We start from the raw sequence: 57,671 nt of genomic DNA, 5'->3' as shown, positions 1-57,671 counted from the left end.
GGAACCCTCGCATGAGCCAGCAGCTGCTCTGCAACCGCTCCAAGCTCCCGCTGAATGCCGGAGTCAATCTTATAGATCTTTCCCGGCTCTCCGCTGCGCAAGATCCAGTCATAGGCTTTGACCGCATCCCGTACATCCAGGAAGTCACGGAGAGCATACCGTGAGGATAGCTTGAACGGCGGGGGTATTTCAGAAATGCTTTCAGCAGTCTCACTCCGTACCATATGCTGCGCCAGCAAGGAACAAAATCCAGTTGATGGGCCAGGACCGATCAGGTTACAGGGCTCCGCAAGCAGCACAGGCTGCTGGAACAGGGTACACCAGGCAAGAGACACCAGCTCCTCCAGGGTTTTGCTCAGACTGTAGGGGTGTGGCGGACCTTCCGCATTGCCCGGTTTGAACTTAAGCCGGGAGCCGGCCACCAGAATACGGCGGGCCGGCCGGGTACGCAATCCCTCAAGCAAATACAGTGTAGACATCACGTTCATTTCCATATAGAGCAGCGGGTCCCGCCAGGACTCCGGCACCGAGTTTTTGCCGGCGAGGTGCAGCACTTCATCCGGCTGGACCTCATCAATCATCGTCTTGACAGCCCTGCGGTCGCTTAAATCGCAGACCTGCTGCTTCACACCCGCCGGGAAGATACCGGCAGCTGCAGAGCTCCGTACCACAGCTGTCACTTCAGCACCCGCTGCATGAAAGTAAGCCACCGCATGCCTTCCGGTAAATCCGGATGCTCCGGTAATCAGCAGCCTCCGCTCCTTCATGTCGTCATCGCCGGCTGCTTCATCCATGCCGCCAGCTCTGCCAGCATTTCAGGATACGAAGGCAGCTTCACCTGAACATCCGCTCTCGTGCTGATCAAGGTCCGGTCCTGAATATGTGCAGACTCGGGGATAATCTCGGCATCCTCCTTGCCGAATGCTGCCTGCATATGCCGCAGCAGCTCATATTTGCTGACCGGCTGCGGGTGGGCCAGATGGATCAGGCCTGAAACCTCAGAGTCCAGCAATGAATCTACAGCTTTAGCCAGCTCCAGGGTGGTGACCCCATTCCACATTACCCGCTGGTAGCCGGATACGGGTCCCTTCTGGGCCAGGAACCATTCCATCAGTCCGATGCCCGAAGGGCGGATTTCCGGACCAATGATGGAGGTTCGGATGGTCAGGTGTCCGGGGTCCCGCACTTCTCCAAGACTTTTGGTGATCGCATATACGGATGTGCCGTCAGGCTTATCGTCCTCTGTGTAACCGCCGCGTGTTCCTTCGAACACGCAGTCGGTACTGATATGAATGAGCCGGGCATGAATGCTGTCCGCAGCACGGCGCAGCCGGTGGGGCAGAAACCCGTTCACATGGTAGGCGCCGATTGGATCCCGTTCGGCAAATTGATTGAGCACGCCCAGCGCATTGATTATGCAATGGGGAGAGACAATTTCGACCAGCTTTTCAACTCCGGCGATATCATCTGCATCTATATACAGCCCGCCAAGATCACTCTTGTCCCGGGTTGTATGGAAGACGTGATGCTTGCCCTGGCGGCGGAAATAATCCGCCAGCATATGACCCGCCATACCGTTTCCGCCGAGAATAAGCAGCTTCACTCTAGGAACCCTCCCCGGATCAGGATTTCCTTGATCTCCTCCTGATTCATAAGGTTGTTCTCGGAACTGAAGCTGTTGAAGGAAACATGCGGATATTTGCTGTAATAAGCCTTCAGTTCAGGCATATCCAGTGTAGGCAGAATGACCAGATACTGCTCATCGTAGACAACTGTTGTCTGGCTCTCGAAATCGCTCATCAGAATTTCGTGGATCTTCTCTCCCGGCCGGATACCCGCTTCGATAATGCTCACATCCGGTTTGCCGGATGCTTCAATCAGTACTTCGGCCAGATCTACGATCCGGCAGGTCGGCATGGTCATGACAAAGATTTCCCCGCCGAGGCTAACCTCGGAGGCCTTAAACAGCAAGGTGATGGCGTCGCGCAGGGTGAAGAAGAAGCGGGTCATTTTCATATCGGTAATCCGTACCTGCCCCTTATCCTTGATCTGCTTCATGAACAGATGGACCACACTGCCGTTGGTACCCAGCACATTGCCGCCGCGCACCGTTACGAACCGGGTATTTGAGCCCAGCAGGTTGGCATAGACGAACAGCTTCTCTCCAATGGCTTTGGTCATACCGTAGAAGTTGGAGGGATTGGCAGCCTTGTCGGTAGAGATGTAAATGGCTTTTTCCACATTGCATGCAACAGCCGCTTCAATCACATTCTGGGTGCCGACCACATTGGTCTTGAGCGCTTCATACGGCTGGTCTTCGCAGACTGGAACATGCTTGAGCGCCGCCAGATGAAAGACATAATCCACACCGCGGCAAGCCGCTATCAAAGCCTCCTTGTCACGGATATCCCCGATAATGAAGCTGAGGCGGGGATCTTCATATTCGCGGCTCATTGCCACTTGCGCAGACTCGCTGCGGGAGAAAATAACGATCTCTTTCGGGTTCTGCGGCAAAAGCTGCCGGATGAGTTCATGCCCCCAGGAACCGGTTCCGCCTGTCACCAAAATCCTTTTATTATTGAACATGCAGGTTCCCTCCAAGCAAAAATTTGACTACCTTAACCGAGACATCCGGGGTCAAATAACCTTCCGGCGCCTCCCATTCAGGGCTCAGTGACGTCATCAGCCGGGTACAGCGCAATATACTGTCCTGCTCCACTCCTGACACAACGTTGCTGCCGCAATCCACCGTCTCGGGACGTTCGGTGGTCCGGCGGATGGTTACGGTTGGCACTCCCATCAGGCAGCATTCCTCCTGTACGGTTCCGCTGTCGGTGATCGCACACAAGGCGTACCGTTCCAGATGGACAAAATCAAAAAATCCGAAAGGCTCATGGAATTCCACCAGCGGGTTCATCTCAAGCTTGAACTGCTCCGTAAGCTTGGAGCGGGTACGGGGGTGGATACTGCAGATCAGGCGGATGCCAAAATGCTCTGCCACCAGGTTCAGTCCGGACATGATCTGCAGGAGTGATTCGGGATCATCCACATTTTCTGCACGGTGCGCAGTAACCAGAAAGTAATGGCCTGCTGTCAGGTTCAGCCGGGCTAGAATATCGCTGGCCCCGATCTGCTGCTCATAACGGGTAATCACTTCGTGAATCGGATTTCCGGTTAATACAATGCGCTGGCCGGGGAAGCCTTCGCTGAGCAGATGCCGCTTGCTCTGCTGGGTATAGGGCATATTTATGGTAGAAACAGCATCTATGAGACGGCGGTTTTTTTCCTCCGGCACTTTCAGGTCGTAGCAGCGGTTGCCCGCTTCCATATGCACTACAGGAATCCCCATCCGCTCGGCAAGGATGGCGCACAGCGCGCTGTTCGTGTCCCCCAGGAGCAGAATCCGGTCCGGCTGCTCCTGCAGCAGGATGCTTTCCAGGCTCCCGAACATGGCGGCAAGCTGCCCGCCAAATCCCGCCTGTTTATCCTGCAGCACATAATCCGGTGCCCGCAGCCCCAGCTCAGCAAAGAAAATACCGCTGAGGCTCGCAGTGAAGTTCTGTCCTGTATGCACCAGCACATGCTGCTCCGCATGCTCATCAAGCAGCGGAATAATGACACTTAGGCGGATGATCTCGGGCCGTGTGCCCAAAATCGTCATGATCTTCATGGGTTCACTCCCCTTTGAGGTTAGCCTGCCGCAGGAACGCGGCGGACTGGTGTTGAGTGGCGGCGCTTATGGCGCCAGGGTGGCTGAGAATAATGATGTTTTTGCCGTTGTTAGGCGCATTTGGTGCACCGGTGGCGAATGTACCGTTATTGGATGCGTGTGGCGCGCGGGCGGTAGTAGTAACGACATTGCTGCTGTTGGTGGGTGCGCGGGCGGCGGTAACGGCATTGTTGCTGTTGGGTGCGTGTGGCGCGCAGGTGCGGTAGTAAGAAGTTTGTGTAAACCGTTACGTATCTCCTTGGAGCACCGGCGAATGATTAAGTGGAAAAAAGTATCACTAAGTTGCTCGAATGTCATGCGCTCCGCAATCAAAGTGGAAAAAGTATAACTAATTCAATCCTTTTGTTTATTTTCTAGGTCATACCACCAAATTAAGTTTACTTTTTCCACTTAAATCCTATAATTGGTGATTTCAGCGAGAAATAAGTTCACTTTTTCCACTTATTTACCTGTGGGCGCCGAATTAACGGCATTTTTGCCGTTGCTGGGTAAGTGTCTGGCGCGCGGGCAGCGGTAGTAATGGCATTTTTACCGTTGTGGGTGCGTATAGCGCCCGATTGGTGGAAATAACGGCATTTTTGCCGTTGTTGGGTAAGTGTGGCGCGCGGGCGGCGGTAGTAACCGCATTTTTGCTGTTGTGGGTGCGTATAGCGCCCGATTGGTGGAAATAACGGCATTTCTGCCGTTGGGTGCGTGTGGCGCGCGATGGCGGATGTAACGGCATTTTTGCCGTTGTTAGGCGCATGCAGCGCGCGATGGCGGATGTGGATGTAACGGCATTTTTGCCGTTACTGCGTGCACGGCGCGGCTGCAGGCTGCTGCGCACATGCGGCGCGCAGCGGCTCAGGCGCACGCCTTCTTCGGCGGCGTGCCTAGGCCGCTTTGCGCCGCCGCTTCGCCCGGCGGCGTGCATGGCCCGCGCGGCGGTGCTTGCCGCCGCTGCCCCGCCGGCGCACGCTTGCAGCCGTGCGCCGCTTCCGGCCCGGGCGCTTACGGCTGCGCGCCCGGGTTTTGGCGCGGCGGAGCCTGCCGCGCCGGAGCTTGCCGCGCCGCAGCCGTGCAGCGCGGCTCCCGGGGCCCCGCCGCCGCGGTTCCGGCTGCGGCGGTTCTGGCTGCGGCGGTTCCGGCTGCGGCGGCGGCGGCGGGGCGGGTTCGCCGCTGTCCGAAGCTTCGGCAGCGGGGGGCTCCGGTGCGCCAGCAGGATCTGGCAGCGCGGAGCAGTAGCGGAGGTGCCACCTCTCCGCGAGGCCCAGCAGCCGGGCGCGGTACGCCGCCGGTCCGTAGACCGCGTCAACGCGCTCCCGGGCCTGGCTGCCGATCACAGCAGCCAGACCTGGCTCCGCCAGCAGGAGGTTCACCCGCTGTGCGAGTACGTCAATGTCCCCCACCGGCGCCAGCAGGCCTTCACATCCGGCAGCATGGAGAATTTCATACAAGCCGCCGGAGGCATAGGCCACCACCGGTTTGCCGAAGGCCATTCCTTCTAGGGCAGTCATCCCGAAACCCTCGCGGATCAGGCTGGGGACGACCAGTATATCCATAGCACAATAGATGTCGGGAAGACTCTCTTCGTAACCGATGAATTTGAATTTGGAAGTGAGGCCTTCCAGCTTGACTTTGCGTACACAACGCTCATAGTAGCTTTTATCTCCGGGTGTGCCGACCACGATGAATTTCGCTTCAGGATGCTGTCCCGATACAAGAACAGCCATTTTGATGAAATGCTCCAGTCCCTTTTCTTTATTAATGAAGGAAGAAATATAGCCGAGCAGCGGCTCCGCTGGCGCAATTCGCAGTTCACGGCGGCGCTCGCCCCGCAGCTTGCTCCAGGCTTCAAACATCATTTCTGCTTCATTCCAGGACGGAGGAAGCTGTGTCACCTTCCCCTCGCGGATATCCTCAGGAAAACAGGCCACAGCCGTGTGAGAGATGGCCAGAATTTCATCACTATTCATGTGAATCAACCCCGTGCTGATGGGAGTGAACTCATTGTCCGTGATCGTCTCTGTAATCTTCCACACCACCGGAATACCCAGTGATTTCGCCGCCATCGCCGGCAAAGCATGAACACAGGTGCTGGAAATAATCAAAGCCGGACGCAGCCCGGTAAGCCAGTCTAGCAGCTCGCCGTATTCACGACTTTCCTGAAATTTACGGATATCTGCCTCCAGGCCGGCATAAGGAGTGTATATCCCGTAGACCAGCGGAATCGGCAGCAGCTGCACATTCAGTCCATTCTTACGCGCCTGCCGGGTCAGCTTACCCTCCTGGGGTGCCACAAGAATGCAGTTGAAATACGGTAACAGCTCCCGGCTGAAGAACAGCAGCAGCTTCTCCGCGCCGGTAATGCTGCGTGTATTGGATACATGGGAAAAAAGCACGATTGTCGCTTTGTCGGCCATGGTGTGTCGGCGCTCCTTGCAAGGCTGTAGAGCCGCCATTCACCTCCTAAAAGTTTTACGGAGCATTACTTACAGTTCATACCTCCGCAGTAAAACTCGCTTCGGAAGCATCCGCTTAGTTTTACGGAGCATTACTTACAGTTCATACCTTCGCAGGAAAACTCGCCTCGGAAGCATCCGCTTAGTTTTACGGAGCATTACTTACAGTTCATACCTTCGCAGGAAAACTCGCCTCGGAAGCATCCGCTTAGTTTTACGGAGCCAATGCTACATGGTACTTCTTCGCAGGTAAACTCGCTTCGGAGCATCCGCTTCATCGTATGCGGAAGGGCCCGCTTCGCCTGCCGCAGAGTACTGCGAAAGAGCGCCAAAGCCCGGTACTCCAGTAGTATATTGAGGAGGAACAAATGCCGGCACGACACCTGTCCCCGGTTATACGCACATTTCCTCCTGTACTCTGTACAGCCTATCCGTAAATCACAGTCAACAGCTGATTCAGCCGTTTGGTATACGTGTGATCCTTAAGCGTCCGTTCAAACGCGCGCAGAGCCATGGCGCAGCGCTCCTCTTCATGAGTCAGGTAAAAGCGGATTTTCTCCATCATTTCCTGCGGGCTTGAGAACGTGTCGATCTCTTCCCCTACTTTATAAAAAGAGCCCATATCATCTCTCGCATCACTGAGCTGCAGCGTTCCGCTGGCTGCAATTTCAAAGGTGCGCGGGTTAGGTGAAGCGGCAGTGATCGATAATGTGTTGTTATTCACAGCTTCATCGATATGGGAACGGTGGAGGTTAATGACGATTTTGGAGCCGCTGTAGGTGACCGCCGTCTCCTGCGGTGTCATCCATTTGCCGATCTCAATGCGTTCCCCATACAGGGGTGCCTCCGGCAGACGGTCCCACCAAATACCGTTGATAATGGTGTTGTAGCTCATCAGCTCCGGCATAATCTCACGGAAGAAATGAACTCTGTTCCAGTACGCCGAGCCAATGAAGCTGATATCCCGGCTGACCGATGACCGGCCTGTCGTTGGACGGTAATGTTCCCGGTGGGCGGCAAAGGGCAGATAATGCACCTCAGCGCATCCCAGACCGCGGTAGAATTCCACACAATTCTGCTCCAAGGTGAACACATAATCGTAATGGGCTACGATTTTTATAGTGAAATCTGTATAATACGGATCATCTGTAAGCCAGATCGCTGTCTTGATGCCTTTGCTGCGCAGAATTGCAACCTGATCAAGCGGCAGATCCATTCCATCCAGAACAAGCACAAGATCGGGGCGTTCCGTATCCGCAAGCTCCACCAGATTCTGACGCACATCGCTAATCGTGACCTTAGCCGTCAATTTTTGCAGGGCATAGAGTACTGCATCGTCAAGCGGCGAATAAGGATATCCTTTTCCCGAAGCCACGTACATTACATGGATGTTACGGACCGGAAGCGGCTCCTCCGGGCGTCCATCCAGGATCGTAAGTCTCCCCCGCAGATAGCCTTCATCAAATCCAACCTTGAAGCCGGTCAGACGGCCACGCAGCTTCTCTTCTTCCGCTGGCGTCCGTGGCAGCGGCGGTGCCGGCATGATAAAATTATTGTTCATGGTATTCGCTCCTTATATTGGATTTCAGACTTATGAGGTAAGGACATTCAGCAGATAGGGCAGACGCGCAAGGAAAGTATGATGGCGAAGCGTGGTCTGCAGCCCCTGTAGAGCGAACTGCCGGCGCTCCTTCTCGTGCTCCAGATAGTATTCGATTTTGTGCTTCAGTTCGTCGGCACCTGCAAAGGTCTCCAGATCCTTGCCCGGACGGTAATGACTGCCCAGATCCTCTCGGACATCGGTTAGCTGCATCGTCCCGCAGGCATTAATCTCATAGGTCCGGGGATTTATTGAACGGGAGGATAGCTGGAAGGTGTTCCGGTTATCCTGCCCGCCTTCCCATGGGCGGTGAATATTAATGACCAGCTTCGCACCACTGTAATAATTGGCTGTTTCCTCCGGAGGGATAAAACCGTCTTTAATAAAAGGCGACAACTCCTCAAAGGTATTCAGGCGCTCCCAGAAGCCTCCGGCAATCAGCACTTTCTTGCCCCGGAGAAACGGAGCCAGCTCGTCGAACAGCTCCGTCCGGTTGCGGAAGGCATTGCCGATGAACACAATATCGTACTGATACTGCGGACCTGTGCGGCGGGGATAGAACATCTGCGGATTGACGCAGAGCGGCAGGTAATGTACAGAGCCTACTCCCAGGTCATGGTAGAACTCCACACATCCCAGTTCATGTGTAAAAACATGGTCATAATGCTGGCAAATGACCGATGTATCCTGCGTAAAATAAGGATCATCCACAAACCAGATTGCCGTAGGAATACCCAGTTTACGTATCTCCGTGATCTGTTCCAGATGATTCTCAGGAAACACATGCAGACCATTCATGACCAGCACGGCTCCGGGCGACTCGCGGGCGGCTATTTCCAGCATCGTTTCCGGTGAGCTGATGATCAGTTCACTAACGAGCTGTCCCAGTGCTTCCGTTACCCCCGTATCAATCGCTTGAAATCCCTGGGGAACATACATCAGCTTGAACGGCCGGCATGCTCCTGCCTCCGGAGAATTCAGGCGCTTCACGGCTTCACACAGGCCGAGACGGTAGCCTTCCTGATAACCGTCGCGGTAATCCCGTGGAGGCACTCTTCTCTTTTTTGATTTCACGGCTTTCACCCTGCCCCGTCATATTCTCAAGACAGTATAACTTATGCGGAGTCAGCACCCGCCTCATGGACATCTGTCTGTATCCGGCCGAAATTGGCATATGCCCCCTGTCTTTCGCCCGGGATGCCCGAACCTTTGCAGAATGGTTCCACTCGGGCTACAATTATGGAAGCAAGTGAGAGACTAATAATAAGGTTGGGAGAGTGGGACAATGGTTGCGATGGATAATGCCATGCTCTATATCCGCCATGCGGAGCTGCTGCGTGAACGGGTCCCTTCCTTTCAGGCCTACCCGTTTGATCTGCCAGTGATCCGCAGCTTCAGCAAACTTGCTTTTCAGAAACAGGTTACTTTTCTTGTCGGAGAGAACGGAACGGGGAAATCCACGCTGCTGGAGGGTATTGCTGCGGCTTGGGGGTTTAATCCGGAAGGCGGCACACTCAATTTCTCGTTCAACACCCGCTCCTCGCATTCCAGCCTGTACGAGTACCTGCGGCTTGCCAAAGGGGGGAGACGCCCGCGGGACGGCTTCTTTCTGCGCGCGGAGAGCTACTACAATGTAGCCTCCTATATTGACGACTTGGACGGTGGTCCTGAGGTGCCGGGGGTACGAAGCAACAAGATCTCCAATTCCTACGGCGGCAAGTCGCTGCATGAGCAGTCGCATGGAGAATCATTTTTCGCGGCTTTTGTCCACCGCTTTGGGGGACAAGGCCTCTATATTCTCGATGAGCCGGAAGCGGCTCTCTCACCGCTGCGGCAAATGTCACTGCTGGTGCGAATGCACGAGCTGGTGGAGCGGCATTCGCAATTTATCATCGCCACCCACTCCCCTATTCTAATGTCCTATCCCGGTTCCGAGATTTATCTGCTGGAGGGCGAGGGTATCCGTCAGGTAGCCCTGGAAGACACAGAGCACTATACCGTAACCAAGGCGTTCATGAACGACCGCGGGAAGATGCTGCGCGAACTGCTGGCAGACGACTGAAGTTGGAGAACACAAAAAGACACCTGCACAGATAGAACATACCTGTACAAGTGTCTTTCCTATTTTCCGTATTGTAATCTATGAATCTCTCTCCAGGAGTCTCTCGTCATCAGCAGTCCGACAATCAATATATTCATTGATCAGGGCATCCAGCTTCACCGATTGGCTTAGCACCCGGGGGTGCCGGATCCCATGCTCCAAGGCCAAGGTGTGCATTTCTTTTCTCGCTTGTTCAATCCGTGCCTGATGTTGTTTATCGCCCATAGCGGCGGTCTTTCCCGAGCATGGATTGCACCAGTTGAACAAGCTTGTGGACCAGCCAGCCGAACATCGCCACAGCCATCATATCGAAGCAGACGTTGAACAGAAACAAGTGCTTCCCGATATCGGCCCGGCCATCACCCAGAATCGGAACCAGGAACGAGAATAGGCCAATCAGACCCAGCAGCATCAGCAGTTCACCCGCGATCCGTCCACGCAACTCCCGGCTGCGGAAATACTCAAAGAGAACTCCGGCGTAATAGAGCAGATAGAATATAGCCAAAAAGCCTAACGAATGCGGCAGAACCTCTCTTTTGAACTGGCTCCAGGTGCTGTAAGTATAGGATAGGGCCTTCTCTGGCAGACCCTCCGACTTCTCATAGTTTCCCAGATAATAAGGTCGCAGATCCATACTGTTCCGGGCAGCAAATTTCATACCGTCCACCAGCCGTGAGGGATGTTCAATATAGAAGAAAAGCACATCCTTATGGGACACCCGGTCATAGAAATCCGCCTGCAGCGAAGGATCATCCTGCTTGATAGCCGTACCAGCCTCAAAATAATTGGTTCCCGCCAGCACTTCCAGCTTCTCCGGTAAGCCCAGCTCACGCAAATCCCCCTTCACATCCGGGGACTGGTTCAAAATCCCGAAAAATACAGTCTGATAGAGGTTGATATGCTTCAGCTCTTTGGGTGCGGCCACATATATCATCACAGAGACAAGACACACCGCCACCGCGAACCGTCTAGCCAGCTTCCGCCAGTTCCCCGTCCCGTTCAGTGTCATAAACCGCAGAAAGATCAGGGAGAAGGCGATGCCGACCGGCGCATTCTGGATTTTGGAGCAGATCAGAAACAGGACAGCGATGAAAAACAGCGTCAGGCCTTTGGTTGTCGGCCGCTCCTGCAGGGCCAGCCTGAGTCCCAGTGCAAAGGTAAGCAGCATGAATACCATCGACACCGGCTCACCAAACAATGAATTGAAGTAGGCCAGGTACCCGATATCGTAAAATACAACAAGCATTCCTGCACCGAGCAGCAGACCTGTAATATAAGAGCTGCGCGCCCCTACCTTCACGGTCAGCCAGGTGGCCGCCAGCAGCAATAGTGCATACACCGCCGCCAGCAGGCGGATATCAAAATAACTGCCGTGCACAAGCCCGGCCAGCAGCCTTGGCACCAGCACCAGCACAATCTGCGAGGAAGGATAGAAGCCCTGGAACAAATTTTCATAGGAAAATCTGGAATGGCTGAAGCTGAAAAAGCGGTCGGCATAGCTTTCCGCAGCATGATAATAATCCAGTCCTATGGTATTCATCATCCGCTTGAAATCGCCATTGTCGGCAACCCCCACGAACGGCTGCACAAACAGCAAATAAATAATCAGACCACAACCCGCCAGGACAATGAGATGCTCTGCTTTGAATAATCGTTTCATCTTTTCTCCCTTACCGCTGCGGAAGCAGCTTCACATATTCGTCCGATAAGCCCATCAGCTTCAGAATATAATCATAATCACTCTGATATTGACTGTAATCCGCCACAGGCTGAAGCGTATCCAGCGATACTGCCTCGCCATCTTCGAAGCCCTTGCCCGGCACGAACATAATCTTATCATTGAAAAAAGTTCCTGTCGGCGAATAATAGCGCATCCCCACCACGTTGCGGTCAATATTAAGCAGGTCATGCCCGAAGGCCGTGAATCCCTCCTGCTTCAGCGATACCCCCAGCAGATTAGCAAGGGTAGGCAAAATATCCAGCTGCCCTCCGGTGCGCTCTACAACCTTCCCCTCTGACATTCCCGGCGCATGGATAATGAGCGGTATATTGAAGCGGCTGATCCGCGAATCGTAAGGAATTCCGAGGGCGTCCTCCACCTGCTCCGGAGGAACATCCTGCGGCTGCAGCCCAAAATGGTCACCATACAGCACCAGCACGGTGTTGTCCCAGAGCCCATTTTGCTTCAGTCCTTCGATAAGTGTTCCTATAGCAAAATCTGTATAGTTGATAGCGGTCAGATAGTCACCCAGCATAGTATTCTGCAATTTGTCCGGCAGGGTGATTTTTTTGAAGGCATCCGGGATTTTAAAGGGATGATGACTGGAAGCCGTCACCAGCTGGGCATAGAATGGCGTTCCCTTGGACTGCAATGCAGCCAGCTTCTCAACGGCCGTAATATAGAGCTGCTCGTCGGAAGCGCCGAAGGCATTGAAATGGTCATTTTTGAAGGCTCTCTTGTCATAATAACCATTGAAGCCCAGCGCCGGATACAGCTCGTTGCGGTTCCAGAAGCCGACCTTGTTCACATGAAACGTATACGCCTCATAACCTTTATCCCGCAAAAGACGCGGCAGGCTCGGCAGCACCCGGTCTCCGAAGCCTGTGGACATTGCCAGCGAAGCAATCGGATAAATAGAGGTATTGCTCATAAACTCGGCATCCGAGGTGTTGCCCGCCCCAATCTGCTGGTACACATGCGGAAAATAAAAGCCTTCCCCGGCCAAACCGTTCAGCACCGGCGTCAGCTCCTGACCGTTCAGCGACTGATGCAGCGGAAAATTCTGAAAGGCTTCCATCTGAATAACAATTACATTCTTCCCTTTTTGCGAACCGAAATCATCGGGAACCGTTCCCGTAGGTTTGCTGCTGTAGGGATAAGAAGCCTCGAGTGCGTCGACCTTGGCAATGGTTTCGTGGATATCCCCAGTACCGATGAGGCCGTTGTCCTCCTGGGATTTTATTGCTGCGAACACCTCATAATTCAGGAAGCCCGTGCTCTCCGCCTGCACCAGCTCGTTGGTAATTCCGCGAGCCGCGTGAATGGAGTAGGCTGACAACGAGCCGCCGCCGATAATCGCAACCAGTATCACGATCCACTGTGCTCTCCGTGCGCCAGGCGAGACATAGCGGCGCGGCGAAAAGGCCGCCCCTCTTTTCCATCTGTGGAATAGCCTATAGACCACTACGACCACAAGATCCGCAAAAAACAGATAATCCACAATCTGGATCGTAGACTCTACACTCTCTTTTACCTGAAAGACCTGATTCAGCTCATACAGGGCCAGATACGTTGGAACCGAGCCAAAATGATTGAAATAGACACTGGCCGCAAACAGCAGCAGCGATAACAGGCCGTTGATTACCCAGTAGACACCTGTCTTTAGCCGGGCCGGAAGGACCAGGGCCACAATTCCCATCAACAGCAGCACCGGTGCCACATCCGCGGCGATCCATTCCCAGGCAATCCGGTCAAAAAACAGCCACCGCAGCAGCAGCAGCTTCAGCCAGATCAGCCCCGCCACGATATAGAAATGTGCCCCTACCCGCACAGGCTTACTCTCGTTCATAACTTCCCCTCTTAGCTTCTAGATGTTTTGTAAACCCAATTCTCTTTTTCTGTAAAATATCACATTTCTCTAGTATAGCAAATCAATCCTGAATCACAAGTTGGAACAGCTTTATATAGGGGAATATCTTAATCCCCGTATTAACAAAAAAAGATGCAGGCCCGTAAAGGCTCGCATCCTCATATAACTATCTCTTATACGCATTTCGATTAGCTTATCTCGGCTTCTTGTACATTATAGACCGCCCCGTCAAGATTATAAGAAACCTTAATTGCATGTTTTTTGCCTACGCTTCTGAACGTAACAATCCCCGGCGTCTTCATGTTTTTCTCAAGCTTGTATTCCTGAAGACGAATACCAAAGACCCCATTAACGACAGCTGCCGCCGTATCCTGCAGCTTAGCATCATCCATATTCAGCAGCTTCTGATCCTGCTCAGCAAGCTGTCCGGAATCCTGTGACTTAGGAATGAACAACGACATATCAGACATTCCTTTTACCGCATGTGTGTAGTAATCCATAGTAACGCTACCCATAGTAAAGAAAGAGGAGGACAGGTCCCCCTGTCTATAATCTAGTACGAGCTCATCCTTGCCTCCGCCAATGTTCCGGGTCACTCTAATCAGTCTATCAGTTCCTTTGGTTCTTAGATGCTGAAGTGCCTTAAGGCCGATCTGATTCACTTCTTCAGTGAATAGATCCAGGCTTACATTAAAGACAGCACGGTCGAACTTTCTATTCAAAAAATCAATCTGCCCCTCATTGCCGATAAAACTGTCCTGTACTTGTACCTGAATCCCGGATTCAACCTTTAATCCAGACTGTACGAAGCGCTGTACCCTACTAATCTTAAATTCCCTCGGATAGCCTATTTCCTGTATAGTCTTTTTGGCTGTCCGTAAGAGATTTGCATCCGCTTCTCCGGGGAGAAACGAAGCATTCATGTACATCCGCAGCACCTGCCCTGTTTCCGTGCTGATCCATACCGTAGCCGCATCCTCACCTGCCCTGAAAATAATAGCGGCTTGCTTCGCTTCATCCATCCGCTCCAGCCCCACAAAAGACAGCTTCTTCCCAAGCTGCTCCTGCATTACACGCTCGGCTGTCTTGCGGAATCCGGCATCGGTGAGGTCGGGGGTCTTCACCTCCTGGTAGAACAAGCCTGCCTGTCTGCCTTCCCCCAGTAGTCCTTTCTGCTGCAGGATCGCTCCGGCTACGGCCAGCAGCAGAATGACCGCAGCCGCTATGAAGCTTCGCCGCAGCTTTTGGCCTGCCCGTTCCGGTCCCGGCGCACCGCTTCGCACACGCATAATGACCTTATCGGCTGCCGCATCCGTGAACCTTGATTCCCGGAATGGACCGTTCCGCGCTTCTTCATACCACTTCGGCTCCCGCTCCTTCATGATTCCATCCCCCTTAATTCCTCCTGGACTTTATGTCTCGCGCGGTGCAGCCTGGATTTGACGGTTCCCGTTGAGAGTCCGGTCAATCCGGCGATTTCCTGAATGGTCAGCTCCGCTTTCAGATCCAGCACCAGCACCTCACGGAACTTGTCGGGAAGCTGCAGGATCACACTCCAGATCTCATCCATCCGGCGGTTGCCGAGGTACTCCATCTCCGCAGAACGGACCGTTCCCAGCCGTTCATCAGGGAAGCTGTTCTTGGCGGGTTCCGCTTTTGTGATGGTCTGTACACCGCCCCAGAGCCCCGACCGGAAGAACCGCGATTTGCGGTGGGAGAATACGGTGTTCCTTGCGATGGTGAACAACCACGCCTTCAAGGAAGAGGAACCCCGGTAGGTTCCGATCCGGTAATAACATTTAATAAATACCTCCTGTGCCAGATCGTCCGCCATATCGGCGCTTTTGGTGAGGTAATAAATATAATTCCATATATCATCGCCGTAAAAACCCATAATCCTCCTCAGCTGCTCTTCGCTCATGACTGCTGCATGCGCCAGCTGATGCTGTTCCAATTCCCATCCCAGTTCCAACGTTCTTCACCTCACTTGATATGACCTCAATTCTAATGGAAAGGTTCCCGAAATCACTAAAAAAGTCAAAAAGAAGCAGAGGGCCTCTACCCTCTGCTTCTTATATTGTTGGCGAATCGCTAGACCAGTGATGTGTGCGCCAGCAGTCTTTTAATGGAACGGTTGGCTTCATGCAGCACCGTGTCCTTGTCTACAGTTTTCAGCAGACCTTTATCCATAAGGATTTCACCGTCGATGATCGTTGTTTCCACATCGGCCCGGGTTGCGGAATAGACAATACGGGAGATCGGGTCTACATCGAAGGAAGGGAAGGTGTGGAAGTTATAGAGGTTCAGGATCGCCAGATCCGCTTTTTTGCCGACTTCAATGCTGCCGATCTGATCCTCCATACCCACGGCCCGGGCTCCGCCAATCGTAGCCATCCGGAAAACACTTCTCGCATCCATCGTCGTCGGCCCATGCTGCGGCTTCTGGATCATGGCCGCCAGCCGCATTTCATTGAACATGTCCAGGTTGTTGTTGCATGGAGCACCATCTGCGCCAAGGCTGAGATGAATGTGATCATGCAGCATGCCCGGTGTATCAGCGATGCCCGAAGCCAGCTTCAGGTTGGAGCCGGGACAATGGCTGACATGAACGCCTCTGTCGCGCAAGATACGCCGCTCCTCCTCATCCACCCAGACGCAGTGCGCCAGAATCAGCCGTTCATTGGCCAGCCCCAGATGATCCAGATAGACGATATTGCGCATCCCGGTCATGGCCTGAACGATCTCGATCTCCCCCAAATTCTCGGAGGCATGTGTATGCACCTTAACCCCATATCGCTGAGATAGATCACGCACCTCCCGCAGCAGCGGCTCGGTACAGGAGATCACAAAACGCGGCGAGAATGCATACTGAATCCGTCCATTCCCGTACCCGTTCCATTTTTCCAGCAGATCCACACTCTCTTGCAGCGAAGCCGCCGTCTCCTCTTGCAGCGCTGCGGGCGCATCCGCATTCTTCTGATCCATCATCACCTTACCCGACAAGGCCCGGATACCGCTCTTCGCAATGGCCTGAAAGGCAAAATCCGTATGATTCACCGTCTCCATATCCACAATGGTCGTCGTACCGCTGGAGATTAGCTCCCCAATCCCCAGCATGGCGGAATAGTAGAGCGATTCCTCATCATGCGCCGCTTCGAGCGGCCAGATCCGCTTGCGCAGCCAGTCCATCAGCTCCAGATCATCCCCTTTACCCCGGAACAGCGTCTGGCAGAGATGAATATGGGTCTGTACGAAACCCGGAATGACCGTGCGGTTCGTGGCATCAATCACCCGTTCATCCCCCTGTACTGCAAGCCCGCTGCCGATCTCTGTAATCAGGTTATTCTGGATGCGGAGATCTCCGTAAATGATTGCTTCCTGTTTGTTCATGGTGATCATCTCTGCGTTTTTGATCAGGATGTTTGCCATCTTCGCCGTCCCCCTTATCTTCTGCAAACCTTAGCCGCCGCTAACACAAAAAGGCCACAAAAATATGCCAAGGCATATTTTCGTAGCCAGAAATTTACGGTTCCCGGTAGAGACCCTTAAACCAATTATTAAGGATATACGAAAAAAAGGATTATTCAATTGCTTGCTGAATAACCCTATCATAAGTTAGAGACATGTTTGTTGTCAACATGAGTTAGATAAAATAACACAAAATGATTACTATGCTCAAAAAGGCACGGATTTGATTTCAACACTGTATTTGCGTTATGTTTCCTCCCATTAAATATCTAACCAATGCTTTTTGGTTATCTCTGAAATGCCCCCCCCGGTCGCCCTCTACAGGCTTGTCCATTATTCCACACCGGATGTCAGCACCTTCTCGAACACAGGAAAGTTCGCTGTACGCCCGGGAAAATCCACTTCCCCTCTGCGTTCATAGCCTAGAGAAGGATACAGTACCAGAGTCTTATTATTCATAGCATAGGTATCCAGCCGTATACTGGTGTAACCGCTGCTGCGGGCATACTCCTCGGCAAAAGCAATCAGCTTGCGGGCAATCCCTTTGCCCTGAACCTCAGGATGAACGGCCAGCCGGTGCATAATCAGATTCGGCCCCTTCACCTCTAACCAGTCAATCGCTTCATACTGCTCCGCCTGGTTGTTGTCCAGCACAATGATGCCGGCGATGGCAGCCTGATCCACACAGACATATAAGGTGCCGTCCGCAATGTCCTTCCCAATAACCTCACGGTTCGGGTAAGTATCATTCCATTGGTCACTTCCGCCGTCCTGCATGACCTGTACACATTTGGAAATCAGTTCCATGATCTCTCCGATCTCATCTTTTCGTGCAATACGTATCTCATTCCCACTCATGTACATCCCTGCTTTCCTATCGACTTTTGAACCTGGTAGAGATTCTGTTAAGAAGTCTATCATATCCGTGAACGCGATCGATAGTGCAGAGAAATCCGCAAAGCTCTATAGAGGCGGCATGCATCCTCCGGCCTCTACAGAGCAGCTCATTCTGTGACTCCACGCGGTTTAGCCAAGCTCCAGCTTATGCCCGTCCTCGAAGCCCTTGGCGAAACCCGCATCGAACCCCACGTTGTATGCTTCGGTGTAGCCCTGCTGAAAGGCGTCTCCCGGGGGCGTTTCCGGCGGGACGCCCAAATCCGGGGGGAGCGGCACCACCTGCGGCACGGGCGGAACCTCAATAGCGGCTACTACCTGTACCGGCGGCTGAATGACTTGGACTTTCCGGACGATCCGGCGGCGGAGTCTTCTTTTTTTGCGCTGCAAGAGACTTCTCTTGGTCTTGCCTGTCCGGCGGATCAGTCCTCTCCGCGCTTTGCGTAAAGGCCCCTTGCGGACTCTGGCTTTGCGCGACAGCAGTATGCGTCTGCGGGTTCTGCCGCCCGAACGCAGCTTTCCAAGTTTCTTTATCTTCATCCTTCTACTCCTCCTGTACTCCATGTACTTCTAGAGGTACCGCCTGCGCAAGCCGTACTCAGCCATGGCGCAGCAGGAATTCCCCGTTTGGGCCGGTGCAGCGAAATACCGGACATCATCCGGCACATCGCGCTTTGATATTGGCTTAGTATCCGGATATTGTCGCTCAGCTTGCGGGCTGTCAGCTCCGATTGCCCTGTAACCTCGGCTATACTCTCCAGAATGGCCGCAAGTGCAGCCTGACTGCGGGCAATGGAGCGGATCATCTCGAGCTTGACGGCATGTTCAGAGTGCAGCCCGCCGCTCATTTGCTATCTTCTCCGAATTCAATGCCGTCACCGGTCATGCCGCCGAATCCCTCGCCGCCTTCTTCACCGCTGCCCAGCACCGCTTTTAGATTGCTGTACAATCCGTTTTCCAGCTTGGTCAGCCCCTCTACCATTTCCACAATCACCTCGTGAATGGAGATGGATTCCTTCAACTGTTCTTCATGGGAGTCGAACGCTCTAGCGTGGATATGATGCTGTGTCCACTGCTTCACTTTTTCCGCTTCCACCGCTTTGGCCTCAAGGATCATTGCGATGTTCCACTGGATAGTAGCGGACGACTCCAGCATTTGCAGAAAAGCCTTTTCTCTGCTCATCTTCCACCTCCTGCTCCTTAAGCGCTACTCTTCTTCCTGGCCGCCCAGCTCCTTGATGACCCTTCCTACTCCTTCAGCCATCGCCTCTTCCAGATCAGCAATCGCATTCAGGTAAGCAATAATATTTTTGTTGACCTGACCCGTGCTCTCCACCAGTCCGCTGAATCCGCCAAAGTCAGGTTCTACATCCGGCAGATCATGGACTATTTGCGACATACGGACGGCGACGTGGCGTTCGGCGTCGAGAATCCGCGCCATCTGTTCGTGCGTATGGGCCATGTGCTGCAGGACCTTCGTTATTTTACTCTGCACCTTCATGTCTCCTTTGCTCAAACGCCCTGCTACAGCATATGCGGCAGAAGCCCGTGCGGTGCGTGGCTTTACTGTAAGTTAATGGGGAGTAGCGGGTGAAGTGAAGTTTGCGGGAATGGTAAGTATTGACAAATGTTAAACGGCGAGATTATGCTGGGGGTGGATTTGAACTTTTTACATAAGAATCTCAGGAAAGGCAACACCGGAACGGAGGTATTTCTATTGAAAATTGCAAGCGGCCGCGTGGATATACGGCCTTTAACACTGGCTGAGCTATCCCTGGCGGGAGCTCATTATGCCGGACTGGAGCAGGCGCTGGGCCTGAACCCCAGCGGAACTGAACTGGATGATGAAATGCTGTATGCCATGCAGATCAGACACTCCAAGGTAATGCAGGACCCGCTCAACTATCCATGGCTGACGAACTGGGCGGTGATTCAGCGGGAAGAGCAGCGCCTGATCGGCTTCATTATCCTCAAAGGGTGTCCAAATGATCAGGGTGAAGTCATTGTGGGTTATGTCATTCATGAGAGCCACCGCAGACAAGGCTACGCAACAGAGGCAGTGCAGTGTATCTGCGACTGGATCTTCAGCGATCCCCGGGCGCTCTGGGTCATCGCTGATACCGAAAAAGACAATGCCGCCTCGCACAAAGTGCTTCAGCACCTGGGCGCGCAAAAGCACCGGGAGGCTGATGAGCTGATCTGGTGGCGGATCGCACGGCCTGCCGCCCAGACTCCGGCAGGGAGCCTGGCCTGACGAGGACACTGTCGCTGGTTGTGATGCTGCGGGAGAAGTGAAGGCGGCTTGCAAACCGTGCGCCGGTTTCGGCAGCAACAACGGCATTTCTGCTGCTGTTAGCGTGCCGTTGGCCAATTTCGGCAGCAACAACGGCATTTCTGCTGCTGTTGGCGTGCCACTGGCCCGACGCAAAAAAACACGCGCCTCACGGCAGCGTGTTTTTCAGCTTTTCTCCGGCTTCGTACAGAGACTGGAATGTTCCAGCGTCACTCCACCATTCCTTGAGCACATCGTAACTGAGTCTGCGGTCTGCGGCGTAAATGTTGTTCACGTCGGTAATCTCAAGCTCCCCTCTTTGGGAAGGTGACACGCGCCGGATAATATCAAATACAGCCTCATCGTACATGTAAATACCGGTTACACAATACTTTGTCTTCGGATGCTCCGGCTTCTCTTCGATGTAAGCAATTAAGCCGGTATTCTGGCTGTCGAACACCGGGACGCCGTATCTCCGTGCATCCTCCACCGGTTTCAGCAAGACCTTGGCCGTCCCCTGAGGCTGCTGCAGATACTGCTTCAGATAGGGTGTCAGATCATCCATAAACAGATTGTCACCAAGCAGCACAACAAACCGCTCACCTGGGAGAATGAATCCTTTTGCCAGCTCCAGTGCCTCCGCAATGCCTCCGGCAGCCTCCTGAATTTTGTAAGTCAGAGAGACGCCAAACTCTGCGCCGCTGCCTAAAAAATCCGTATATTGCCCCGCGGACTGCTTGCTGATGACCAGGAGAATATCGGTTATGCCCCCCTGGCGCAATCGGTCTATACCGTAACACACCATGGGATATTTGCCGACCGGAAGCAAATGTTTGTTCATAAGCCGGGTCAGCGGATATAGCCTTGATCCTGTTCCGCCCGCCAGTATGACTCCTTTCACTTACTTTCCTCCTTTTTATCTGTGGCTTTAGCCTTTGGGTCAACCTTTTAGATGAACTGCGCAGGATCTATATTCCATTTGTCCATGAACATCCTGCGGCCCCGTTCGACCAGCTCCTGGAGCCCGGAGGAGTAGACCTCCTTGAAGCTGGCGCTTCCCTCATGATGCACAAGGCAATTCCCGGCTATCAACAGCCTGTAGCCCCGCAGCCGGGCACGGTAGCAGTAATCATCGTCCTCATAATGTCCGGGAGAGTACCGCTCATCCAGGAGTCCAATGGTTTCCATCAGCTCTCTTTTCAATAAAAAGCATAAACCGATCAGCCGTCGTGTTTCACTCCACCCGTGGGACCCTTGAAGACTCACCCGCTCAGCCTCGGCGTGGAATTCAGCAATATCCATATATGTTGTACTTACCTGCTGCCGCCCGCTGGCGTAGTTCGTTACTGGCCCTACGATGCCAATGTCCGGAGCACTGTACAAGGCATGTTTTAAGCGCTCAAGCCAGCCCCTCGGCACAATAACGTCATTATTCAGCAGCAGCAGTTCATCGCCTGAGGCCAGCTGCAGTCCCAGGTTACAGGCCACCGGAAACCCCCGGTTTGCCGGAAGTGAAATAAAGGTCAGTTTATTCTCGCGGCAGTATGCGTCTGTGCCATCCGTTGAAGCGTTGTCGACCACGATTATTTCATAAGCGGATTCAGTATGAGCCTTAATGGATTCGACACAGGAGCGCAGCAGGCCGACCCTATTGTACGTAGGAATAATAATACTGGTCATCGTCATATGCTGTTCCTCCAGGCTGCCATTTGCCGCCGCTGCTCCAGCAGGCTTTCACCGGTGAGCCCCCCGTTTTTGTCGCGGTGGATTAGCACCCGGAGCAGTGCTTCGGCATGGTCACCGACGATCAGCTGCTCCATGGCATTGCCGGCTCCTATGTTTCCCTGGCGGAGACGGTTATGCTTAATGACGTTTACCGTCCCGGCTTTTTCTACCCGCAGCTGCTCTATAATCGAGAGCGCCTGCGCTTTGGGCGGGACCATCAGCTCACGGTAGCCGATCCGCTCCAAGGCCCGCCGTGACAGGGCATGCGGTACGGCGGTCATCGAGCTGACGCCCAGATCGCTCCGCCCCAGAACACTGTTCAGATACAGCTTGCAGCGGGTGACATCATCGCATAAATCAAATGAGGGCAGCAGCGAATCCAGATCATTCAGTGCCACATCCACCCCACCGTCCACTGCCGCTGCAAAAACGGCCAGCTGCGGCGCAGAGATGACCATATCCCCATCGAGGAACAGCAGGATGTCGCCCCGGCTGAGCTTAGCCCCAAGTGCCCGGCCTACGTCATGCCCGGCAGATTCCGGGCAGTGCACCACTGTAGCCTGCTTACATAGCCGGGTGTACTTATAACTATCATCCGTGCATCCATTCAGCACTACGATGATTTCAGCCGGATGCAGCTGCTGCACCTGCTTCAACAGCCCTGGCAGGGTTCGCATTTCATTGCGGGCCGATATAATCACCGATAGTGACCCGCCCAATTGCGGCAGCTGGGGCTTTGCTCCCCGGTAGACGTCGGAGCCCCGGGCATTACCTCCCGCCGCAATGTGGTGAGGGGGGCTGCCTGCCCCCTGACGGATGGAGGCAGGACTGCCTGCGGTGCTCCGGCGGACTGCGGCTCCACCGGCAGCAGCAGATCTGGCCTTCTTGCGACGGGCGGCGGAGCGGCCCGCCCCATTTCGGCGGGAAGGTGAAGCTCCCGCTGCTTGGACAAGGGCTGCTGCAGAACTGCCATGGCCAGATGCACCAGGTGCGCCAGCCCGTGTCTTCCGCACAGCCGGAGCCTGCCGCGCTTTTGCCCTAGAGCGGCGGGAGAAAAGTGCCGCAGATACAGTCGCCTTTTGCCGGGAGCTGGATATAGCGTCAGGCATCTCGGCTATCATCTCACCATCTCCCTTCGCCGGTTCCCGTCACTGAAGCCTGCTCTTTCGCCTCTGCGCTGAATTACCAAGCCTGCCGCATCAAGATGATCCCTGAGGATGACCTCGCGCAACGGATCAGCCCCCGCCCGCTTAGGGCGGATTGCATTCAACTTACCGACAGGGATCTTATGCACTGCCTTCACAACCAGGCCGTCAAGCACAGCCTGTGCATGTGCCAGGGGCGGCCGTGACAAGAGGCTGCTTCCCAGATCGGCATACGCTTTGCGGCTGAGTGCATGGGGCACTGCCGTCATTGAGCAGCCTTTCAGGTCCGGACGGCCCAGGATAATGTTGAGCGCATGCTTGGAGAGCACTACCGGATGCGGGAATTTACCGCGGACCGGACCGGAATAATCATTTAGAGCCACATCTGTACCTTGACTGACTGCGGCCACAAAGGGACGCAGCTGTGAGGCAGGAATGACCAGATCACCGTCCGTGAAAAGCAGCACTTCTCCCTTCGCTGCCTCTGCTCCGATACTTCGGCCCACATCATGTCCGAGCGGCTGCTCGAAGAGAATGACCTGAGCACCCAGTGATAACGCAATGTCTGCCGTATGATCAGCAGAGCCATTAACAATAACAATAACCTCACAACGGGGATGGACTCCCCTCGCTCCGGCAATCACCTTGGCAATCGTTCCTGCTTCATTCATGGCCGGAATGATTACCGACACATAAGGTTCCGGGTGGTTGGCCGCAGCGCGCAGCATGGCAGAACGCACTGGCCGGGGAATCCTCCGCGTTGGTCGCAAAGCCCGCCGACCCGTGCGGCGGGCAGATGTACGTGTATGCTTCAAGCTCATCCACCTTCCTTGCAGGACATGGTCTCCGGGCTGAGGGTTACATCACAGTCTATGTATTATGCTGTCCCGGGTAACGGCAAGTGTCTCCCTCCAGACAGAAATTTGGACAAATGCCCGCTCGCTGCTAAGTCCGGCTAAGGTATCGTTTGAAGGGAACCCGGGCAGCGGACTTGGACAGCGGCTGCAGCAACCCGAACCAAATTTTCACATAACATCGCGAGTGCCAATCCCTGGTTCTTCGCCGCGCAAAAGGCGCAGCCATTGGCTGCGCCCCCTTTTACAATAACTTCATCATACTCTGAGATGACCCTGCATTTCCTTAAAGTTCAGCCCGTCAGCCGATTAATCAAATACCCGATGATCGGCCACCGGCTTCACCAAGGGAGTGCCGAGGGCAATCCAGGATAACACTCCATAGAAATGGGAGGTTTCACGCAGCCGCACCACTTCAATAACAGCTTCCCCGCCCCCTCTGTTCTTCAATGAAGCGTGAAAGAACGGTTGATTGGTCATGGCAACAAGGACATAACCGGTATGGCCGAAGCTTTCATCAAAAGCTACAGTCACCTCTACACTCTCCGCATCACCATTGAACATGAAGGCTGTCATGCCAAACTGCTGCAGCACTTCCCGGTTGCCGGCACTCTGTACCGGACTGAACGACAGGTGTTCGGCATTTACCGAGCCGGGAGTCAGGTGATCGCTCGTGATGGAACCAGGAGCAATATGATATCCCTGTACACTATCCTCTTCCAAATGGCGGGACTGGATTGCGAATGAGGTGATTTTGGAGGCATCCACCGCTTCGTCCTGAAGCTCCGAATTCCCCACTGCACCTTCAGCCAGATGCTCCGTTCCGATGCTGGCAAATGCGAGCTTCTCTCCGGTAATGCTGCCAGTCGGCAGCAGTTCCGCGCTGCGGGTTTCCTCCGCGAGATGTTCCAGCTTAACGATGCCGGGGCTTAAATGCCGCTCCTCCAGCGTTTCATCGGCGAGATGCCCGCCCTGTATACTCTGGAGTTGCAGATGCTGTGATCCTACCGCACCTGCTGCCAGCTTGCTTCCGTCAATGCTCCCGTCCGGCAGGAGTTCAGAGCTCAGCGCACTCTCGGCCAAATGTTCAAAATGGATACTGCCAGGACGAATATGGCGGCTGTCCACTGAACCCGGGGATAAATGGCCTCCGTATACACTGGCCGGAGCCAGATGGTAGGGTCCTACCGCACCTGCCGTCAGCTTGCTTCCTCCAATACTGCCGTCCGGCAGCAGTTCTGCGCTGCGGACTTCTTCCGCCAGATGCTCAAGCTTGATGATGCCGCTGCTCAAATGGCGCTCCTCCAGCGTTCCATCAGAGAGGTGCCCGCCCTGGATGCACTGAGGCTGCAGATGCTGCGTACCTACCGCACCTGCCGCCAGCTTATTGCCGCCAATACTGCCATCCGGCAGCAGCTCCGCACTGCGGACTTCCTCCGCCAGATGCTCAAGCTTGATAATGCCGCTGCCCAAATGGCGCTCCTCCAGCGTTCCATCGGCCAGATGCCCGCCCTGGATGCTCTGAGGCTGCAGATGCTGCGTACCCACCGCACCTGCCGTCAGCTTGCTTCCTCCAATACTGCCGTCCGGCAGTAGCTCCGCGCTGCGGACTTCTTCCGCCAGATGCTCAAGCTTGATGATGCCGCTGCCTAAATGGCGCTCCTCCAGCGTTCCATCGGCCAGATGCCCGCCCTGGATGCTCTGAAGTTGCAGATGCTGCGTACCTACCGCACCTGCCGTCAGCTTGCTTCCGTCAATGCTCCCGTCCGGCAGGAGTTCAGAGCTCAGCGCACTCTCGGCCAAATGTTCAAAATGGATACTGCCAGGACGAATATGGCGGCTGTCCACTGAACCCGGGGATAAATGGCCTCCGTATACACTGGCCGGAGCCAGATGGTAAGGTCCTACCGCACCTGCCGTCAGCTTGCTTCCTCCAATACTGCCGTCCGGCAGTAGCTCAGCGCTGCGGACTTCTTCCGCCAGATGCTCAAGCTTGATGATGCCGCTGCTCAAATGGCGCTCCTCCAGCGTTCCATCTGTCAGATGCCCGCCATAGATGCTCTTCGGTTGCAGATGCTGCGTACCCACCGCACCTGCCGCCAGCTTATTGCCGCCAATACTGCCGTCCGGCAGCAGTTCTGCGCTGCGGACTTCTTCCGCCAGATGCTCAAGCTTGATGATGCCGCTGCCTAAATGGCGCTCCTCCAGCGTTCCATCCGCCAGATGCCCGCCATGGATGCTCTGCGGCTGCAGATGCTGCGCACCTACCGCACCTGTCGCCAGCTTATTGCCGCCAATGCTGCCGTCCGGCAGTAGCTCCGCGCTGCGGACTTCTTCCGCCAGATGCTCAAGCTTAATGATGCTGCTGCCTAAATGGCGCTCCTCCAGCGTTCCATCCGCCAGATGCCCGCCCTGGATGCTCTGAGGCTGCAGATGCTGCGTACCCACCGCACCTGCCGCCAGCTTGCTTCCTCCAATACTGCCGTCCGGCAGTATTTCCGCGCTGCGGACTTCTTCCGCCAGATGCTCAAGCTTGATGATGCCGCTGCCTAAATGGCGCTCCTCCAGCGTTCCATCCGCCAGATGCCCGCCCTGGATGCTCTGAGGCTGCAGATGCTGCGTACCCACCGCACCTGCCGTCAGCTTGCTTCCTCCAATACTGCCGTCCGGCAGCAGCTCCGCACTGCGGACTTCCTCCGCCAGATGCTCAAGCTTGATAATGCCGCTGACCAAATGGCGCTCCTCCAGCGTTCCATCTGCCAGATGCCCGCCCTGGATGCTCTGAGGCTGCAGATGCTGCGTACCCACCGCACCTGCCGCCAGCTTGCTTCCTCCAATACTGCCGTCCGGCAGTAGCTCCGCGCTGCGGACTTCTTCCGCCAGATGCTCAAGCTTGATGATGCCACTGCCCAGATGGCGCTCCTCCAGCATTCCATCGGCCAGGTGCCCGCCCTGGATGCTCTGAGGCTGCAGATGCTGCGTACCCACCGCGCCAGTCGTCAGCTTGCTTCCGTCAATGCTCCCGTCCGGCAGCAGTTCTGCGCTGCGGACTTCCTCCGCCAGATGCGCAAGCTTGATGATGCCACTGCCCAGATGGCGCTCTTCCAGCGTTCCATCCGCCAGATGCCTGCCGTAGATGCTCTGCGGCTGCAAGTGATGCGATCCCACTGCCCCTGCCGCAAGCTTGCTTCTTCCAATACTGCCATCCGGCAACAGCTCCGCACTGTGGACTTCATCCGCCAGATGCTCAAGCTTAATGATGCCGCTGACCAAATGACGCTCCTCCAACGTTCCATCGGCCAGATGCCCGCCCTGGATGCTCTGCGGCTGCAGATGCTGCGTACCCACCGCACCTGCCGCCAGCTTGCTCCCTCCAATGCTGCCGTCCGGCAGCAACTCGGCACTGTGGACTTCTTCCGCCAGATGCTCAAGCTTGATAATGCCGCTGCCTAAATGACGTTCCTCCAATGCTCCATCTGCCAGATGTTCACCTTGGATACTCCGGGCTTGCAGTTGCTGCGTACCCACCGCACCTGCCGCCAGCTTGCTTCTTCCAATGCTGCCGTCCGGCAGCAGCTCCGCACTGTGGACTTCCTCCGATAGATGCTCAAGCTTGATGATGCCGCTGCCCAAATGGCGCTCTTCCAGCGTTCCATCTGCCAGATGTTCACCTTGGATACTCTGGGCTTGCAGATGCTGCGAACCCACCGCACCTGCCGCCAATTTGCTTCCGCCTACGCTGCCGTCCGGCAGCAGCTCCGCGCTCAGCGTCTCGGCAGCCAGATGAGCCAACTGGATGCTGCCGGCACGGATATGGCGGCTGTCCACCGCGTCCGCTGCCAAATGCCCTCCCAATACGCTGCCGGAAGCCAGCTGAGACGAACCTACTGCGCCTGCCGCCAGCTTGCTTCCGCCCACGCTGCCGTCCGGCAGCAGCGCTGCACTACGGGACTCATCTGCAAGATGTTCAAGCTTGATCAGACCTGGACGCAAATGCCGTTCCTGCAGTATTCCGTCTACAAGATGCTCACCATAAATGCTTTCCTGCTGGAGATTCAGCGAACTCACCGCACCAGCAGCCAGCTTCCCGTTTCCAATACTGCCATCCGGCAGCAATTCAGAGGTCAGTGTTTCCTTGGCCAAATGTTCAAGCCGGATGCTGCCGGAGCGGATATGGCGGCTGTCTATCGCGTCCGTTGTCAAATGATCTGCATACACACTGCCTGTAGCCAGATGGAATGCCGCTACCGAGCCCTCGGCCAGTTTGGAACCGCTGATGCTTCCATCCGGCAGGATGTCTGCACTGCGTGTCTCTTCCGCCAGATGCGCCAGGGTGATCTCTCCGTCTCGAATATGCTGTCCTTCTACCGCTCCCGGCGCCAGATGTCCAGCCCCTATACTTTCAGAGGCCAGATGGTAGGACCCCACGGCACCCGCTGCCAGCTTCTCACCGCCAATACTGCCGTCCGGCAAAATCTGGCCGCTGCGGACTTCTTCAGCAAGATGCGCTAAGGTGATGCCGCCTTGCCCGATATGCTTTCCTTCCACTGAAGCTTCCGCCAAATGGCTACCTGCCACACTACCGGGTGCCAGGTGGCGGGATGAGACTGCACCTTCTATCAGCTTAGCTCCGCTGATGCTGCCATCCTGGATCTGAATGGACGAGATGGAGCTCGGGCTGATATGTCCATTACCGATGGACATCGGCCGAATATGTGCCCCGCTAACACTCCCCGGCGCAAGATGTCTTCCCTGCACAGCGGCGTCACTGACTGCACCAGAGCCAACCGCCCCCGCACTCAAGTGCTCTGCCTGAACTGCTGATGCCGCCAGCTTCGCGGCTTCCACACTGCCATCCGCCAGCTTCATTGCTGTAACTGCCAGATCGCCCAGCTTATCGGTTGAGACACTTTCCGGCGACAGCTTCAATGACGTGACGGCATGATCAGCTAAATGATGCGGCTGAACGATACCGGCAGAGAGATGGACCTCCTTCACCGCGCCGGTTGCCAGCTTCTCACCCACTACCGAACCTGGCTGCAGGGCAGAGGAGGTTACACTGTTGTCCCCAAGATGCCTGCGCTCTACAGCCCCCGGTGCCAAGTGCTCGGCATCCACAACGGCCCGCTGCAATACACGACCGCTGACACTGGCATCCGCCAGATTTTTTTCCTCTACCGTACAAAAAGCAATATGTTCCCCGCTGACAGCTTCCCGCGCTATTGCATTGCCGATAACCGCACCCGGAGCCAGCTTGGCGGCAATGACACTCCCATCCGCCAATTTGTCCGGGGTGATACTATGTGGACGCAGATGCTCACCTTCAACCGATCCAGAAGCCAGCTGTTCCCCCGTAACAGCCCCATCTGCCAGATGGCTCGTGAGTACCGATTGTTCCTGCAGCTGCATAGACCCGACGGATTCCGCCGCCAGATGGGAGTGCTCCACAGACTCACGCTGCAGATGGACTGAAGCAACTGCCTGCATGGCAAGCTGCGGCCCCCGTACCGCAGATTTGGCGATGTGCCGTGTCGTTACAGCCTCATCAGCCAGCTTATGGGCAAGGATGCTCTGATCCGCTATTTTGGAAGAGGTAACTGCCTGCTCCACAAGCTGAACTGTTCCAACCGCCCCTTCCGCCAGCTTCACAAAAGAAATGCTGCGGTCCGCCAAATGCCGGCTGGCAATCTCCCCGTCGGCGATATGGCTACCGTTCACACTTTCCGGGCTTAAATGCTGTCCCCGTACGGCCTCCTTGCCAATCTGGCGTGGACCTACCGATCCATCGGCAAGGTGACCGCTGTCGATGATCCCGGACTGGAGCTGCTCTTTGCCGATCAAACGGCTGGCAAGCTGTTCCGGCCCTATGGCTCCCGGAGCCAGATGCTTCGCTGTAATGGCGCCGCCGCTGATATGGCGGCTCTCAATAACGGCGTCTCCCAGCTTATCACCGCTAATCTCTCCGTCGGCTATTTTGTCCCCCGTTACCGCTTCGTCCGCCAGCTTGGAACGGTCAACGCTCCCGTTCGCCAGATGCCTGCTGACGATGGTGCTGCTCAGAATTTTCTCGCCGGTCACCGCTCCATCTTCAAGCAGGTCAGCCGTAATGATGCAGTCGCTAAGATGGCGGCTCGTAATGGCCTGATCGGCAATTTGACCTCCGCCAATGATCCGGTCAGCCAGCTTTTCCGGGCCAATGCTGCCATCCTTAAGTTTTTCGCCGCCGATGGAATGATCCAGCAGCTTACCGCCGCTGATGCTTCCTTCTGCCAAATGCTCACCTGTTACGGATTCGGGGGCCAGCTTAGAGGAAGTTACTGCCTTGTCCGCGATATTGATGCTCTGCACCGCATAATCCTGCAGCCAGGGCGTTCCGATGATACCGAATTTCAGCTTGGACCCGTCAATGGTCCGGGGGGCGATTTTGCTTCCGGTAACGGCAGCGTCGGACAAATCATCCGTATATACAGGCTGCAGGCGTTCTCTTTCCACCACTGGCAGCACGGCTTCAGGTGTCAACGGCAAAGGCTCAGCAGCCGAAACCGAAGGTTCCTCCACCTGTTCCTGAGGCGCTTGCTGATCAAGTACGGCAGATTCCACGGAATCCGCCGCTTCAAGCGTATCCACCCCGCTAACCTTCAAAGTTGTACTCCCGGTATCCGGCACTTCGCTTCCGGAGGTGTCTATAACCTCCTGTATCTTGGGACTGCTTCCCAGCATGCTGAGTTCCTTCATATTCGGATTATCCACAAAATAGAGCGGTTTTTTGGAACTGCGGTGCTGATTTTTCCTGGAGCTCTTCACAAGCAGTCTCCTCCTTCCATCTATTGTTTCTCCTAGGCATCATATGCAGCGCACTAGGCGAATGACACCCGTTTACACCAAGCCTGTAAATTCTGCACCTTCCCAAAAAAGGGCATCTGCCACCGCACATTCGTCCACCCTAAAGGGCGAGTACACACATACAATGACTCAGGAAGAGAAACAGCCGGAACTATAGAAGATAACGGGAGGAACGAACATGGGGCAAAAGCTCGTGGGAATACTGCTAAATGCCGCTATGCACCGGGGCGTTCCCCGGCAAAAAACGGGACAGGAGTCGCTGAAAAGCTACGAGGAAGCCGCCGCTGTATACGGATTGGCCCCCTGCTTCCTGAAACTGTCCGACATCGATACGAAAACCGGCTGCAGCATCGCCTACATGAAGCAAACCCGGGGCTACAGGAGAGTGGTTGTTCCGACGCCTGACGTCATTCACAATCGGGCTATCTACGACCCGGGCAGCCACGGGATCGACAGACTGCTGGGCAGCGGCGTACTGGTATATAATACATGCAACCGCTATGGCAAAGATCAGATCCATGGACTGCTGGAGCAAAATGCCAGACTTCGCGGGCTTCTGCCCGCCACCTCAGCCGGTCTATCCGGACTGAAGGAGATGATGTCCAGCTATTCCGATCTTATTCTCAAGCCTTGTCGCGGAAGTATCGGTCAAGGCGTAATGCGCCTGACGCGGAGTAGTCCAGAACTGTGGAACTGGAGTTATCTGCCCTTCGGCTCCCGCAGCTGGATCAGCACCCAGGTTAATCAGGATGCATTGCCCAGAGCCCTGCGGATGCGTCTGGCCTCCACCCCTTACCTGGTTCAGGAACGCATTCCGCTGGCAGAGATTGGGGGCCGTCCGTTTGATCTGCGTGTCACGGTGCAGCGTGGGTGGGGCGGGGAATGGCAGGTCACCGGACTATTCGCCAAACGGGCGGCGCCGGGGGGCTTCGTCTCCAACATTGCCCGGGGAGGAGAAGCACTTGACTCTTCATATGCACTGGAGCAGGCATTCTCCGGGCAAGCGGCGGCAGGCATCCGCATGTCCGTTCTGGCTTACAGCCTAAGCATTGCACACGAGCTGGCGCGGAACCTGCCCGGACTGGCAGACATCGGGCTGGACATGGGCGTAACGGAAAAAGGCCGGGTCTATTTCATCGAATGTAACGGCCGTGATCAGCGCTACGGCTTCCGCAAAGCCGGACTGACCGGGGCATGGAAGGAGAGCTATCGGAAGCCGATAGCCTATGCGCGATATCTGCTTGACCATCCTTCACAGTACATCAGTTATTGATTTGTCTCTTATTCTATGTCAATATAATGCAGAGCGGAAACGGTCCTGGACCCAGGGCCGTGCTGCTGCATGATGGAAGGGAGATACTCATGGTAAAACAATTGCTGCGGCTGATGACCGAGTTGTCCTCGCACAGATGGCTTTCCCGGTTGATGGGGGCTTTTTCCCATAGCAGACTCAGCCGTTTTTTGATCCCGGCATTTATTCGGACTTATCATATTCCCGCTTCTGAAGCAGAGAAGCCTTCCGGGGAATACCTTACACTTAATGAATTTTTCAGCCGTCATCTCAAATCCGGCATGCGTCCGGTCGCCAGCGGCGAGAATGCGGTAGCCAGTCCGGTAGATGCGATGATTACCGCCATGGGCGAGATTCATTCCGGAACCATAATGAATGTAAAAGGTCAGGATTATGAACTGGAGGAGCTTTTGAACCACTCCCCGCACCTGGAGCTGTACAAAAAAGGCTTTTTCTTCGTGCTGTACTTAAGTCCAACGGATTATCACCGGATTCACGCCCCCCTTACCGGGCGCAAGGTCGAGAGTGAACATATCCGCGGGAGAGCATACCCTGTCAATGAATTTGGCATGAGACATATGAAGGGTGTACTGAGCCGCAACGAACGGCTGATTACTTATATCGCCGGAGCAAACGGTGAAGCCGCAGTAGTGAAGGTCGGCGCGATGAATGTCAGCAGCATCCACTATGCGGATGAAGCGGCTGATGCCTGGGAGATCGGCGACGACCTGGCCTATTTCGAATTCGGCTCTACCGTGGTATTGCTCCTCGAGAACGGCAGCTTCACCCCCCGATCTGGACTTGCCAGCGGGACTAAGGTGAAGATGGGTGAACTGCTGGGCGAGCTGCAGCGCCCGGTGTAGCAGAACATAAGTAGAAACGGCTACGCCTCATAATAGGCCGGCATCCGTTTCAGCGGGAAATAGAAGGATCATTTATAGTGTGAATAAATTCTTATATTTTAACCAAAGGCAGCAGGCCTCCGGGACTATCGGGGACCTGCTGCCTTTTTAGTTGTACATCTATATCAGGCCGATTATTCCGTCACCTTGCTCTGATTCGCCACCTCGCGGGCTTTCTGCTGAACTTCCTCCGGCTCCCCGAGATAGAAGCGGCTAATCGGCTTCACGTCATCATCCAGCTTGTAGACCAAAGGGACTCCTGTCGGAACATTCAGATCCAGCAATGCTTTCTCGTCAATATCCTCCATGAATTTGATCAAGGCCCGCAGCGTATTGCCATGCGCCGAGATCAGCACCCGTTCCTTCTTGCGAATCAGCGGCACAATACGGTTGCCCCAGAAATCGCCGACGCGGTGCACAGTATCCTCCAGGCTCTCGCCGCGAGGAATATCGCCGGGGCGGACCTCCTTGTAGCGGATATCGTTCCGGGCATAACGCGGATCATCCGGCTCCAGCATCGGAGGACGGACAGACAGGCTGCGCCGCCAGATATGCAGCTGCTCTTCGCCGTATTTTACCGCAGTTTCGCTCTTGCTCAGCCCCTGCAGCGCGCCGTAATGACGCTCATTCAGCTTCCAGGACTTCTGCACGGGAATCCACAACAGGTCCATCTCATCCAGAACATAGTTGAGTGTCTTGATCGAACGTTTCAGTACAGAAGCAAAGGCCAGATCAAAAGTATAGCCTGCCTCCTTCAGCAGCTTGCCGGCTGCTTTGGCCTCTTCTACCCCCTTCTCTGTCAGATCGGGGTCGCTCCAGCCTGTGAACAGATTCTGGCGGTTATACTCGCTCTCGCCATGGCGTATCAACACGATTTCATACATATTCTCTCTCCTCCGGCCTGAAGTTTCTTCTTCATTCTATCTATACTCATCATAGGCCTCCTGAACGGGTTGTTCAAGACTTACGCTCTTTATCCTTATACCCCGGCCCAGACGCCCTAATACACGCAAACCTTCAAGCCTCCTGAAAGAAAATCACCCTAACGGGTAAATCAAGCATCTCATTGCCGCAGGTAACGGCATTGCTCCCAAATCAGAGGTATTTCTACCTCTCATTCTGCCCGCTAGCCCGTTCACGGTGAGATCAGAGGGATTTCTACCCCCCATTCTGTCCGCTAGCCCGTATACAGAGATCAGAGGTATTTCTACCTCTCATTCTGGCCGCTAGCCCGTTTACAGTGAGATCAGAGGTATTTCTACGTCTCATTCTGCCCGCTAGCCCGTTTACGGCAAGATCAGAGGTATTTCTACCTCTCATTCTGCCCGCTAGCCCGTTTACGGCGAGATCAGAGGTATTTCTACCTCTCATTCTGCCCGCTAGCCCGTTCACGGTGAGATCAGAGGTATCTCCTCTTAGGCCCGTTTAGTTTATTTTGTTTCCTCCGATCTGTTTCTTCACGTTTATCCCTCTCACTTTTCAATCGGAGTGATCCACCGTCTTTTTCACAGTATAATTTCCTATACAATCAAAAAGACCGGAAGCCTTGTTCGGCCCCGGTTCCCTTCGTTTATCTGGATAAGCTATCATTTTAGGACAAGTGGTCAAAATCAATGATCCGTAGCTGCCACGCTGCTGTTCTTCAACCGTCTCCAGCGGTTGCGGACAATTCTGCTTCCCCCGGCCGAAAAAACTGAAACAAAAGAAGGGTCAGCGGATCTCGGACGGACTTTTGCCGGTGTGCTGCTTGAACTGGCGGCTGAAAAAGAAAATATCACGGTAGCCCAGCGCATCCGCCACCTCGGTTACGTTCATTCCGGCATACAGCAGAAGATGCTGTGCACGCTCAATCCGGGTGCGGATCACGTAGGACTGGACAGAAGAGCCAGTAATCTCCTTGAATTTGATCGAAAAATAACGCGGGGACAGCCCGGCACGCGCCGCCAGATCCTCCACCCGGTGCACCGCTCCGGGATGCTGGCTGACATAGTTGGCTACCTCATGAATGACTTCCGCCAATTGGTTGCTTACATGACGTTCCACAGGCATCACCTGATCCTCACGGAGCAGATGGATCATCAGCTGCTTCAGAATCAGTTGGCCTTCCTCTTCTGCCGCAAAGGTCTTTACGAGAAACAGGCGGACATACCGTGCCAGCAAATGCTCGAACTCCACCGTCTCCGACAGTTCACGGTAAGGCTCGGGAATATCTGCCACATTCTCAGTGACATCAAAATGAATGTATGTAAGCACAAGCGGCTTCTGCGGATTATGGGTTGCGCTGGTATGATCCCCCGGACGGAACAGGAAGCAGCTCCCCTTCCCCACCTGATAAGGGACGCCTCTGCGCACAACCGTGCCTTCCCCGCTCCAGACATAGAACAAATCATAATTTTGCAGCGGCTTCTCTCTTTTTTGCCATTTCCAGCCCGGTTCGCAGACAATCTTCGCCAGGGCCGGCAGGATCACAAAAGAGGACGGCGATGCATGCAGCATAATGTTCCCTCCTAAAAGTTTGTGAGCTTTACTTCCTGAATATGCTTCGTACAAACTCGCTTCGGAAGCATTATCTTAAGTTTTGCGGAATTCTACTTCTTCGAGATCACTTTGCAGCAAAACTCGCTTCGGAAGCATCCTAACCGTTCCATACTCCTCATCATACCTTGTCACATTCGATTTTGCACATCCTCCCAGGCCAGCAGCAGACGGTTGACCCCATTTTCGAGCTGAGCACTATCCAGATGGGCAAAAGAAAAGCAGGCCGCCGGAACGTCCGGTTCAGCCTGGTACAACGCTGCGTCCCGGAAGTCCGTGCCGCGCCTAAGCGCAGCCGCCCGGAAGGCGGCGAATTCTGCTCTGCTGCGCCGCCAGCGCGCGTAGATATGCAGCCCCGCATCACCGGGCAGCAGTTCAAACAGCTGACCGAGCCGCTCGGACAGCAGCGAGCGGAGGAGCCGGGCACGCTCGCCATAGAGGCGCGTCATCCGCCGCAGATGGCGGCTGTAGCCGCCGGTCTGCATGAAGCGCGCCAAGGCACGCTGCTCTAATTGGCCGCCCGGAAGCGGCTCATACAGCGCCTTGGCGGCGGTCACCGGTCCGATCAGCAAGGGCGGGAGCACGGCATAGCCCAGCCGCAGGCTGGAGAACATGCTGTTTGAGAATGAGCCCAGGTAGACGACCCGCTCTTCACGGTCGAGTGCCTTCAGCGGTTCTATGGGCCGCCCGCCCCAGCGGAATTCACTGTCGTAATCGTCTTCCACAATCAGCGCTTCCTGCCGCCGCGCCCATTCCAGCAGACGGCGCCGCCGGTCGAGAGGCAGCACAGCGCCGGTGGGGAACTGGCGGCTAGGCGTAACGAACAGCAGCCGGGCCGCCCAATCATGCGGCACCAGCCCGCTCCCGTCCACCTTACCCAGCAGCAGCTTCCCGCCTGAGATTTCCACAGCTCTGCGGATGCCGTGAAATCCGGGATCCTCGGCAACGGCGGGGCTTCCCGGCTCCAGCAAGAGCTGCGTCAGTAGGACGATACCCTGCATCGAGCCGTTGAACAGGACGATTTGCTCCGCCTCTGCCCGGATGCCCCGAGTCACCCGGAGATGGGCGGCAATTGCCAGCCGCAGGCTTTCTTCGCCCTGGGGAGGGCAGTAGCCTTCCATCCTCCCGCCGCTTTTGCCGCCAGCATATTTCAGTGCGCTCCGCCACTCCTCATAAGGAAAGTACTCCATGAGCATCCCCCGGCTGCGAAAGCTGACGAAGTTCCCTTCCTCCTGTTCATAGATGAGAACATTCCTCTCCATAAGGCGTTGTCCCCAGCCGGATAGCGGTATTCCGGTTCTATTACAAGCTGCTCCGACATCTGCATATTCACCCGTAACCGCATTCGTAACCGCATCCTTTGAACCTTCTGTCCCAGCAAAAGCCGATGCCGCAGCTACAGCACCTTCAATTTCCTGATCCGCCTCCACCCGTTCCTGCTCCACGGGTTCAAAGCTGTCATTGGCGACATAGGTGCCCCGGCCGGTCTCCGTCCGGATGTAGCCGTCAGCCAGCAGCATGTCGTACACCTGCGATGCCGAGCCGCGTGAGATCTGGTATAGCTCCGCCAGCTTCCGGGTAGAGGGCAGCCGGGTTCCGCCGGGCAGAGTGCCGCCAAGAATAGCCGCGCGGAGCGCATGGTATAAGGCCAGATATTTGTAGCGGTGCACCGCCAGATACTGGTCATAAGGCAACGTAAAATTCATGTCCCCACCCTCTTCACATCAAAGTGGACTAATAAAATTAATGTAAACCGGTCCTTTTTTATTGTCAATTCTTCTTCTATTGTAAGATAACTGTTTACTCGGAGCATAGGGCTCCGCCATTATTGAGAAAAGGATGTGCCGATATGCGCAGAAAAGAATTTCAGGTAGAGCAGGAAGAGAAGCTGGCCGGTTTTCTAAACGGAATGAGCTTTGGTTTTCTGGGGACCAGCGATGAGATGGGGCTGCCGCGTGTAACGCCGCTCAACTTTGTCTATCTGGAGGGTAACTTCTATTTCCATGGCAGTCACGCCGGAGGCAAAATGAAGAGCATCCGCCACAATCAGCGGGTATGCTTCACGGTTGCCGACGAATATGCCATCATTCCTTCCTATTTCAGCGATCCCGAGCTTGCCTGCCCTGCCACCGCCTATTTCAAAAGCGTAACCGCTTATGGACAAGCGGAACTTGTAGAAGACCTCGCCGAAAAAGCAGCCGTACTCGCTCTTTTTATGCAAAAGCTCCAGCCGGAAGGAGGCTATGCCCCGATTGATGCCGAAGATCCCAGATACCGCTCAGCTCTGAAGGGTGTTGCCGTTGTGCGGATCGTTCCCGAAGAAGTAACCGCCAAATTCAAATTTGGCCAGAATCTGAAGGAAGATGCGCGAAATGCCGTTACTCAGGGGCTTCAGGACAGAAACGGGGCACGTGATGCCGAAACCATCGCCATGATGGAAAAATACTGCCCCTACCACTCCTGAGTGGTAGAATATAGCTGTATCTATTTGTATATTTCACGGTAGATTGGCGGGATAGAATTTGGAGTATCTGTACCACTACTATGATAAATCTGCCGGACCGTTTCGGAATTTATCCGACCTGGCACCGGAGGAAGCGGAGCATGTTCTTGCGGACATACGCCAGAAGAACAAGGGATTTGCCAGCAAACGCTCAGCGGATTATCTCGATATCCGGCGCAGCCTGGAGCACAAGGCACGGGAGGCTTTTATTGCCAAAGGAGGCCGCCCCGTCCGCCAGCAGCCCCACTATATGACCTTTGGAAGCTGTCCGTGGCTGCTGGAATGGTATCCTAGCGGTATGGAGCTAAGGATTCCGTTGGACTGCTTTTCTCCTGGCTGTATCAGCTTCACGTATGGCGATTTGTTTCCCACAATGAGAGTTCTGGACGGTAAGCCTTACCGGGGACAGGTATACCTGCTTACGGAGATCCGGGAAGTCATTTTGCAATTCGGCTGGCCTCAGGAATGGAATGCCGGGGGAACCCATGGGCCAGAGCGCTATATCGAGGTTCAGGTCTGGGAGGATCCGCCACAAATATTTTAAAAGTAATGGGAATTGCCTCTTTCATCAGTGACGGCGGTGAATCACGGTGATATAATGTTAGGCAATGTTAACGTATATCCCAGAAGAATACCGGAAGGATGAAACCGATGAATCCACTGGCTGGACAATTGAATGACAACATCAAGGCAGGCAATGAACATGTATACGATATGCTCTCCAATCTTGGCAAAGCGCTGTATTATCCCAAAGAGGGTATTCTGAGCCAATCCGCTGAAGCGGCCGCCCACGCCAAGAAATACAATGCAACCATTGGTATTGCCACTGAAAAAGGTGTACCTATGCACCTCGGTGTTATTCAGGATAAGCTCTCAGCTTACAGCCCCAAGGACTTGTATGGTTATGCTCCGCCAGCAGGCAAACCGGAGCTGCGTACCGTATGGCGGGAGAAAATGCTTCGCGAAACGCCGTCGCTTGAAGGCAAGTCCTTCGGTAACCCTATCGTTACCAATGCCCTGACTCACGGGCTCAGCATCGTTGCCGACCTATTCGCCGATCAAGGCGATGCTGTCATCTATCCGGACAAAAACTGGGAGAATTACGAGCTGACCTTCGGCGTGCGCCGTCTCAGCGATACCGTCACCTATCCGCTTTTCACTGAAGATATGAGCTTCAACAGCGCGGGGCTGCTGGATGCACTGCTGGCCCAGAAGGACCGCGGCAAAGCCATTGTGCTGCTCAACTTCCCGAATAACCCTACAGGCTATACTCCGGGAATCAAGGAAGGCGAAGCGATCGTGGCTTCTATTCTACGCGCTGCAGAAGAAGGCATCAATGTCGTAGTGGTCAGTGACGACGCTTATTTCGGGCTCTTTTTCGAAGATTCACTGAAGGAATCCCTCTTCGGCCGTCTGGCTAATCTGCATCCGCGTGTACTCGCTGTGAAGATTGACGGAGCGACCAAAGAAGAGTTTGTCTGGGGCTTCCGTGTCGGTTTCATCACTTTTGCTTCAGACAGCAAGGAAGTGCTCGCTTCCCTGGAACAAAAGACGATGGGGATTATCCGCGCCACCATTTCCAGCGGACCGCATCCTTCGCAGACCTTTGTACTGGATGCGCTCAAGTCGCCTAAATTTGCGGAGCAGAAGGAAGAGAAGTTCCAGATCATGAAGGGCCGTGCCAACAAAGTGAAGGCACTGCTGGACAGCGGCAAATACGGCGATGAGGTCTGGACCTACTATCCTTTCAACTCCGGATACTTCATGTGCCTGAAGCTGCATACTGTTCACGCTGATGCCCTGCGTCTGCACCTGATCCATAACTACGGCCTGGGCACGATTGCCCTGGGTGAGACCGATCTGCGCGTGGCCTTCTCCTGTATTGAAGAAGATCAGCTTGAGGATCTGTTCGATATGGTCTATTCCGGAATCCGCGATCTGGAAAAAGCCTGATTGAACAAGTTTTGACCATAGAAGTCAGCCCCGGCGTACCGGGGCTGACTTTTTTTTGCAGGCGGTTATGGCATTGGCCTATACACGTTGTTCCCTCCACACATACAATACGGTGTACTCAAGTACAACAACTCACACGCGAAAGGGGAATGAACATGAGCGAAGAAGTTAGAGGCGGATATGGACACCCTATGTTTACAAGCACTGGTGCAATTCTGGTTCTCTTTATCCTGCTGGTCATCATCAGCCGTTCACTCTTTGTCTAACCGGGAATAACCATCCCGGGAGGGAGCCCCGGCTCTCTCCCGTCCTACCTGCGTTGTATACCATTCCCTGCTCCATGCGGAAGTAAAAATGGAATCCTCAATTCCAGATGTACCTCTAGATTGTCTCCACATAATTTTAGAAAAGGACGCCATGAGCGGAGCTAATGCTCCTGCCAAGGCGTCTTTTTCAGATATAGGATGAATACGGCTTGAACTGTAGACCTGAAAGCCATGACGGAGACAATGAAGCTCCTTAGGAATTAAAGCTAGAATTAAAGCTAGAACTGAAGTTACGTGGAATAAGTAGACCTAAATCGGCTGTAACCCTGGGTTCAGAAGGTTTAATGGGATTTTGTCCACCTAATTCATACAGAATCATCCAATATGGCCTTTTTCAGCAGAATTAGTGATCCTTTTTCCCACATGGGATATTACATGGCCAAATGAGCTCATTTAGTGATCCTTTTTCCATTTGGAATAATAAACCGCTTCATCAAGCTCCCAAGTTCAATCTCTCTAAATGTCGTCGTCCTCCTGCGCAGCTTTGCGGGAAGCACGGGTTTTGAAGAGATAGGCCAGCAGCCCGCCGGCAAGAAAGGTGCCGATTACAGGCAGTGGACGCTCTACAACCGCGGTCAGGAATGGCAGACCGGTCAGCACAGCCAGCAGTAAATGCGCGCGGAAAATGAACTGAATCGTACTGCTTGCCTTGCTGCCCTCCGGCAGAGGATAGACGGTCAGCCAGAACGACTCACTGTGCAGCTTACGCAGCGCTGACAGCTGCACGCCCATGATGAACAGGAAAAACAGATAAATGCCGCTACCCACATAACTGCCCCGGTTCCACCAGACCAGCAGCAACGACAGGACTGCGATTCGCAGCACAATGCCGAAGATGTCGCCCCGGGCGAAGCTTTTAGTCAGGAGGAAGCGGTAGGCGGTACTACGCCGCCATGAGATGCCCCCGCCCCATTTGGACAAATAACGCCGGACATAAACCCGCTGCTCCCGTCCCGGCACATCCACGAACCAGCCCAGAATCATCAGCGCTATCGCACCCTGATTGCGTTCGGTAGCAATGAGGCGTTCCCAGGGAACGGAGTGCCGTCCGGGAACCGCCAGCGCCGCCAGATAGGCTGCGGCCAGAATCACGATGAAGATCAGCGCACGCAGAGAGGGTTGCCACAGCCATGCGGCAATCATCAGCCCAGAGACTGCCCAGCGCAGCAGGGTATACCCAAGAGATGCCGGACGGGACAGCATGGTAAGCTCCCGCCACAGGCCAAAGCTTGCCAGCAGCTTCACCAGGATCAGGACAACAAGTGTGGCAAACAGCATTTGATGAGAATCATCCGTGCGTATGTAGAGGGGCCACAGTGTAATCAGCACGAAGACCAGCCGCAGAATCTTCCAGACACTCCCGGCGACCCAGGCTGGAGCGAAATATTCCTTCATCCGGTGCCCCTGCGGCAGCAAAAAGATGGTGTCAGGACTCTGCAGATACGTCCTGAAGCTGCTGTGGGCTACCGCAGGCAGAAGGAGAATCAGCATGATCCAGCGGATTGGAATGCCTGCCGGAATATCACGGAGTAGTGAAGTGTACCAGGCCGAGAAGATAATTAACACCAGCAGGAACAGCATGGCTACACCGCTCTGAATGATATAACCCATGTAAGGAATCAGGCTCCCGGTGAACCGGCTGCGCCGCTGCCGGCGCAGCTCCTTCAAATCCATATCATTTCCCTCCTTGAACCAATTCGTAGAACAGCTGCTCCAGATTCAATCCCTGCAGCCCGGCAGCCGCGGTCATTTCCGCCAGCGTACCCTCCGCGATGACCTGGCCGCGGTGCAGGACAATGAAGCGGTCGCAGTAATTCTCAATGGTGGAAAGAATATGGGAGCTTAGCAGAATGGAAGCCCCGGATTTCTTCAGATCCAGCATGAAATCGAGCAGGGAGCGGATGCCCAGCGGATCCAGCCCCAGAAAAGGCTCGTCAATCACATACAGCGCCGGACGCGCCACGAAAGCGCACATAATCATGACCTTCTGCTTCATGCCCTTGGATAAATGCGAGGACAGGGTATCCATCTTGTCTTCCATATTAAAGAGTGCGGCCAGCTGGCTGCTGCGGGATTCATAATCGCTGCGGTCCACGCCGTAAGCCCTGGCGGTAAATTCGACATGCTCTCGGACCGTCATTTCCTCGTAGAGCAGCGGCGATTCCGGTACAAATGACAGTGCTCCATGATAGGCTTCCGGATCACTGCTCCGGGTCTTGCCCTGGACGGTGATCTCGCCTTTATGCGGTGACATCAGGCCCAGAATATGCTTCATAGTCGTGCTTTTGCCTGCTCCGTTCAATCCGATCAGCCCGACCATTTCTCCAGGCTGCACCTGAAGGCCGATATCATGAAGCACCGGCTTGTTCAGGCTGTATCCTCCGCTTAAGCCCGTAATTTGCAGTACGGGGGCAGTATTCATTGACCATCACCTCTCGGGGTTTTGTCTTTCAGCCATTTGGGCGCTCCCTTATTCTTGCGGTTCTTCTCGCGCTCCGCACTGCTGCGCGCCTTGCTTGCAGGAGCGCCGCTCCGGGCCCCTGCGGCGGAACCCGGGCTGCGGCGCTGCTGATCGCGCCGCTCATCGAAGCCCGCTGCCGTACCCGGCTGCGGTGCTTGTATCCCGGCTGCGGAGGCCGGGCCTCCCGCTGCCGAAGTCCTCACCTGCGGCTTGCTGCTGCGCGCCGCAGATCCGTCCGCGCGCGGGCTGCTGCCCTCGCGGCGTCCCGAATCCGTCCCGCCGCGGTACTCGCTGCGGGCCTCATCGGCGGCGCGTACCTTGCCGCCTACCATTTCCTTCTCCTCCAGCTGGATGTCCAGCTCCTTGGCGAACTTGCGCATGATGAACGTCTGCTGCTCCGTGACGATCGTTACGGACAGGCCGCGGCGTCCCATGCGGCCTGTACGCCCGGCCCGGTGCACATAGTGCTCTGAGTCAAAGGCCGGGTCGAAGCTGACGACCAGCGTCAGATTCTCAATATCCAGACCCCGGGCGGCCACGTCGCTGGCCACCAGCACACGGAATTTGCCGTCACGGAAGCGGGCCAGCACATTGCTGCGCGTCACCTTATCCGCATCGCCGTATAATGCGGCTGCCGTCAGACCCAGATGGTTCAGCTTCGCAGTCACCTCAGCGATATCGTCGGTGGCATTGACGAACACAATCGCCCGATCCGGGTTGTAATGGCGGATCACACGGCGCAGCATATCTATTTTATTACGTTCCTCGCTGACCACGTAGTGATGCTCAAGGCTCTGCGCGGTCATGACCCCCGGATCAATGCCGACTTCAGCCGGGTTCTTCATCTCCCGTGCTGCAAGTGCCTTCGTCTCCGGCCCGATGGTCGCGGACAGCATGACCAATTGACGCGTACGCAGCGCGCTGCTGACGATCTTCGCCACCTCGCCTGCTCCGCTGAGCTGGAACATCTGGTCCGCTTCATCGATGACAATCGTGGTCACCTCATGCATCTTCAGCTTACGCAGACCAATCAGCTCCCGGATGCGTCCGGGGGTACCCACAACAAGATGCGGATGCTCACGCAGCTTATCAATCTGGCGCTTGATCGCAGCACCTCCGATCAGACCCATCACCTTGATGCCGCGATGAGCCCCATAACGTTCCGCCTCGCGGAGAATCTGCATCGCCAGCTCCTGCGTAGGTGCCAGCACCAGCTTCTGCATCCCTTTCTGCTCGGGATGAATTCCCTGGAGCAGCGGCAGCAGGTACGCCAGCGTCTTACCGGTCCCTGTCTGGGATGCGGCAAGCACATCTCTTCCCTCCAGCAGCAGAGGAATGGTCTGCTCCTGAACAGGGGATGGATCTTGAATGCCGAATTCCGACAATCGGGCAACGAGGTCTTCCTGGATCCCGATGGCCGCAAAAGAAGCTTTATTCATAATTGTAATTCATCCTTTTCGTTTGAGATAATATGTTCATTATATGCCAAAAAGGCCTCTCCACCAAATGGAGGGCCGTTTGATCCATTCTAAAGCCATTGTTATTATTTCCGGTTCATCATATTGTAGGTAAGCTTGTCCGCCAGACGGGGGAAAAGACCATAAAAGCGGATCCCCCATGCCGCGAAGCCGGGAAGATCAATCTCTTCCTTCCCTTTCTCGATCAGCTTCACGATCCTCTTGGCCACATGTTCCGGTGTCATCATAATCCGGGCGACACTTTTCTCATAGCTGCCGGAAGGGTCAGCTGTACGGAAGAACTCTGTAGCAATCGGTCCCGGATTGACTGCCGAGACGATGATTCCCTGCTGGCGCAGCTCCTGACGCAGCGCATTCGTGAAGCCCAGCACAGCGTGTTTGGTTGCGCTATAAGCAACGGACCGTGCCGTGCCGATTTTGCCGGCCATCGACGCCACATTAACAATCTGTCCGCTTCCCCGTTCCAGCATATGCGGGACTACAGCCTTGGTACACCGTACGATGCCCATGTAATTTACATCCATCATCTCATCGAATTCGCGGGACTCCATCTCGGTAAATGAAGCGAATTTTCCATAGCCGGCATTATTCAGCAAAACATCAATTCTGCCATATGTGCTAAGGATGTCCGCAAAGGTCTTCACTACCTGCTCCTCATCGGTAACGTCACAGATATACAGGCCAAAAACGCCCGGGATACCGGCCGCAGTTTCTTTCAGCTTGTCCTCCGAACGGGCCAGCAGGATAGGCACAGCCCCACGCTTGCTGAGCATCTGGGCCGTCAGCGCTCCAATCCCGCTCGAAGCTCCTGTAATAACAACCACCTTGTCTTGTAATACCATAAATGAAGTTCAGCTCCAATTGTCCGACTAAGAGATCATTACCTGAATATCAAGCTCTCCGATGCCTTCCATTAAGAGCGGAATGCTCAGCGCTTTGCGCGGCATTACCGACATGCCGTCTGTCTTCATCAGCTTCGGCGGAGTAATATCTACGGCTACCCCCTGATTCGACAAAATGGTGCTGGCGTTGCCGCTGATCATGTTGCCCAGTTCCGAAATCGCACTCTGGCCCATCTCGTCCATCTCCGTAATCACATAGCCACCCATCATGGCCGACACGATCTTGAGCGCTACCTGTTCAGCGATCCCAAAAATAATGTTCCCGCTCAATTGACCTGTCATTCCCACCTGTATCCATATATGATTATCAATCAGTTCAATGTCCTTTATGCCCAGATTACCGGTGGATGGCGAGACCTGTATCACCTGTTCAATAACAATTCTTGCAGATTCTAAAAACGGATTGATTACTTCTGCTTTCATGAAAGTGCTGTCCCCCCTCTACCAGGCTTTAGTCATGTACCAAAAGTCCTAAGTAATAATGATTTATTATACTTCATATATCGGTATTATTCACCAAAAATTAATGGTCTTGTCGAAGGAATTATGAAGATAGTTTTCCGGGTAACATTGCCCTGCCGGAGGTTATCTCCTATAATTTAATCAAATGCCGACATCCGGCGTAAGATAGGTATAGAAAAGGCAGCGTCATCCATATTCATAACCCTACTCCATAAGAGGGCTCCCGGGTCCTGTGAAAAGCATTTTTAATTATCCTATAAACAAAAGGCGGCATCCGTCATCAGGCCAAAAGGGGGTACGTCCATGAATATCAGCCAGCTTGAGACGCTGATTACCATCTCCAAAACCATGAGCTTCCGCAAGGCGGGTGAACTGCTCAATTTGACCCAGCCGGCGGTATCGGCGCAGATCAAAAGCCTTGAAGAAGAGTTCAAAACTCAGCTCGTAGACCGGAACCAGCCGGTAACCCTGACAGACAGGGGACAGGTATTTCTGTCACACGCGGAACAGATTGTAAGCATCGTCGATGAGCTTAAGCAGCGCCTTGCAGATTTGGATGAGAATCCCCAGGGGCATATTATACTCGGTACGACCACCTCGATTGCCATTCAGATTCTGCCGCGGATCCTTTCTTATTTTCAGGACCAGTTCCCGCATATCAAAACTTCCATTTCGTCCATGTCCTCTTCACAAATTTATCAGCATGTGGAGAACGGCCTGGTCGATGTCGGTATCGGCTACTTGATCGGCAGAAGTCCGGGAATGACAACCTCTGTACTCTACTATGACACCTTTGAATTAGTAGTTTCTCCCCGTCATCCTCTCGCACAGGTCAAATCGGCCGGAATTGAAGCGCTTCGCAATACCCCGCTCATCCTGCTCTCGCCAGACACAGTCGGCCGTAGATTCGCGGATGATGTGTTCGCCAAGCATGGCATCCAGCCGCAGGTTATTATGGAACTGACCAGCAGTGAAGAAGTCAAACGGATGGTGGAGCTGGATCTTGGCGCGGCGGTAATTTCCAAGCAGTCGGTATCGGCCGAGGTGCGTAATGGCACCCTTAAGATCGTGCCGATTATTGAGCTTGAGGTCACTCATCCTGTAGGCGTAATCACAAAATCAGGGAAATACGTCAACTCAGCCATGCGGCAGTTTCTAAGCGACCTCAAGGGGATGCCGGAAGCTCAATTTATCGGGTCAGAGTGAGCCCCGCAATGTGAAGGTATTCCGAACTTTGCAGGTGCCCCGGACACCCGATAAAATCCCCCCGCGAAGTGAAGACTATACTTCTGAAGTTTACTTCCGCTAATCTGGCCTAAGGAGATGTTCTATCCATGAAATTCGACCTGCATACCCATCATTTCCGCTGCGGCCACGCTGACGGAACGATCAGGGATTATATTGAAGCCGGAATTGCCGCGGGACTCGAAGTGATCGGCATTTCTGATCATACCCCTTACTTCGGCAGTCCGTCAGAGCAGGCTTTTCCCCATATAGCCATGGCCAAATCCGAACTTGCGCAATATGTAGAAGAGGTGCTGGCCCTGCAAAAAGAATATGCAGGCACTATTGATGTTCTGTTAGGCATCGAATCGGACTACTTCCCAGAACATGCAGAGCTGTACCGCCGTACCTTGTCGGCTTATCCGTTTGATTACATCATCGGCTCGGTTCACAATGTGGGCGGGGTGAGCATTTTCAATAAAGGCCGCTGGAAAGGCCTGGACCAGAAAGGGAAGATTGCGAGCAAGGCTGAGTACTACCGGCTGATTACCGCCTCCGCACGCAGCGGAATGTTCCAGATCCTCGGTCACATTGATGCCATGAAGGGCAATTTTCCACAGTTCTCGGATATCCCCGCAACTGCTGAAATCGATGAATGCCTGCACGTGATCGGGGAATGCGGCATCGCTATTGAGATCAACACCTCTGGAAGCACCAAGCTATGCGGCGGATGGTACCCCTCGGATGATATCCTGTCGCGGGCGCTGCATTACGGCGTAGAAGTCACCTTTGGCTCCGATGCGCATAAGCCTTCACGCGTTGCTGAGCAGCATGAAGCTGTGGTGGCCAGGCTTAAGGAAATCGGGTTCGACCATTGGGTATACTTCAAACAGAAGGAGAAAATATCCGTGCCGCTCCAATAGTTCAGCATAAGGTATACTATAGCTACAAAAAAATGCACCCAGCCCTGAACATGATAGACGACTGCTGCCGTCTATCGTGAGTGGCTGTGGTGCATTTTGTTATTTGGTCAGATTATCGCAGTTGAAGCCCTGCTGCTTCAGCGTATGCTGTGCATCCCCATACTGGGGATTGAGGGTGTAGAAGTGGGCTATAGTGCTGCTCCAATCCCTTTCCGTCAACCCCTGGGAATTCAGGAACTTGCGGTGGGTCAGATTGTATTCTTCAATCAGGCCCTTCACCTCCGGATTGTACCGTTCCTCATGAAGAACAGCTTCCATAGGTAGCCTTGGCTTCTTCGGCAGCTCCCCGGCAGGGTAGCCGACACACAGCCCGACAATCGGGAATACATATTCCGGCAGTTGCAGAAGCTCTATCACCTCCGCTGTATGGCGGCGAACCCCGCCTATCGGGATGATGCCCAGCCCCAGCGACTCCGCTGCCGCAATGGCGTTGGATAAGGCAATGCCCACATCCGTAGCGCCTACTAGCAGAGCATCCACGTCCCTTGCGGCCTCAAAGGATTGTCCTTCCAGCTCACTTGCCACTTTGGCCCGGTAAAAATCCATGCAAAACACTAAAAATACCGGTGCTTCCGCCACATGCTTCTGATTCCCGCTCAGCACCGCAAGCTGCTTGCGGCGCTCTTCGCTCCGCACGGCAATGATGGATACCTGCTGACCGTGAACCCAGGACGGGGCTGCCTGGGCAGCTTCAATAATGGTTTTTAGCTTCTCCGGCTCCACGGGCTGCTCATGATACTGCCGGAAGGAGCGGTGGTTCATTAATGTTCGGATCACTTCGTTCAAAGGATGATAACCTCCTGGTCTATTGACGCTGTATACAGACCATCATATCCTAATTGCCCGGGAAGCCGCCAGTCTTGGCCAGCTGCTCTATATTGCCGATAACGGTGCCAAGGAGAATCAGCACAAAAAAATGGACCCGAATCATCGGGTCCCAACAGCATTTATATTTTCAAAAGGGGGTCATGTACTTAGTTTAACCGGACACTGTTAGAGTTTCATAACGGCATTATTTCATTTGTGTAACAATGTGAATACTTTCATTACATCCCCTGAACTGCCCGGCATAGGGAGGATTCGCTCCAGAGTTAACCCGTTCTTGATCATGACACGCTCTGACCTGAGGTTGTCGCCACGGCAGCGTCCCTCGATCTTCTGAACTCCCAGCTCCTGAATGGCGTAATCCAGCAGCAGCCCGACCGCTTCAGTGGCGAGTCCCTGCCCCCACCATAACGGATTCAGTATATAGCCAAGAACAGCCTTGTTCTCATAACGGTTCCAGTTCTGCAGCGAGGCTGTTCCAATCAGTTCGTGCCGTCCTCTGACATAAATCCCGGCATGAAGTGCGCAAGGGTCAAAGGCATACAACATCCGGGTCACCAGCTTCTCCAGATAGGTATGCGGTGAACTGTCCCCATGGCGCAGCAGAATATGAGGCTTCACTTCCGGATGCATCAGCAGCGCACTCAGCACCCCGGCATCGGTAGATGGCATCGTCTTTAGTTCAACTTTTTCACCTTGCCGTGCCATGGATAATACCGTATCGAAAGTGCTCATGGGCTTCTCCTTTTCTATGCCGGGACCTTGTTTGTACTACGCGCGCCGCAGGGTGAAAATGGTGAGTTCAGGCCTGCACATGAACCGGAATGGCATATAGGTTTCGCCAACCCCCCTGTTCACATACACGGGCATTCGCTTCTTCTCCGTATAATACAAACCGCTTATGTACTTGTTGCCTCCGTATGGCGTGTATGCCGCACCCAGAAAGGGCAGGCGGATCTGCCCGCCATGACTGTGACCGGACAATTGGAGATGGAAAGGATATGCTTCTGCCGTATCTGCAAAATCCGGCTCATGCATCATGAGCAGCGTGAACATATCCTCAGGAACACCCTTCAGGGCAGCCTGGGGATCAGGCTTGCCATGCAGCATGTCGTCAATTCCTGTAACCGCTATAGTCGCGCCCCCCTGCTGTATCAGATACGATTGATTCCGCAGCACGCGGAAGCCGGCATCGTTCAGCAGACGGGTAAGCAGCTCTGTATTCTTATAATCATGATTGCCCAGGATTGCATATTTGCCAAGCGGTGCACTCATCTCTGCGAGAATCGGTACGGACTCCTTCAGATCCTCGGCATAGCTGTCCACAATATCGCCAGTGAAGCAGATAATGTCCGGCTGGGCCTCCTTGATATGTCCAGCGAGCCGTTTCAGATCATGTACATCCTTGTTAAAACCCAAATGCACATCACTGAAATGAACCAGCCGCGTGCCGGCAAAAGCGGACGGAAGATTCTTAAAGGACAATTCCAGCCGGGTGATGTCCAGCCAGTTAGGCTCCCCCTGCCAGGCGTAGCCGCTGGTGAGCAGACCTGCCCCAATTACGGTAGCTGCTCCCCTTGCGAGGAACTGGCGGCGGGTGATTTTGCGGCCACCGCCTGTTTGCGGGGGAGGAGCACTGTGCCGGGTGCTGTCTTCTGTAGTAGCTGCCATGAGGCCCGGAGAAGCCCCAGACTGTTTTTTATTCATAGAGAGGTTCTCCTTTCATGCAGGATAATTGTCGGGGAAGAAGATTAATGGGAGGGCTTGGAGCGGGAAGATTCCTCATCCTCTTCGTCCTGAATCTCCTCCTTAGCCTCCTCTACCTTTTCTTCAACCTCTGATTCAATATTCACATCAATCTCTGCCTCGATCTCCTCTTCCGAACCCGGGCCCAGAATCTTGCGGAACAACCCCAGCATGGATAACGCATAAGCCACGGTGATGAAGCTGAAGCTGATCTGCATGACAACCACAAGGCGCGAGGTATTGTCCACCGGGGCTACATCTCCGTACCCGACCGTTGTGAAAGTGGCTACACTGAAATAGAGGAAGGTAATCAGCTGGCTGAGCAAATCTTCGCCTAGTCCATTTCCATCAAAGGAGGAATGTCCAAACAGCTTATATATGGATGTATATACGACAGTGAAAAAAATAATGCAGGTGAATGCTGCAATACTGATACGCACGAGCGTCTCCTGCATCCTGACCTCTTTGCTGTTGGATTCCTTGATTTCGTGAAAAATAAAGAGCACATAGAACAGCATGGATGCCAGGGCAACAATTAGGATCAGTGCACGCATTCCCTGGTCCCCGGGCAAAATCGTGCGAAGATCAATCCAGTTCAGAAGATCTTCGGCGGAGATCAGCGTATAGATCAGAATGGGGATCAAGAGCACTCCTTTTCCCATCCGGCTCAGCTTCATCCGGTAAAACCACCATGAGATCATAACAATTACAGCTATATTGAGGGTCCACATCCACCATGCCATGGGCATAACACTCCTGTTCCCGGTTCCATGTCAAAAACGCGGCCTATTCCGGCTTGCTGGCCACAGTAATCCGGCATTCTTCTTCGGGGGTGCCGCTGAAGGCAAGGGCGATTCCTTTGCGCTCCACATCCTTTTTGGAGACCCGGCGCAGCTTGAAACTCACCTCGACGTTCTCTGTGAATGGAAAAGGATCCAGCAGGAGCGTAGTCTTGTCCTGCCACTCCGCTGAAATCAGGCGTCCGGAGGTGAAGCTGAAGTCCTCACTTCCCGAGAATCCGTCACGGAACCAGGGATGCTCCTCCGATTTGGGGGTTCCCGGCCTACTAAGACCCAGATAAAGGGAGAGGTCATCGCAGAACTGCAGCAATCTGGCATCATAATACAATTCGCCCTCTGCGAGCGGCTTGCTGTTCTCCAGGAGACGATGGATGCGTGCCCGGCGGTCCTCCTCGTGCTTCAGGTAGGCGGTAAGCTCCGGGCAGTCCTCCCCTGACACCTCGATCAGCCGCTCATAATGTGAGCTGCATAGTAATGCACCGTATGGAGTGTCCGCTTCAATCTCGTCCAGTCCCCGTCTATAGAAGGTTAGCTTCGGCACAAGCGGAAAATCCATAAAGGTATACGGCGCACCCTCCGCATCATTCCAGAAAGGGGTCTCATCGAGATCGATCCAGCCCCGGTCATGATTGCTGACTGCCCGCAGCACCTCTGCACGGCGTCCTTCCGCCGGAACATGCTGTTCCTTGAACCATTCTGCAAATTTGCCGGCCAGCAGACCGTGCTCATGCTGCCTCAGCATTACCAAATATCCGTCCTGTTCACGACAAATCACTGTCATACCTCCCTGGTTTATCCACTGCCTGAGTGTTGCATCGACTAGTGAGATTATAACATATCCACCTATATTTATTGGAATCCAAGACCTGATACCGCTCCTTGTAAACTGAATCATTCCTGTAGGACTGTGTAAAAATGTACCCGTTTTGCGGCAGGAAAGAAACAATTAATTACTTCCAAAGCAAAACACAGCACATCTCCGCTAACCCGGAGATGTGCTGTGTCTTTAGCTTTTTACAGCTTTGATATACATAAGGTAGGCTGTCTAATCCTACACACCCAGCCAGCGTTTGAACATATGCTTGGTAGTCTGCTTGTTGATCTCGGCAATCGAAGTCGTCAGCGGAATGCCTTTCGGGCAGGCCCGTACGCAGTTCTGCGAGTTACCGCAGCCGTCGATGCCTCCGTCTTCCATCAGGGCATCCAGACGCTCGTCGGCGTTCATCTCGCCCGTAGGGTGGGCGTTGAACAGACGGACCTGAGAAATGGCCGCCGGACCGATGAAATTGGTCTTCTCATTGACATTCGGACAGGCTTCCAGGCAGACACCGCAGGTCATGCACTTGGACAGCTCATAGGCCCACTGGCGCTTCTTCTCCGGCATACGCGGGCCCGGACCCAGATCGTAGGTGCCGTCAATAGGAATCCAAGCCTTAACCCGTTTGAGCGCGTTAAACATCCGGCTGCGGTCAATCACCAGGTCACGGACCACAGGGAAGGTCTTCATCGGCTCGATACGCACGGGCTGTTCCAGATTATCTATAAGCGCAGCACAAGCCTGGCGCGGCTTGCCGTTGATTACCATCGAGCAGGCGCCGCATACTTCTTCCAGACAGTTGGATTCCCAGCAGACCGGAACCGTGCTGGCGCCTCCGGCATTGACCGGGTTGCGCTGAATTTCCATCAGAGCACTGATCACATTCATCCCCGGACGGTACGCCAGCTCGAACTCTTCCGTATACGGGGCCGTTTCCGGTTCGTCCTGGCGGGTAATGATAAACTTTACGTTTTTGGGAGCTGCAGCCGTTTCCGCCATATCTGTTACCTCCTAAAAGTTTTGTGAGCATTGCGACTATGAAATCGCTTAGTATAAAACTTGCTTCTCCGCAGGTCAATCCTTCGAGTAATCACGCACCCGTGGAGGGATCAGTGACACGTCCACCGCTTCATAGGAGATTTGCGGACCTTCTGCTGTCCAACTGGCTTTGGTGGTCTTCAGGAACTCCTCATCATTACGTGTCGGGAATTCCGGCTTATAGTGCGCACCGCGGCTCTCGTTACGCAGCAGGGCCCCTAGGGTCATGGCCTCGGACAGCTCCAGCATGTTCCAGAGCTGGCGGGTGAAGGCTACGCCCTGGTTATTCCAGCGAGAGGTATCATTCATGTTGATGCTGCGGTAACGCTCTTTCAGCTCTTTGATTTTGCTGATGGTCGATTCAAGCTTCTTGTTCTCGCGTACGACCGTCATATTGGCGGTCATCCATTCGCCCAGCTCCTTGTGGATGACATAGGCATTCTCTGTGCCGGACATCGCCAGCAGAGACTCATATTTATCCGTCTGCGTCTTATGGAAGGTGTCAAAGACGGTAGAGGAAATGTCCTGTACCGATTTCTTGAGCCCTTTAATATATTCAACAGCCTTCGGCCCCGAAACCATGCCGCCGTAGATCGCAGATACAAGCGAGTTCGCGCCGAGCCGGTTCGCACCGTGATATTGGTATTCGCATTCCCCTGCCGCAAACAGCCCGGGAATATTGGTCATTTGGTTATAGTCGACCCACATGCCGCCCATTGAGTAATGCACAGCCGGGAAGATTTTCATTGGGATTTTGCGGGGATCATCGCCCATGAATTTCTCATAGATTTCGATAATGCCGCCCAGCTTCACATCCAGCTCCTTCGGGTCTTTGTGGGAGAGATCTAGGTACACCATGTTCTCACCGTTAATGCCAAGCCCCTGATCCACACATACGTTAAAAATCTCCCGGGTAGCAATGTCGCGCGGCACCAGATTCCCGTAAGAAGGATATTTCTCCTCCAGGAAGTACCACGGCTTGCCGTCCTTGTAGGTCCAGATGCGTCCGCCTTCGCCGCGCGCCGACTCAGACATCAGCCGGAGCTTGTCATCGCCGGGAATTGCGGTCGGATGGATCTGAATGAATTCGCCGTTGGCGTAATGTACACCCTGCTGGTAGACAGCGCTGGCAGCCGTTCCGGTGTTGATGACCGAGTTCGTTGTTTTGCCGAAAATAATTCCCGGACCGCCGCTCGCCAGAATCACCGCATCTGCCGGGAAGGTCTGAATCTCCATCGTCTTCAGATTCTGGGCACTGATGCCGCGGCATACCCGCTCGTCATCCAGGATCACCGAGAGGAATTCCCAGTTCTCGCTTTTGGTGACCATGCCTTCAGCCTCCCAGCGCCGGACCTGCTCATCCAGTGCATACAGCAGCTGCTGGCCGGTTGTCGCACCCGCAAAGGCTGTCCGGTGCCGCTTCGTGCCTCCGAACCGGCGGAAGTCAAGCAGCCCCTCCGGGGTGCGGTTGAACATCACGCCCATCCGGTCCATCAGATGGATGATGCCCGGTGCTGCTTCGCACATGGCTTTGACCGGAGGCTGGTTGGCGAGAAAGTCACCGCCGTATACAGTGTCGTCAAAATGCTCCCAGGGCGAGTCACCCTCGCCTTTGGTATTCACCGCACCGTTAATGCCGCCTTGCGCGCAGACCGAGTGCGATCTTTTGACAGGAACAAGGGAGAATAAATGTACATGCGCGCCGGATTCCGCCGCCTTGATGGTAGCCATCAGGCCGGCAAGCCCTCCGCCCACGATAATGATATCGGCTGATGCCATGATTGTTCCCTCCTAATTGTTATGCGGAATTTCTACCCGTATATTACATCCTAAGGTTCGTCCAAAGATGGACGCACTTTCTATATTTCTTTTAAATCAGACTGCGCAGCGACTGTACAGCCGAAGCCGTAGCCTGGAACTCATCGTTACGGAAGGTGACCAGGGAGAACAGGAACATGAAGCTGACAATCACGAATAGACCCAGGCAGATTACGGAAGATACTCTCTGGGAACGCGGCCCCACAGTAATGCCCCAGCTGATCAGGAACGACCAGAGACCGTTCGAAAAGTGGAAGCAGGCTGCCAGGATACCGATAATATACACAGCCAGCAGCAGCGGCTGGGTTACGATGTTATGCATGACACCGCCAAGCTCTTCGTGCTCCACCTTGCCGACCGCCACCTGAAACCGTGTTTCGTACAGATGCCAGACAATGAAAATGAAGGTGATCACTCCGCTAATCCGCTGCAGCGTATACCGCCAGTTCCGTTCTAGATTGAAACGGTTCAGGTTTGGCTTGGATTGATAAGCAATATACAGCCCGTAGACCCCGTGGTACAGCAGCGGAAGCCATATGCCGAACAATTCCAGGAAGAAGACGAGCGGCAGGCTGTTCAGCCATAACACGCTGTCCGTGAAACCGGAAGCGCCTCCCTCTACTGCCGAGAAATTCGTCAGCATGTGCTCCAGGAAAAAGAACCCGAGCGGGATGACGCCAAGCAAGGAATGAATCTTTCTGGAATAAAATCCTCTCATGCAAAGTGTCCCCTTTCCGATATAAAACAGCGTTTTCATTAATGAGCATACACCGCCGGGAGTACAGTTGAAACAGGGGGCATCAGGATTCGAAAAGCCCGTAAAATGTCTTTTTTCACCGCTATTCATTGTTTTCCCGGACTTTGCTGTATGTTTCACAATATGTGAATATCTTGTGTCACTTTTCATGTTACTCCTTTTTCTCTTATAAGGGAATTGCAATCTAATTATTAAACGTTATACAATAAACGCATAAGAATATTTTTAATGTGATAATAATTCTCATTTATAACGTGATAATTACTGGAAAAGCCTTGCTATCCCTTGCTGGCAAAGGATACTTCCTTATAACGGATATGTCATTTATCACTATCCATAAAGACTGAATTTTCAGGATTTGGCACAAAACTAAGTTTATGCTTACGAAGTAAGTTTTGTACGAAGAGGATTCAGGATGTTATGCTCACAAAACTAGGGTTTATGCTTACGAAGTAAGTTTTGTACGAAGAGGATTCAGGATGTTATGCTCACAAAACTTTTAGGAGGAGCGCTTATGTTTGATGATCTGGATATTTTTGCTGCCGTCGTGGAGCATTCCAGCCTGAACCGGGCTTCGCGCCAGCTCAATTTGTCCCAGCCCGCCCTCTCCCGCAAAATCTCCAAGCTGGAGGAACGGCTCGGCGTTGCACTCTTCAACCGGTTCGGCAAGCGGCTGGAGCTGACGGAGGTAGGGCGCCTTACTTATACCTATGCGCTGGAGCAAAGGCAGCAGCGTTCCAAATTTCTGGAAGCGCTATCGAAGTTCAAGGAAGGGGAACCGCAGCTTGTAACACTCGGTGCCAGCCTAACTACACTCCAGACCACACTGCCGCCGCTGGTGAACGCCTACATGGAGAAATATCCGGCAGCCGAGCTGAAGCTGATCACCGGCAAGACGCATGAGATCGTCTCCTCGGTCAGCGAAGGCAGGTCCGATCTCGGAATTATCGCGTCCTCCACTCAGGAGCCGGGTCTGCGCTGTATCCCTCTGTTCGAGGATCAGCTCCGTCTGGTTGTCTCGGAGCATCACCCGCTGGCTCTGTCTGCGAAGCTGACCATGAGTGACCTCTCCCGGCTGCCGATGATCCTCTTCTCCAAGGGCACATGGTACCGCCGTATGACCGACGAGCTGTTTCAGCGCAGCGGTACCGATCCCGATGTGCGTATGGAGATCGACTCCTTCGAGGCGATCGTCCGGCTGCTGCCAACGATCAAAGCCGCGGCACTGCTGCCGAAATCCTATCTGCGCTCCGAGCTGCTGAACGGCGGCGGGCTGGTCTCGCTGCACATCAAGGAGCTGGAGCAGACCCAACGGACGACATGTCTGATCTATCCAAGTAACGGGAGCTTGAGCACGGCTGCACGCTGCCTCGTGCAGGTAACTGAAGCAGTGTTCTTGCCGGGACGGGAATAGCGATGCCTTGCTGCGCCTGCAGTTGAGTGCAGAAGGGGGAAATTGCGAGTGTTAACAGAAGATATAGTTTTAGACTGACCTTAGAAAATGAAACAGCGACAGCCAAGGACGAGATAATAACGTCAAAGACTGTCGCTGTTTCATTGAACTAAAGTTCCCCGTTAGTTCAATCTCTAACCCGACAACAACTTATTCTCTACCCATCGTGATTTTCCTTTTTTTAACTTTCTTTCCCGTTCGATAAACAGGCTGCCGACCGGCAAAGCTCGTTGGCAATCGGACAATGTTCTTGACATTAACAAATGACAAAAGCTTGATCCGGTAATAAATAAAGCCCGCAATTCAAGCAGACTTCATTCGGCTAATGTTCTTGTAATCCGACATCGGACGGCCTGTCACGTGGGTATAGTTTCCGAATAATGACCGTGACAACAACTTTTATTCCACTAAACCCAAAGAAGGGGCTGTCTCATGAGTAGATTTTCAAAAAAAAGAAACAGCCCATATGTATTCAAGAGGCAGTAAAAAGACAGCAAGGCCGCGATTCTCCTGTTATTGGAGAATCGCGGCCTTGCGTTTTTGGTCCACCGTGGCTTGCTTCAGCATATTATGGGCAAGCGAAAGCCAACCGACCTCAAGCGTCACTTTTTCCATGCCGCGAAGCAGAAAGCGCCGGAAGCCCCGGTTATTCTTCAGTTGTCCAAATACGCTTTCCGGTTCCGTCATTCGGCGTACGGCCAGGGCATAACCTTCCTCGCTTCGCAGGATGTCCC

53 protein-coding genes and 1 riboswitch (1 of these 54 running past the window's edge) are annotated in these 57,671 nt (G+C 54.2%); of the genes, 13 read left to right on the top strand and 40 right to left on the bottom strand.

Features of this window, described 5'->3' with window-relative positions; translation table 11 throughout:
* The 4 genes in view from A3848_RS06270 to wecB are tightly spaced (each overlapping or abutting the next) and all read right to left on the bottom strand, a layout consistent with a single transcriptional unit that may run on beyond the window.
* Window positions 1-794, bottom strand: partial view of an SDR family oxidoreductase gene (locus A3848_RS06270; RefSeq protein ID WP_074084105.1) — the 5' portion only. 232 nt of this gene lie to the left of the window's left edge; only the first 794 of its 1,026 coding nucleotides appear in the window; it begins with the start codon at window positions 792-794; its stop codon lies off the left edge, out of view.
* Window positions 764-1,603, bottom strand: coding sequence for a dTDP-4-dehydrorhamnose reductase family protein (locus tag A3848_RS06265; RefSeq protein WP_074084104.1), 840 nt, complete (start codon window positions 1,601-1,603; stop codon window positions 764-766). Before A3848_RS06265 ends, A3848_RS06270 begins: the two co-directional genes overlap by 31 nt.
* Window positions 1,600-2,586: a polysaccharide biosynthesis protein gene (locus A3848_RS06260; protein ID WP_074084103.1), complete on the bottom strand. Its 987-nt coding sequence runs from the start codon at window positions 2,584-2,586 to the stop codon at window positions 1,600-1,602. The genes A3848_RS06265 and A3848_RS06260 overlap by 4 nt, the downstream gene beginning before the upstream one ends.
* Window positions 2,576-3,670: a non-hydrolyzing UDP-N-acetylglucosamine 2-epimerase gene (gene wecB / locus A3848_RS06255; protein WP_074084102.1), complete on the bottom strand. Its 1,095-nt coding sequence runs from the start codon at window positions 3,668-3,670 to the stop codon at window positions 2,576-2,578. Before wecB ends, A3848_RS06260 begins: the two co-directional genes overlap by 11 nt.
* Here wecB and A3848_RS06250 point away from each other — a divergent pair.
* Window positions 3,645-4,058 (top strand): hypothetical protein, encoded by a 414-nt coding sequence (locus A3848_RS06250; RefSeq protein WP_143192346.1) that lies wholly within the window; start codon window positions 3,645-3,647, stop codon window positions 4,056-4,058. The two genes, wecB and A3848_RS06250, sit on opposite strands and share 26 nt — an antisense overlap.
* 544 nt (window positions 4,059-4,602) lie before the next feature.
* Here the strand turns inward: A3848_RS06250 and A3848_RS06245 are convergent.
* The 3 genes from A3848_RS06245 to A3848_RS06235 form a co-directional block, all read right to left on the bottom strand.
* Window positions 4,603-6,132 carry a glycosyltransferase family 4 protein gene (locus tag A3848_RS06245; RefSeq protein WP_074084100.1) on the bottom strand — a complete coding sequence of 510 codons (1,530 nt, stop codon included), beginning with the start codon at window positions 6,130-6,132 and terminating at the stop codon, window positions 4,603-4,605.
* 466 nt (window positions 6,133-6,598) lie between these two features.
* Window positions 6,599-7,732 (bottom strand): CgeB family protein, encoded by a 1,134-nt coding sequence (locus A3848_RS06240; RefSeq protein ID WP_083611947.1) that lies wholly within the window; start codon window positions 7,730-7,732, stop codon window positions 6,599-6,601.
* A gap of 30 nt (window positions 7,733-7,762) precedes the next feature.
* On the bottom strand, window positions 7,763-8,854 hold the full coding sequence (locus tag A3848_RS06235; RefSeq protein ID WP_371916020.1) for a CgeB family protein: 1,092 nt from the start codon (window positions 8,852-8,854) through the stop codon (window positions 7,763-7,765).
* A gap of 202 nt (window positions 8,855-9,056) precedes the next feature.
* On the opposite strand from A3848_RS06235, the gene A3848_RS06230 reads away from it, so the two are divergent.
* Window positions 9,057-9,833, top strand: a complete 777-nt coding sequence (locus tag A3848_RS06230; RefSeq protein ID WP_371916082.1) for an AAA family ATPase — start codon at window positions 9,057-9,059, stop codon at window positions 9,831-9,833.
* Between the two features lie 78 nt (window positions 9,834-9,911).
* On the opposite strand, the gene A3848_RS06225 is transcribed toward A3848_RS06230, so the two are convergent.
* From A3848_RS06225 to A3848_RS06175, 11 genes are all read right to left on the bottom strand, one after another.
* Complete coding sequence (locus tag A3848_RS06225; RefSeq protein WP_074084098.1) at window positions 9,912-10,097, bottom strand: aspartyl-phosphate phosphatase Spo0E family protein; 186 nt, start codon at window positions 10,095-10,097, stop codon at window positions 9,912-9,914.
* Window positions 10,087-11,532, bottom strand: a complete 1,446-nt coding sequence (gene wsfD, locus A3848_RS06220) for a glycan biosynthesis hexose transferase WsfD (RefSeq protein ID WP_074084097.1) — start codon at window positions 11,530-11,532, stop codon at window positions 10,087-10,089. Before wsfD ends, A3848_RS06225 begins: the two co-directional genes overlap by 11 nt.
* Before the next feature lie 10 nt (window positions 11,533-11,542).
* On the bottom strand, window positions 11,543-13,441 hold the full coding sequence (locus tag A3848_RS06215) for an LTA synthase family protein (protein ID WP_074084096.1): 1,899 nt from the start codon (window positions 13,439-13,441) through the stop codon (window positions 11,543-11,545).
* Between the two features lie 209 nt (window positions 13,442-13,650).
* Window positions 13,651-14,844 carry a hypothetical protein gene (locus A3848_RS06210; RefSeq protein ID WP_074084095.1) on the bottom strand — a complete coding sequence of 398 codons (1,194 nt, stop codon included), beginning with the start codon at window positions 14,842-14,844 and terminating at the stop codon, window positions 13,651-13,653.
* Entirely contained in the window at window positions 14,841-15,434 is a 594-nt protein-coding gene (locus A3848_RS06205) for an RNA polymerase sigma factor (protein WP_256702173.1), read from the bottom strand. The genes A3848_RS06210 and A3848_RS06205 overlap by 4 nt, the downstream gene beginning before the upstream one ends.
* Before the next feature lie 119 nt (window positions 15,435-15,553).
* A complete protein-coding gene (locus A3848_RS06200; RefSeq protein ID WP_074084094.1) occupies window positions 15,554-16,891 on the bottom strand; it encodes a 5'-deoxyadenosine deaminase in 1,338 nt (445 codons plus the stop codon).
* Window positions 16,892-16,954: 63 nt separating this feature from the next.
* A riboswitch (purine riboswitch) is annotated at window positions 16,955-17,053 on the bottom strand.
* Between the two features lie 210 nt (window positions 17,054-17,263).
* Entirely contained in the window at window positions 17,264-17,788 is a 525-nt protein-coding gene (locus tag A3848_RS06195) for a GNAT family N-acetyltransferase (RefSeq protein ID WP_074084093.1), read from the bottom strand.
* Window positions 17,789-17,956: 168 nt separating this feature from the next.
* Window positions 17,957-18,364 (bottom strand): hypothetical protein, encoded by a 408-nt coding sequence (locus A3848_RS06190; protein WP_074084092.1) that lies wholly within the window; start codon window positions 18,362-18,364, stop codon window positions 17,957-17,959.
* Window positions 18,361-18,672, bottom strand: coding sequence for a hypothetical protein (locus A3848_RS06185; RefSeq protein WP_074084091.1), 312 nt, complete (start codon window positions 18,670-18,672; stop codon window positions 18,361-18,363). The genes A3848_RS06190 and A3848_RS06185 overlap by 4 nt, the downstream gene beginning before the upstream one ends.
* Window positions 18,669-19,007 carry an alpha-helical endospore appendage domain-containing protein gene (locus A3848_RS06180; RefSeq protein ID WP_074084090.1) on the bottom strand — a complete coding sequence of 113 codons (339 nt, stop codon included), beginning with the start codon at window positions 19,005-19,007 and terminating at the stop codon, window positions 18,669-18,671. Before A3848_RS06180 ends, A3848_RS06185 begins: the two co-directional genes overlap by 4 nt.
* Before the next feature lie 24 nt (window positions 19,008-19,031).
* A complete protein-coding gene (locus A3848_RS06175) occupies window positions 19,032-19,325 on the bottom strand; it encodes a nucleoside-diphosphate sugar epimerase (protein ID WP_083606978.1) in 294 nt (97 codons plus the stop codon).
* A gap of 216 nt (window positions 19,326-19,541) precedes the next feature.
* On the opposite strand from A3848_RS06175, the gene A3848_RS06170 reads away from it, so the two are divergent.
* Complete coding sequence (locus A3848_RS06170) at window positions 19,542-20,078, top strand: GNAT family N-acetyltransferase (RefSeq protein WP_167374725.1); 537 nt, start codon at window positions 19,542-19,544, stop codon at window positions 20,076-20,078.
* 187 nt (window positions 20,079-20,265) lie between these two features.
* Here the strand turns inward: A3848_RS06170 and A3848_RS06165 are convergent, their stop codons facing one another.
* The 5 genes from A3848_RS06165 to A3848_RS06145 form a co-directional block, all read right to left on the bottom strand.
* Entirely contained in the window at window positions 20,266-20,997 is a 732-nt protein-coding gene (locus tag A3848_RS06165) for a sugar phosphate nucleotidyltransferase (protein ID WP_074084089.1), read from the bottom strand.
* A 47-nt stretch (window positions 20,998-21,044) separates the two neighbouring features.
* Entirely contained in the window at window positions 21,045-21,782 is a 738-nt protein-coding gene (locus tag A3848_RS06160; RefSeq protein WP_074084088.1) for a glycosyltransferase family 2 protein, read from the bottom strand.
* A complete protein-coding gene (locus tag A3848_RS06155; RefSeq protein WP_074084087.1) occupies window positions 21,779-22,942 on the bottom strand; it encodes a glycosyltransferase family 2 protein in 1,164 nt (387 codons plus the stop codon). The genes A3848_RS06160 and A3848_RS06155 overlap by 4 nt, the downstream gene beginning before the upstream one ends.
* The gene (locus A3848_RS06150; protein ID WP_074084086.1) at window positions 22,939-23,787 is read right to left on the bottom strand and encodes a glycosyltransferase family 2 protein; all 849 of its coding nucleotides are present in this window, start codon (window positions 23,785-23,787) and stop codon (window positions 22,939-22,941) included. The genes A3848_RS06155 and A3848_RS06150 overlap by 4 nt, the downstream gene beginning before the upstream one ends.
* A 342-nt stretch (window positions 23,788-24,129) precedes the next feature.
* A complete protein-coding gene (locus tag A3848_RS06145) occupies window positions 24,130-30,624 on the bottom strand; it encodes a WIAG-tail domain (RefSeq protein ID WP_074084085.1) in 6,495 nt (2,164 codons plus the stop codon).
* Between the two features lie 217 nt (window positions 30,625-30,841).
* On the opposite strand from A3848_RS06145, the gene A3848_RS06140 reads away from it, so the two are divergent.
* Together A3848_RS06140 and asd are read left to right on the top strand one after the other, a co-directional pair.
* Window positions 30,842-31,936, top strand: coding sequence for a YheC/YheD family endospore coat-associated protein (locus tag A3848_RS06140; RefSeq protein WP_074084084.1), 1,095 nt, complete (start codon window positions 30,842-30,844; stop codon window positions 31,934-31,936).
* Between the two features lie 89 nt (window positions 31,937-32,025).
* Window positions 32,026-32,817, top strand: coding sequence for an archaetidylserine decarboxylase (gene asd, locus A3848_RS06135; RefSeq protein ID WP_074084083.1), 792 nt, complete (start codon window positions 32,026-32,028; stop codon window positions 32,815-32,817).
* A 173-nt stretch (window positions 32,818-32,990) separates the two neighbouring features.
* Here the strand turns inward: asd and gpmA are convergent, their stop codons facing one another.
* The 3 genes from gpmA to A3848_RS06120 all read right to left on the bottom strand — a co-directional run bounded on the left by gpmA (window position 32,991) and on the right by A3848_RS06120 (window position 37,097).
* Complete coding sequence (gene gpmA, locus A3848_RS06130; RefSeq protein WP_074084082.1) at window positions 32,991-33,740, bottom strand: 2,3-diphosphoglycerate-dependent phosphoglycerate mutase; 750 nt, start codon at window positions 33,738-33,740, stop codon at window positions 32,991-32,993.
* A gap of 826 nt (window positions 33,741-34,566) precedes the next feature.
* Entirely contained in the window at window positions 34,567-35,352 is a 786-nt protein-coding gene (locus A3848_RS06125) for a helix-turn-helix domain-containing protein (RefSeq protein ID WP_074084081.1), read from the bottom strand.
* 170 nt (window positions 35,353-35,522) lie between these two features.
* Complete coding sequence (locus A3848_RS06120) at window positions 35,523-37,097, bottom strand: aminotransferase-like domain-containing protein (protein ID WP_074084080.1); 1,575 nt, start codon at window positions 37,095-37,097, stop codon at window positions 35,523-35,525.
* A 143-nt stretch (window positions 37,098-37,240) separates the two neighbouring features.
* Between A3848_RS06120 and A3848_RS06115 the strand changes: the two genes are divergently transcribed.
* From A3848_RS06115 to A3848_RS32605, 4 genes are all read left to right on the top strand, one after another.
* Window positions 37,241-37,855, top strand: a complete 615-nt coding sequence (locus A3848_RS06115) for a pyridoxamine 5'-phosphate oxidase family protein (protein ID WP_074084079.1) — start codon at window positions 37,241-37,243, stop codon at window positions 37,853-37,855.
* Window positions 37,856-37,913: 58 nt separating this feature from the next.
* On the top strand, window positions 37,914-38,438 hold the full coding sequence (locus A3848_RS06110; RefSeq protein ID WP_074084078.1) for a hypothetical protein: 525 nt from the start codon (window positions 37,914-37,916) through the stop codon (window positions 38,436-38,438).
* Window positions 38,439-38,545: 107 nt separating this feature from the next.
* Window positions 38,546-39,847 carry an aminotransferase class I/II-fold pyridoxal phosphate-dependent enzyme gene (locus A3848_RS06105; protein ID WP_074084077.1) on the top strand — a complete coding sequence of 434 codons (1,302 nt, stop codon included), beginning with the start codon at window positions 38,546-38,548 and terminating at the stop codon, window positions 39,845-39,847.
* Window positions 39,848-40,002: 155 nt separating this feature from the next.
* Window positions 40,003-40,113 (top strand): YjcZ family sporulation protein, encoded by a 111-nt coding sequence (locus A3848_RS32605; RefSeq protein WP_208619449.1) that lies wholly within the window; start codon window positions 40,003-40,005, stop codon window positions 40,111-40,113.
* Between the two features lie 516 nt (window positions 40,114-40,629).
* On the opposite strand, the gene A3848_RS06100 is transcribed toward A3848_RS32605, so the two are convergent.
* The 5 genes from A3848_RS06100 to A3848_RS06080 form a co-directional block, all read right to left on the bottom strand.
* Window positions 40,630-41,847 carry an ABC transporter permease gene (locus A3848_RS06100; protein ID WP_074084076.1) on the bottom strand — a complete coding sequence of 406 codons (1,218 nt, stop codon included), beginning with the start codon at window positions 41,845-41,847 and terminating at the stop codon, window positions 40,630-40,632.
* A 1-nt stretch (window position 41,848) separates the two neighbouring features.
* On the bottom strand, window positions 41,849-42,595 hold the full coding sequence (locus A3848_RS06095; RefSeq protein ID WP_074084075.1) for an ABC transporter ATP-binding protein: 747 nt from the start codon (window positions 42,593-42,595) through the stop codon (window positions 41,849-41,851).
* The gene (locus A3848_RS06090; protein WP_074084074.1) at window positions 42,592-44,073 is read right to left on the bottom strand and encodes a DEAD/DEAH box helicase; all 1,482 of its coding nucleotides are present in this window, start codon (window positions 44,071-44,073) and stop codon (window positions 42,592-42,594) included. The genes A3848_RS06095 and A3848_RS06090 overlap by 4 nt, the downstream gene beginning before the upstream one ends.
* Before the next feature lie 104 nt (window positions 44,074-44,177).
* Window positions 44,178-44,954, bottom strand: a complete 777-nt coding sequence (locus tag A3848_RS06085; protein WP_074084073.1) for an SDR family NAD(P)-dependent oxidoreductase — start codon at window positions 44,952-44,954, stop codon at window positions 44,178-44,180.
* Window positions 44,955-44,981: 27 nt separating this feature from the next.
* Window positions 44,982-45,437 (bottom strand): chemotaxis protein CheX, encoded by a 456-nt coding sequence (locus tag A3848_RS06080; protein ID WP_074084072.1) that lies wholly within the window; start codon window positions 45,435-45,437, stop codon window positions 44,982-44,984.
* 342 nt (window positions 45,438-45,779) lie between these two features.
* On the opposite strand from A3848_RS06080, the gene A3848_RS06075 reads away from it, so the two are divergent.
* Both A3848_RS06075 and A3848_RS06070 read left to right on the top strand, forming a co-directional pair.
* The gene (locus tag A3848_RS06075; protein WP_074084071.1) at window positions 45,780-46,682 is read left to right on the top strand and encodes a LysR family transcriptional regulator; all 903 of its coding nucleotides are present in this window, start codon (window positions 45,780-45,782) and stop codon (window positions 46,680-46,682) included.
* 128 nt (window positions 46,683-46,810) lie between these two features.
* Entirely contained in the window at window positions 46,811-47,623 is an 813-nt protein-coding gene (locus tag A3848_RS06070; protein ID WP_074084070.1) for a histidinol-phosphatase, read from the top strand.
* Between the two features lie 99 nt (window positions 47,624-47,722).
* On the opposite strand, the gene A3848_RS06065 is transcribed toward A3848_RS06070, so the two are convergent.
* On the bottom strand, window positions 47,723-48,460 hold the full coding sequence (locus A3848_RS06065; protein ID WP_244169793.1) for an NADPH-dependent oxidoreductase: 738 nt from the start codon (window positions 48,458-48,460) through the stop codon (window positions 47,723-47,725).
* Window positions 48,461-48,491: 31 nt separating this feature from the next.
* On the opposite strand from A3848_RS06065, the gene A3848_RS32160 reads away from it, so the two are divergent.
* Window positions 48,492-48,680, top strand: coding sequence for a hypothetical protein (locus tag A3848_RS32160; RefSeq protein ID WP_074084068.1), 189 nt, complete (start codon window positions 48,492-48,494; stop codon window positions 48,678-48,680).
* Between the two features lie 20 nt (window positions 48,681-48,700).
* Here A3848_RS32160 and A3848_RS06055 read toward each other — a convergent pair whose 3' ends face one another.
* The 7 genes from A3848_RS06055 to A3848_RS06025 form a co-directional block, all read right to left on the bottom strand.
* Entirely contained in the window at window positions 48,701-49,243 is a 543-nt protein-coding gene (locus A3848_RS06055) for a GNAT family N-acetyltransferase (protein ID WP_074084067.1), read from the bottom strand.
* 36 nt (window positions 49,244-49,279) lie between these two features.
* On the bottom strand, window positions 49,280-50,215 hold the full coding sequence (locus A3848_RS06050) for a metallophosphoesterase (RefSeq protein WP_083611945.1): 936 nt from the start codon (window positions 50,213-50,215) through the stop codon (window positions 49,280-49,282).
* A 44-nt stretch (window positions 50,216-50,259) separates the two neighbouring features.
* Complete coding sequence (locus A3848_RS06045; RefSeq protein WP_074084066.1) at window positions 50,260-50,997, bottom strand: ion channel; 738 nt, start codon at window positions 50,995-50,997, stop codon at window positions 50,260-50,262.
* 43 nt (window positions 50,998-51,040) lie between these two features.
* Window positions 51,041-51,829, bottom strand: a complete 789-nt coding sequence (locus tag A3848_RS06040) for a DUF3891 family protein (protein WP_178381917.1) — start codon at window positions 51,827-51,829, stop codon at window positions 51,041-51,043.
* Window positions 51,830-52,105: 276 nt separating this feature from the next.
* Entirely contained in the window at window positions 52,106-52,870 is a 765-nt protein-coding gene (sdhB, locus tag A3848_RS06035; protein ID WP_074084064.1) for a succinate dehydrogenase iron-sulfur subunit, read from the bottom strand.
* Window positions 52,871-52,945: 75 nt separating this feature from the next.
* A complete protein-coding gene (gene sdhA / locus A3848_RS06030; protein ID WP_074084063.1) occupies window positions 52,946-54,688 on the bottom strand; it encodes a succinate dehydrogenase flavoprotein subunit in 1,743 nt (580 codons plus the stop codon).
* Window positions 54,689-54,779: 91 nt separating this feature from the next.
* On the bottom strand, window positions 54,780-55,445 hold the full coding sequence (locus A3848_RS06025) for a succinate dehydrogenase cytochrome b558 subunit (protein WP_074084219.1): 666 nt from the start codon (window positions 55,443-55,445) through the stop codon (window positions 54,780-54,782).
* A gap of 553 nt (window positions 55,446-55,998) precedes the next feature.
* Here A3848_RS06025 and A3848_RS06020 point away from each other — a divergent pair.
* The gene (locus A3848_RS06020; RefSeq protein ID WP_074084062.1) at window positions 55,999-56,898 is read left to right on the top strand and encodes a LysR family transcriptional regulator; all 900 of its coding nucleotides are present in this window, start codon (window positions 55,999-56,001) and stop codon (window positions 56,896-56,898) included.
* Between the two features lie 552 nt (window positions 56,899-57,450).
* On the opposite strand, the gene A3848_RS06015 is transcribed toward A3848_RS06020, so the two are convergent.
* A partial coding sequence (locus A3848_RS06015) for a transposase (protein WP_074084061.1) occupies window positions 57,451-57,671 on the bottom strand: 221 nt, incomplete at its 5' end.

It is taken from the genome of Paenibacillus sp. P32E (assembly GCF_001909085.1).
GTDB classification, from domain to species: Bacteria; Bacillota; Bacilli; order Paenibacillales; family Paenibacillaceae; genus Paenibacillus_AQ; species Paenibacillus_AQ helianthi.
The sequence above is the reverse complement of the archived record's forward strand: the minus strand, read 5'-3'. Positions and strand labels throughout refer to the sequence as shown.

Excerpts from the sequence above, each read along its gene's own strand:
- A3848_RS06260 (WP_074084103.1), bottom strand. The coding sequence starts at position 2,586 with ATGTTCAATAATAAAAGGATTTTGGTGACAGGCGGAACCGGTTCCTGG.
- wecB (WP_074084102.1), bottom strand. The coding sequence starts at position 3,670 with ATGAAGATCATGACGATTTTGGGCACACGGCCCGAGATCATCCGCCTA.
- A3848_RS06245 (WP_074084100.1), bottom strand. The coding sequence starts at position 6,132 with ATGGCCGACAAAGCGACAATCGTGCTTTTTTCCCATGTATCCAATACA.
- A3848_RS06240 (WP_083611947.1), bottom strand. The coding sequence starts at position 7,732 with ATGAACAATAATTTTATCATGCCGGCACCGCCGCTGCCACGGACGCCA.
- A3848_RS06230 (WP_371916082.1), top strand. The coding sequence starts at position 9,057 with ATGGTTGCGATGGATAATGCCATGCTCTATATCCGCCATGCGGAGCTG.
- A3848_RS06225 (WP_074084098.1), bottom strand. The coding sequence starts at position 10,097 with ATGGGCGATAAACAACATCAGGCACGGATTGAACAAGCGAGAAAAGAA.
- wsfD (WP_074084097.1), bottom strand. The coding sequence starts at position 11,532 with ATGAAACGATTATTCAAAGCAGAGCATCTCATTGTCCTGGCGGGTTGT.
- A3848_RS06215 (WP_074084096.1), bottom strand. The coding sequence starts at position 13,441 with ATGAACGAGAGTAAGCCTGTGCGGGTAGGGGCACATTTCTATATCGTG.
- A3848_RS06210 (WP_074084095.1), bottom strand. The coding sequence starts at position 14,844 with ATGAAGGAGCGGGAGCCGAAGTGGTATGAAGAAGCGCGGAACGGTCCA.
- A3848_RS06200 (WP_074084094.1), bottom strand. The coding sequence starts at position 16,891 with ATGGCAAACATCCTGATCAAAAACGCAGAGATGATCACCATGAACAAA.
- A3848_RS06195 (WP_074084093.1), bottom strand. The coding sequence starts at position 17,788 with ATGAGTGGGAATGAGATACGTATTGCACGAAAAGATGAGATCGGAGAG.
- A3848_RS06190 (WP_074084092.1), bottom strand. The coding sequence starts at position 18,364 with ATGAAGATAAAGAAACTTGGAAAGCTGCGTTCGGGCGGCAGAACCCGC.
- A3848_RS06185 (WP_074084091.1), bottom strand. The coding sequence starts at position 18,672 with ATGAGCGGCGGGCTGCACTCTGAACATGCCGTCAAGCTCGAGATGATC.
- A3848_RS06180 (WP_074084090.1), bottom strand. The coding sequence starts at position 19,007 with ATGAGCAGAGAAAAGGCTTTTCTGCAAATGCTGGAGTCGTCCGCTACT.
- A3848_RS06175 (WP_083606978.1), bottom strand. The coding sequence starts at position 19,325 with ATGAAGGTGCAGAGTAAAATAACGAAGGTCCTGCAGCACATGGCCCAT.
- A3848_RS06160 (WP_074084088.1), bottom strand. The coding sequence starts at position 21,782 with ATGACGATGACCAGTATTATTATTCCTACGTACAATAGGGTCGGCCTG.
- A3848_RS06155 (WP_074084087.1), bottom strand. The coding sequence starts at position 22,942 with ATGATAGCCGAGATGCCTGACGCTATATCCAGCTCCCGGCAAAAGGCG.
- A3848_RS06150 (WP_074084086.1), bottom strand. The coding sequence starts at position 23,787 with ATGAGCTTGAAGCATACACGTACATCTGCCCGCCGCACGGGTCGGCGG.
- A3848_RS06140 (WP_074084084.1), top strand. The coding sequence starts at position 30,842 with ATGGGGCAAAAGCTCGTGGGAATACTGCTAAATGCCGCTATGCACCGG.
- asd (WP_074084083.1), top strand. The coding sequence starts at position 32,026 with ATGGTAAAACAATTGCTGCGGCTGATGACCGAGTTGTCCTCGCACAGA.
- gpmA (WP_074084082.1), bottom strand. The coding sequence starts at position 33,740 with ATGTATGAAATCGTGTTGATACGCCATGGCGAGAGCGAGTATAACCGC.
- A3848_RS06125 (WP_074084081.1), bottom strand. The coding sequence starts at position 35,352 with ATGCTGCATGCATCGCCGTCCTCTTTTGTGATCCTGCCGGCCCTGGCG.
- A3848_RS06120 (WP_074084080.1), bottom strand. The coding sequence starts at position 37,097 with ATGAATTTTACGTTGCCTTATGACCAGTATCTGGCGGTGCACCGCTAC.
- A3848_RS06115 (WP_074084079.1), top strand. The coding sequence starts at position 37,241 with ATGCGCAGAAAAGAATTTCAGGTAGAGCAGGAAGAGAAGCTGGCCGGT.
- A3848_RS06105 (WP_074084077.1), top strand. The coding sequence starts at position 38,546 with ATGAATCCACTGGCTGGACAATTGAATGACAACATCAAGGCAGGCAAT.
- A3848_RS32605 (WP_208619449.1), top strand. The coding sequence starts at position 40,003 with ATGAGCGAAGAAGTTAGAGGCGGATATGGACACCCTATGTTTACAAGC.
- A3848_RS06100 (WP_074084076.1), bottom strand. The coding sequence starts at position 41,847 with ATGGATTTGAAGGAGCTGCGCCGGCAGCGGCGCAGCCGGTTCACCGGG.
- A3848_RS06095 (WP_074084075.1), bottom strand. The coding sequence starts at position 42,595 with ATGAATACTGCCCCCGTACTGCAAATTACGGGCTTAAGCGGAGGATAC.
- A3848_RS06090 (WP_074084074.1), bottom strand. The coding sequence starts at position 44,073 with ATGAATAAAGCTTCTTTTGCGGCCATCGGGATCCAGGAAGACCTCGTT.
- A3848_RS06085 (WP_074084073.1), bottom strand. The coding sequence starts at position 44,954 with ATGGTATTACAAGACAAGGTGGTTGTTATTACAGGAGCTTCGAGCGGG.
- A3848_RS06080 (WP_074084072.1), bottom strand. The coding sequence starts at position 45,437 with ATGAAAGCAGAAGTAATCAATCCGTTTTTAGAATCTGCAAGAATTGTT.
- A3848_RS06075 (WP_074084071.1), top strand. The coding sequence starts at position 45,780 with ATGAATATCAGCCAGCTTGAGACGCTGATTACCATCTCCAAAACCATG.
- A3848_RS06070 (WP_074084070.1), top strand. The coding sequence starts at position 46,811 with ATGAAATTCGACCTGCATACCCATCATTTCCGCTGCGGCCACGCTGAC.
- A3848_RS06055 (WP_074084067.1), bottom strand. The coding sequence starts at position 49,243 with ATGAGCACTTTCGATACGGTATTATCCATGGCACGGCAAGGTGAAAAA.
- A3848_RS06050 (WP_083611945.1), bottom strand. The coding sequence starts at position 50,215 with ATGAATAAAAAACAGTCTGGGGCTTCTCCGGGCCTCATGGCAGCTACT.
- A3848_RS06045 (WP_074084066.1), bottom strand. The coding sequence starts at position 50,997 with ATGGCATGGTGGATGTGGACCCTCAATATAGCTGTAATTGTTATGATC.
- sdhB (WP_074084064.1), bottom strand. The coding sequence starts at position 52,870 with ATGGCGGAAACGGCTGCAGCTCCCAAAAACGTAAAGTTTATCATTACC.
- sdhA (WP_074084063.1), bottom strand. The coding sequence starts at position 54,688 with ATGGCATCAGCCGATATCATTATCGTGGGCGGAGGGCTTGCCGGCCTG.
- A3848_RS06025 (WP_074084219.1), bottom strand. The coding sequence starts at position 55,445 with ATGAGAGGATTTTATTCCAGAAAGATTCATTCCTTGCTTGGCGTCATC.
- A3848_RS06020 (WP_074084062.1), top strand. The coding sequence starts at position 55,999 with ATGTTTGATGATCTGGATATTTTTGCTGCCGTCGTGGAGCATTCCAGC.